General features: G+C 69.4%; 47 protein-coding genes. 37 read left to right on the top strand and 10 right to left on the bottom strand.

Translation table 11 applies throughout. The annotated features are described in order from the left end of the window. Positions 1-53: 53 nt before the first annotated feature. From ACFXGJ_RS08815 to mftR, 3 genes are all read right to left on the bottom strand, one after another. A complete protein-coding gene (locus ACFXGJ_RS08815) occupies positions 54-1,109 on the bottom strand; it encodes a 2Fe-2S iron-sulfur cluster-binding protein (RefSeq protein ID WP_378617967.1) in 1,056 nt (351 codons plus the stop codon). Between the two features lie 128 nt (positions 1,110-1,237). Beyond that, positions 1,238-1,927: a mycofactocin system transcriptional regulator MftR2 gene (gene mftR2 / locus ACFXGJ_RS08810; RefSeq protein WP_378617966.1), complete on the bottom strand. Its 690-nt coding sequence runs from the start codon at positions 1,925-1,927 to the stop codon at positions 1,238-1,240. Between the two features lie 123 nt (positions 1,928-2,050). Next, positions 2,051-2,707: a mycofactocin system transcriptional regulator gene (gene mftR, locus ACFXGJ_RS08805; RefSeq protein ID WP_378617965.1), complete on the bottom strand. Its 657-nt coding sequence runs from the start codon at positions 2,705-2,707 to the stop codon at positions 2,051-2,053. A 111-nt stretch (positions 2,708-2,818) separates the two neighbouring features. Between mftR and mftA the strand changes: the two genes are divergently transcribed. Genes mftA through ACFXGJ_RS08775 form a run of 6 tightly spaced genes read left to right on the top strand, consistent with a single transcriptional unit; the run spans position 2,819 to position 9,551 of the window. Beyond that, positions 2,819-2,917: a mycofactocin precursor MftA gene (gene mftA, locus ACFXGJ_RS08800; RefSeq protein ID WP_142100268.1), complete on the top strand. Its 99-nt coding sequence runs from the start codon at positions 2,819-2,821 to the stop codon at positions 2,915-2,917. Next, complete coding sequence (gene mftB / locus ACFXGJ_RS08795; protein WP_378617964.1) at positions 2,902-3,204, top strand: mycofactocin biosynthesis chaperone MftB; 303 nt, start codon at positions 2,902-2,904, stop codon at positions 3,202-3,204. The genes mftA and mftB overlap by 16 nt, the downstream gene beginning before the upstream one ends. A 57-nt stretch (positions 3,205-3,261) precedes the next feature. Continuing rightward, entirely contained in the window at positions 3,262-4,485 is a 1,224-nt protein-coding gene (gene mftC / locus ACFXGJ_RS08790) for a mycofactocin radical SAM maturase (protein WP_378617963.1), read from the top strand. 9 nt (positions 4,486-4,494) lie between these two features. Further along, complete coding sequence (gene mftD / locus ACFXGJ_RS08785; RefSeq protein WP_378617962.1) at positions 4,495-5,673, top strand: pre-mycofactocin synthase MftD; 1,179 nt, start codon at positions 4,495-4,497, stop codon at positions 5,671-5,673. Between the two features lie 3 nt (positions 5,674-5,676). After that, positions 5,677-7,602 (top strand): mycofactocin system FadH/OYE family oxidoreductase 1, encoded by a 1,926-nt coding sequence (locus ACFXGJ_RS08780; RefSeq protein WP_378617970.1) that lies wholly within the window; start codon positions 5,677-5,679, stop codon positions 7,600-7,602. Continuing rightward, on the top strand, positions 7,599-9,551 hold the full coding sequence (locus tag ACFXGJ_RS08775; protein ID WP_378617961.1) for a mycofactocin system FadH/OYE family oxidoreductase 2: 1,953 nt from the start codon (positions 7,599-7,601) through the stop codon (positions 9,549-9,551). Before ACFXGJ_RS08780 ends, ACFXGJ_RS08775 begins: the two co-directional genes overlap by 4 nt. A gap of 4 nt (positions 9,552-9,555) precedes the next feature. Here the strand turns inward: ACFXGJ_RS08775 and ACFXGJ_RS08770 are convergent, their stop codons facing one another. Beyond that, positions 9,556-10,125, bottom strand: coding sequence for a hypothetical protein (locus ACFXGJ_RS08770; RefSeq protein WP_378617960.1), 570 nt, complete (start codon positions 10,123-10,125; stop codon positions 9,556-9,558). Between the two features lie 51 nt (positions 10,126-10,176). Next, a complete protein-coding gene (locus ACFXGJ_RS08765; protein WP_378617959.1) occupies positions 10,177-10,782 on the bottom strand; it encodes a hypothetical protein in 606 nt (201 codons plus the stop codon). A gap of 61 nt (positions 10,783-10,843) precedes the next feature. On the opposite strand from ACFXGJ_RS08765, the gene ACFXGJ_RS08760 reads away from it, so the two are divergent. The 20 genes from ACFXGJ_RS08760 to ACFXGJ_RS08665 all read left to right on the top strand — a co-directional run bounded on the left by ACFXGJ_RS08760 (position 10,844) and on the right by ACFXGJ_RS08665 (position 34,298). Next, a complete protein-coding gene (locus ACFXGJ_RS08760; RefSeq protein WP_378617958.1) occupies positions 10,844-11,464 on the top strand; it encodes a CGNR zinc finger domain-containing protein in 621 nt (206 codons plus the stop codon). Beyond that, positions 11,448-11,876: an SRPBCC domain-containing protein gene (locus ACFXGJ_RS08755; protein WP_378617957.1), complete on the top strand. Its 429-nt coding sequence runs from the start codon at positions 11,448-11,450 to the stop codon at positions 11,874-11,876. The genes ACFXGJ_RS08760 and ACFXGJ_RS08755 overlap by 17 nt, the downstream gene beginning before the upstream one ends. Positions 11,877-11,886: 10 nt before the next feature. Beyond that, the gene (mftE, locus tag ACFXGJ_RS08750) at positions 11,887-12,573 is read left to right on the top strand and encodes a mycofactocin biosynthesis peptidyl-dipeptidase MftE (RefSeq protein WP_378617956.1); all 687 of its coding nucleotides are present in this window, start codon (positions 11,887-11,889) and stop codon (positions 12,571-12,573) included. Positions 12,574-12,598: 25 nt separating this feature from the next. Continuing rightward, on the top strand, positions 12,599-13,996 hold the full coding sequence (mftF, locus tag ACFXGJ_RS08745; RefSeq protein WP_378421481.1) for a mycofactocin biosynthesis glycosyltransferase MftF: 1,398 nt from the start codon (positions 12,599-12,601) through the stop codon (positions 13,994-13,996). Positions 13,997-14,001: 5 nt separating this feature from the next. After that, entirely contained in the window at positions 14,002-15,459 is a 1,458-nt protein-coding gene (gene mftG, locus ACFXGJ_RS08740; protein WP_378617955.1) for a mycofactocin system GMC family oxidoreductase MftG, read from the top strand. 69 nt (positions 15,460-15,528) lie between these two features. Continuing rightward, positions 15,529-16,836: a transcriptional regulator gene (locus tag ACFXGJ_RS08735; RefSeq protein ID WP_378617954.1), complete on the top strand. Its 1,308-nt coding sequence runs from the start codon at positions 15,529-15,531 to the stop codon at positions 16,834-16,836. Positions 16,837-16,918: 82 nt separating this feature from the next. Beyond that, positions 16,919-18,442 (top strand): aldehyde dehydrogenase, encoded by a 1,524-nt coding sequence (gene adh, locus ACFXGJ_RS08730; protein WP_378617953.1) that lies wholly within the window; start codon positions 16,919-16,921, stop codon positions 18,440-18,442. 94 nt (positions 18,443-18,536) lie between these two features. Beyond that, the gene (locus ACFXGJ_RS08725; protein WP_378617952.1) at positions 18,537-19,094 is read left to right on the top strand and encodes a DUF779 domain-containing protein; all 558 of its coding nucleotides are present in this window, start codon (positions 18,537-18,539) and stop codon (positions 19,092-19,094) included. Between the two features lie 89 nt (positions 19,095-19,183). Beyond that, positions 19,184-20,617: an ethanolamine permease gene (gene eat, locus ACFXGJ_RS08720; protein ID WP_378617951.1), complete on the top strand. Its 1,434-nt coding sequence runs from the start codon at positions 19,184-19,186 to the stop codon at positions 20,615-20,617. Then, positions 20,614-22,026: an ethanolamine ammonia-lyase subunit EutB gene (locus tag ACFXGJ_RS08715; RefSeq protein ID WP_378617950.1), complete on the top strand. Its 1,413-nt coding sequence runs from the start codon at positions 20,614-20,616 to the stop codon at positions 22,024-22,026. The genes eat and ACFXGJ_RS08715 overlap by 4 nt, the downstream gene beginning before the upstream one ends. A 2-nt stretch (positions 22,027-22,028) precedes the next feature. Then, on the top strand, positions 22,029-22,802 hold the full coding sequence (eutC, locus tag ACFXGJ_RS08710) for an ethanolamine ammonia-lyase subunit EutC (protein ID WP_378617969.1): 774 nt from the start codon (positions 22,029-22,031) through the stop codon (positions 22,800-22,802). 56 nt (positions 22,803-22,858) lie between these two features. Further along, complete coding sequence (locus tag ACFXGJ_RS08705; protein WP_378617949.1) at positions 22,859-24,157, top strand: HAD family hydrolase; 1,299 nt, start codon at positions 22,859-22,861, stop codon at positions 24,155-24,157. 45 nt (positions 24,158-24,202) lie between these two features. Further along, complete coding sequence (locus ACFXGJ_RS08700; protein WP_378617948.1) at positions 24,203-25,063, top strand: alpha/beta fold hydrolase; 861 nt, start codon at positions 24,203-24,205, stop codon at positions 25,061-25,063. Positions 25,064-25,123: 60 nt separating this feature from the next. Next, positions 25,124-25,618, top strand: coding sequence for a hypothetical protein (locus tag ACFXGJ_RS08695; RefSeq protein ID WP_378617947.1), 495 nt, complete (start codon positions 25,124-25,126; stop codon positions 25,616-25,618). Between the two features lie 142 nt (positions 25,619-25,760). After that, positions 25,761-26,618, top strand: coding sequence for a DUF72 domain-containing protein (locus tag ACFXGJ_RS08690; protein ID WP_378617946.1), 858 nt, complete (start codon positions 25,761-25,763; stop codon positions 26,616-26,618). A 72-nt stretch (positions 26,619-26,690) separates the two neighbouring features. After that, a complete protein-coding gene (locus tag ACFXGJ_RS08685; RefSeq protein WP_378617945.1) occupies positions 26,691-28,016 on the top strand; it encodes an MFS transporter in 1,326 nt (441 codons plus the stop codon). Positions 28,017-28,171: 155 nt separating this feature from the next. Continuing rightward, entirely contained in the window at positions 28,172-29,809 is a 1,638-nt protein-coding gene (locus ACFXGJ_RS08680; protein WP_378617944.1) for an AMP-binding protein, read from the top strand. 12 nt (positions 29,810-29,821) lie between these two features. Further along, positions 29,822-31,492, top strand: coding sequence for a sigma-54-dependent Fis family transcriptional regulator (locus ACFXGJ_RS08675; RefSeq protein ID WP_378617943.1), 1,671 nt, complete (start codon positions 29,822-29,824; stop codon positions 31,490-31,492). Positions 31,493-31,657: 165 nt separating this feature from the next. Then, complete coding sequence (locus ACFXGJ_RS08670) at positions 31,658-33,160, top strand: aldehyde dehydrogenase family protein (protein ID WP_378617942.1); 1,503 nt, start codon at positions 31,658-31,660, stop codon at positions 33,158-33,160. Between the two features lie 28 nt (positions 33,161-33,188). Further along, positions 33,189-34,298, top strand: a complete 1,110-nt coding sequence (locus ACFXGJ_RS08665; protein ID WP_378617941.1) for an NDMA-dependent alcohol dehydrogenase — start codon at positions 33,189-33,191, stop codon at positions 34,296-34,298. A gap of 72 nt (positions 34,299-34,370) precedes the next feature. Here ACFXGJ_RS08665 and ACFXGJ_RS08660 read toward each other — a convergent pair whose 3' ends face one another. Beyond that, complete coding sequence (locus ACFXGJ_RS08660) at positions 34,371-34,667, bottom strand: SHOCT domain-containing protein (protein ID WP_378617940.1); 297 nt, start codon at positions 34,665-34,667, stop codon at positions 34,371-34,373. 15 nt (positions 34,668-34,682) lie between these two features. After that, positions 34,683-35,135: a DUF6325 family protein gene (locus tag ACFXGJ_RS08655; RefSeq protein ID WP_378617939.1), complete on the bottom strand. Its 453-nt coding sequence runs from the start codon at positions 35,133-35,135 to the stop codon at positions 34,683-34,685. A gap of 309 nt (positions 35,136-35,444) precedes the next feature. Between ACFXGJ_RS08655 and ACFXGJ_RS08650 the strand changes: the two genes are divergently transcribed. Genes ACFXGJ_RS08650 through ACFXGJ_RS08640 form a run of 3 tightly spaced genes read left to right on the top strand, consistent with a single transcriptional unit; the run spans position 35,445 to position 38,664 of the window. Next, complete coding sequence (locus ACFXGJ_RS08650; RefSeq protein ID WP_378617938.1) at positions 35,445-35,849, top strand: hypothetical protein; 405 nt, start codon at positions 35,445-35,447, stop codon at positions 35,847-35,849. Between the two features lie 4 nt (positions 35,850-35,853). After that, a complete protein-coding gene (locus tag ACFXGJ_RS08645) occupies positions 35,854-37,257 on the top strand; it encodes a DUF2252 domain-containing protein (protein WP_378617937.1) in 1,404 nt (467 codons plus the stop codon). A 48-nt stretch (positions 37,258-37,305) separates the two neighbouring features. Beyond that, on the top strand, positions 37,306-38,664 hold the full coding sequence (locus ACFXGJ_RS08640; protein ID WP_378617936.1) for a diacylglycerol/lipid kinase family protein: 1,359 nt from the start codon (positions 37,306-37,308) through the stop codon (positions 38,662-38,664). On the opposite strand, the gene ACFXGJ_RS08635 is transcribed toward ACFXGJ_RS08640, so the two are convergent. Continuing rightward, positions 38,631-40,226: an MFS transporter gene (locus tag ACFXGJ_RS08635; protein WP_378617968.1), complete on the bottom strand. Its 1,596-nt coding sequence runs from the start codon at positions 40,224-40,226 to the stop codon at positions 38,631-38,633. The two genes, ACFXGJ_RS08640 and ACFXGJ_RS08635, sit on opposite strands and share 34 nt — an antisense overlap. A 206-nt stretch (positions 40,227-40,432) precedes the next feature. Between ACFXGJ_RS08635 and ACFXGJ_RS08630 the strand changes: the two genes are divergently transcribed. After that, positions 40,433-41,077: a YoaK family protein gene (locus tag ACFXGJ_RS08630; protein ID WP_378617935.1), complete on the top strand. Its 645-nt coding sequence runs from the start codon at positions 40,433-40,435 to the stop codon at positions 41,075-41,077. A gap of 9 nt (positions 41,078-41,086) precedes the next feature. On the opposite strand, the gene ACFXGJ_RS08625 is transcribed toward ACFXGJ_RS08630, so the two are convergent. Together ACFXGJ_RS08625 and ACFXGJ_RS08620 are read right to left on the bottom strand one after the other, a co-directional pair. Beyond that, positions 41,087-41,416, bottom strand: coding sequence for a YnfA family protein (locus ACFXGJ_RS08625; protein WP_378617934.1), 330 nt, complete (start codon positions 41,414-41,416; stop codon positions 41,087-41,089). Between the two features lie 82 nt (positions 41,417-41,498). Beyond that, positions 41,499-42,092, bottom strand: a complete 594-nt coding sequence (locus ACFXGJ_RS08620; RefSeq protein WP_378617933.1) for a TetR/AcrR family transcriptional regulator — start codon at positions 42,090-42,092, stop codon at positions 41,499-41,501. A 114-nt stretch (positions 42,093-42,206) separates the two neighbouring features. Between ACFXGJ_RS08620 and ACFXGJ_RS08615 the strand changes: the two genes are divergently transcribed. Genes ACFXGJ_RS08615 through ACFXGJ_RS08585 form a run of 7 tightly spaced genes read left to right on the top strand, consistent with a single transcriptional unit; the run spans position 42,207 to position 49,735 of the window. Further along, positions 42,207-43,739 (top strand): carboxyl transferase domain-containing protein, encoded by a 1,533-nt coding sequence (locus tag ACFXGJ_RS08615; RefSeq protein WP_378617932.1) that lies wholly within the window; start codon positions 42,207-42,209, stop codon positions 43,737-43,739. A gap of 5 nt (positions 43,740-43,744) precedes the next feature. Beyond that, complete coding sequence (locus tag ACFXGJ_RS08610; RefSeq protein WP_378617931.1) at positions 43,745-45,766, top strand: acetyl/propionyl/methylcrotonyl-CoA carboxylase subunit alpha; 2,022 nt, start codon at positions 43,745-43,747, stop codon at positions 45,764-45,766. Continuing rightward, positions 45,763-46,926: an acyl-CoA dehydrogenase family protein gene (locus tag ACFXGJ_RS08605; protein WP_378617930.1), complete on the top strand. Its 1,164-nt coding sequence runs from the start codon at positions 45,763-45,765 to the stop codon at positions 46,924-46,926. Before ACFXGJ_RS08610 ends, ACFXGJ_RS08605 begins: the two co-directional genes overlap by 4 nt. Continuing rightward, positions 46,923-47,453, top strand: coding sequence for a MaoC family dehydratase (locus tag ACFXGJ_RS08600; RefSeq protein WP_378617929.1), 531 nt, complete (start codon positions 46,923-46,925; stop codon positions 47,451-47,453). Before ACFXGJ_RS08605 ends, ACFXGJ_RS08600 begins: the two co-directional genes overlap by 4 nt. 1 nt (position 47,454) lies before the next feature. Then, complete coding sequence (locus ACFXGJ_RS08595) at positions 47,455-48,324, top strand: HpcH/HpaI aldolase/citrate lyase family protein (protein ID WP_378617928.1); 870 nt, start codon at positions 47,455-47,457, stop codon at positions 48,322-48,324. After that, a complete protein-coding gene (locus ACFXGJ_RS08590) occupies positions 48,321-49,067 on the top strand; it encodes a CoA transferase subunit A (RefSeq protein WP_378617927.1) in 747 nt (248 codons plus the stop codon). The genes ACFXGJ_RS08595 and ACFXGJ_RS08590 overlap by 4 nt, the downstream gene beginning before the upstream one ends. Next, a complete protein-coding gene (locus ACFXGJ_RS08585; protein WP_378617926.1) occupies positions 49,064-49,735 on the top strand; it encodes a CoA transferase subunit B in 672 nt (223 codons plus the stop codon). Before ACFXGJ_RS08590 ends, ACFXGJ_RS08585 begins: the two co-directional genes overlap by 4 nt. Positions 49,736-49,836: the final 101 nt, after the last annotated feature.

The following is a 49,836-nucleotide window of genomic DNA, read 5'->3' as shown; positions in this document are numbered from 1 at the left end:
GGTGCGGTTACGGAGGGACGTCCGTCCGTAACCGCACCACTGCGCGAAGCGCATCAGAATTCGATCTCGAGCCGGTCGGTGACGGGACGGGCCTGGCAGCCGAGGATGTAGCCGGCGGCGATGTCTTCGGGGTCGAGGATCTCGCTGTTGTCCATCTCGACCTTGCCCTGGAGCACCGTGCAGGCGCAGGAGCCGCACTCGCCCTCCTGGCACGAGTAGGGCACGTCCAGGCCCTTGGCCAGCATGATGTCGACGAGGGTCTGCTTGCGCGGCCAGCTCAGCTCGTGGGTCTCGCCGTCCAGGGTGACCGAGACGCTCGCGGCGTCGGCAGCCTCTTCCGCGGTGACCTCCTCGAGCTCGACATCCAGGAACGGGTCGCCCGCGAGCGAGTTGAACACCTCGGCGTGCACGGACGTGCGCGGCACGCCTGCCTCGGCGAGGGCCTTGTGCACGGTGTCCATGAACGGGCCGGGGCCGCACATGAACGACTCGAAGCCGGCGAACGGAGCGGCCAGGGTCGCGAACTGATCCGGGGTGGGCAGGCCCTGCAGGCTCTCGAGCCAGTGCACCACCGTCAGTCGCGTCGGGTACTGGGCGGCGAGGCTGCGCAGCTCGTCGCGGAAGATCACGGAGTTCTCGTCGCGGTTGGCGTAGATCAGCACAACCTTGCCCGAGCCCTCGCTGAGGGCGGACTTGAGGATCGAGATGACCGGGGTGATGCCGCTGCCGGCGCCCCAGAGCAGGAAGTCGTGGTCGAGGGACTTCGGGGTGAAGACGCCGGACGGCGGCAGCATCTCGATGGTGTCGCCGACCTTGACGTTGTCGCAGAGCCAGTTCGAGCCGTAGCCGTCGACGGTGCGCTTGACGGTGACCTTCGGCTCGGCGTCGCTGAACGGGGAGCTGGCCAGCGAGTAGCACCGCGCGACGGATCCGGTCCGGTCGCTCGGGATGCGCAGGGTCAGGAACTGGCCGGGCTTGTAGTCGAACTTGCTGCGCAGTTCGGCGGGAACGGCGAACACGAGCGACCGCGCGTCGGAGGTCTCCTCTACGACGCCCGACACTGTGAGCACAACCGACCTGGAGCTGTGCGGCACGTCAACAGTGGTCATCGGGATGGGTCCTCTCGGTGTTCGGGTCAAATCTGAAACGTGTTCTAGTTTCAAATGTAGCAGAAACCATGGAAGCAGCTGGATCGTAGAACTGGACCATCGGTTCCCGATAGCCGGGATACGCGAAATCAGGATTCCTGGGCGAGCTGGCGGTCGAGCTGCACCCGGAGCCCGGCAATCAGCGTCTCGACTCCGAAGCGGTAGATGTCGCAGCCGTGCACCTCGTCGAGGTGGCTCGTCGCGCGCGCGACGACCTCCGGTAGGCCGGTCCGGTCCGGCATGGTCGGATCCTGCGTCGAGGCTCCGCTGCGGCCGAACAGGTAGGTGTGGATCGTGGCGTAGGCGGCCAGCACGTTGCGCTCGGAGAAACCGGCGTCGAAGAGGATCTCCATCACGAGCGCGATCAGCCGACGCTGCTTGCGGAGCATCTGTTCGAGCAGGATCTCGCCGAGACCGGGGTACGAGGCGAGGCGCTCGTCGATCTGGTCGATCAGGATGCGCAGCCGCTCGGTCCAGGCCAGGGTGGGGTCGGGGGCGGTGACGCCGGCGAGCGCCGCGGTGGCGACCAGGTCGAGGAGTTCGTTCTTGTCGGAGACGTAGTAGTAGGGCGCCATGGCGGAGACGCCGAGTTCGCGCGAGAGGCGTCGCATCGACAGTTTGTCGAGTCCGTCGTCGTGCACGACGCGCAGCGCCGCCTCCACGATCTCCTGCTCGGACAGGTTGCCGTGTGCGGTGCTGGGCGTCCGTGAGTCGCCGGTGGAGTTGCGGCCAGCCGGTCGTCCCAAGATCACGGACTTGTCCGTCATCATGTCCTTCATGGCCTGAAATCGGGACGGCAGGCGCCGTTCCCGACTTCATTTTAGGGCGTATCGGCCGCGAGGGGAGCCGGTCTGGAGAAAAGTGTGAGGTGGCGGCCGGAGGCGGTCCGGCGGGTGGTGCTGCTACCCGCCCAGGGAAAGATCTTGATCGGCAACGGAATTCGAAGGGTGGCCGATCGAGAGGGATGCCAGTCCGTGCGAGAGGGTGTCGCTGCCTGCGCGCAGCAGTGCCGGCAGCTCGAGCGACTCGTCGTCGAGCCACTGCTCGTAGGCGGACAGGGCGACGCCGAGCACGGTCCATCCGACCGTCCGGGGCAGGTGATCCGACGGGCTCAGGTCGAGCCGCGCGGCCACGTACTCGGCGATGACCTCACGCCAGCCGTTGTACATGACCATCGAATAGGCCTGCAGTGCAGGCGCTTTCAGGATGATCTCCATGCGCTGACGGTGCAGCGCGGCGACGTCGGCGGGGAAGCTGTTGAACTCGAGCAAGGCCTCGGCGAGTCCCTCGGCCAGCGGGATGTCGGCGGGCAGCTCGGCGAGTTGCGCGCGCATGTTGTCCAGGTGCAGGTCGAAGTCGCCCCACGGCACGGCGTTCTTGGACGGGAAGTACCGGAAGAAGGTCCGCCTGGCGATGCCGGCGGCCTCGGCGATCTGGTCGACGCTGGTCTCTTCGAAGCCGTGCTCGGCGAACAGTGCGATGCCGATGTTGCTGATCCGGTCGCGCGTCGTGGACGGCCTGCGACCGATTCGACCAGTCGTTCTGCTCCCGCTTCGCACCAGTTTCTCCTCCGGTCTTTCATTCTGCACTCGATGCCATTATTGTCGTGAAGCGGGTCACATCGCATGTCGCACGTGGCCGGCACCAACCCTGACACAGGAGGCAAGTCGATGTCCGACCATCGCGAAACTGTCATCGCCGAGACCGAGCTCGTCCAGGAGTCGCTCGTGGAAGAGGTCTCGATCGACGGCATGTGCGGCGTGTACTGACCGTGGATCTCGACACCGGGTGGAAGCTTCACCCGCAGGTGGCGCTTCGCCCCGAGCCGTTCGGGGCGTTGCTCTACCACTTCGGCACCAGGAAGCTCTCCTTCCTCAAGAACGTCACGATCGTCGGCATCGTCGAGTCGCTGGCCGAGCACCCCGATGCGCGCACCGCGATCCGAGCGGCAGGCATCCCCGACTCGCAGGTCGACATGTACGCGCGCGCCCTGTCCACGCTGGCCGAGTCCACGATGATCGTGCCCGCCGCGGTCGGTACCACCAGCGCAGCCTGAGGCCGGCCCGCCCGGCCGCCATTTCCCCTCACTTCTTCCGCTAAGAGGACACAGCCCATGACCTCAGTCCTAGAGCCCCCTGCCGCGCCGGTCGGCCGGTTGGTCGACCAGTTCGAGCTCGGTCTCGACGCGCCGATCTGCCTGACGTGGGAGCTGACCTACGCCTGCAATCTTTCGTGTGTGCACTGCCTGTCGTCCTCCGGTCGACGCGACCCGCGGGAGTTGAGCACGGAGCAGTGCAAGTCGATCATCGACGAGTTGCAGCGGATGCAGGTGTTCTACGTCAACATCGGCGGTGGTGAACCGACGGTCCGGTCGGATTTCTGGGAGCTGGTCGACTACGCGACCGCGCACCAGGTGGGTGTGAAGTTCTCCACGAACGGCGTCAAGATCGACAAGGAGGTCGCCGCCCGGTTGGCCGCGAGCGACTACGTCGACGTGCAGATCTCGATCGACGGTGCGACCGCCGAGGTCAACGACGCGGTCCGCGGTCCCGGTTCGTTCGCGATGGCGGTCCGGGCGTTGGAGAACCTCGCCGAGGCGGGTTTCCGGGACGCGAAGATCTCGGTGGTCGTGACGCGGCAGAACGTGGGTCAGCTCGACGAGTTCAAGGCCCTCGCCGACCGGTTCGGGGCGACGCTGCGTATCACCCGGCTACGTCCGAGCGGCCGCGGCGCCGACGTGTGGGACGAACTGCACCCCACGCAGGAGCAGCAGCGTGAGCTCTACGACTGGCTGGTTGCCAACGGCGACGGCGTGCTCACCGGTGACTCGTTCTTCCACCTGTCGGCGTACGGTGACGCCCTGCCCGGGCTGAACCTGTGCGGCGCGGGTCGGGTGGTGTGCCTGATCGATCCGATCGGGGACGTCTACGCCTGCCCGTTCGCGATCCACGAGCAGTTCCTCGCCGGAAACGTCGTGGCGGACGGTGGATTCCAGCAGGTGTGGCAGCATTCGGACCTCTTCCGGGATCTGCGGTCCCCGCAGACCGGCGGCGCGTGCTCGAAGTGCGATCACTACGACGCCTGCCGCGGCGGTTGCATGGCCGCGAAGTTCTTCACCGGCCTGCCGATGGACGGCCCGGACCCGGAATGTGTGCAGGGATACGGGGAGTCGGCGTTGGCGGCCGATCGCAGCGTCCCCAAGTCCAGCCAGGACCACTCGCGGACCGGTAAGCGAGCCGAGCGTCGCGTCCCGGCGGCGCCGGTGCCGCTGACCCTGCTGACAACCCGGCCTCCGGCCAAGATCTGCGACGAGAACCCGCTCGCGGGAATGAAATAGAGGATTCCGATGGCTAAGAATGCGTGGTTCGAGACCGTTGCCGAGGCGCAGCGGCGGGCACGGAAGCGGCTCCCGAAGCCGGTGTACATGGCGTTGGTGGCCGGCTCGGAGAAGGGCGTGACGACCAGCGACAACCTCGATGCGTTCGCCGAGCTCGGGTTCGCGCCGCACGTCGCCGGGCTGTCGGACAAGCGGGACCTGTCGACCACCGTGATGGGGCAGCAGTTGTCGTTCCCGGTGATGATCTCGCCGACCGGTGTGCAGGCCGTGCACCCCGACGGCGAGGTCGCCGTCGCCCGGGCCGCCGCCGCGCGGGGCGTCGCGATGGGGCTGAGTTCGTTCGCGTCCAAGTCCGTCGAGGAGGTGACGGCGGCGAATCCGCAGACGTTCTTCCAGATGTACTGGGTCGGCACCCGTGAGGTGCTGCTGCAGCGGATGGAGCGGGCCCGCGCGGCCGGGGCGACCGGTCTGATCATGACGCTCGACTGGTCGTTCTCGATGGGCCGGGACTGGGGCAGCCCGGAGATCCCCGAGAAGATGAACTTCGACGCGATGCGCAAGAACGCCCTGCAGGGCCTGCTGCACCCGAAGTGGCTGTCGCAGTTCGTGAAGGCCGGCGCCATCCCGGATCTGACCACCCCGAACCTCGCTCCGCCCGGCGGCGGTCCGGCCCCCACGTTCTTCGGTGCCTACGGCGAGTGGATGGGCACCCCGCTGCCGACGTGGGAGGACGTCGCGTGGCTGCGTGAGCAGTGGGGTGGGCCGTTCATGCTCAAGGGTGTCATGCGGGTCGACGACGCCAAGCGCGCCGTCGACGCCGGGTGCACCGCGATCTCGGTGTCCAATCACGGCGGCAACAATCTCGACGGCACCCCGGCCCCGATCCGGGCACTGCCCGCGATCGCGGAGGCGGTCGGCGATCAGCTCGAGGTGGTGCTCGACGGCGGGATCCGCCGCGGTTCCGACGTCGTCAAGGCTCTCGCGCTCGGTGCGCGGGCGGTGATGATCGGCCGCGCGTACCTGTGGGGCCTGGCGGCGAACGGGCAGGCCGGTGTGGAGAACGTCCTCGACGTGCTGCGCGGCGGCGTCGACTCCGCGGTGCTCGGCCTCGGACACTCCTCGATCCACGACCTGACCCCGAAGGATCTGGTCATCCCGCCCGGCTTCCGCCGCGACCTCGGGATCTGACCACTGCCCCTCTCCGTCACCTCGAAGGCCACCCTGGCCGGGCGCACCGCCCAGTCCAGGGTGGTCTTCGGCGCTCACGAGACGAATCTCGGTGAGGGCCGCGCGTTGTCCGGGCGCCACGTCGACTACTACCGTCGCCGGGCCGTCGGCGGCTGCGGCATCGTCGTCACCGAGCATGCGTCCGTGTGCGCGGACGACTGGCCGTACGAGCGGGCCCCGCTCGCGGCGGACTGCGAAAGTGGTTGGCGTGACATCGTTGCCGCGTGCCGGCCGCACGGAACGCTGGTGCTCGCCGGGCTGAGTCACCGCGGCCTGCAGGGTTCGAGCGCGTACTCGCAGTCCGTGCTCTGGGGACCGTCCCCGGTCGCGGACGTGGTCACTCGGGAGCTGCCCGCGGAGATGGGCACCGCCGAGATCGACTCGGTGGTGGAGAGTTTCGCGGCGGCCGCCGCGCGGGCCGCCGCCGCCGACGTAGACGGGGTGGAACTCGACGCCGGTCCGACCGCGCTGCTGCGACAGTTCCTGTCCGGACTGACCAACACTCGCGCCGACGGCTACGGCGCCGACCGGTCGCGGTTGTTGCGGGAGGTCGTCGCCGCGGTGCGCGCCGAGATCGGCGTCGGCCGGATCCTGTCGTTGCGGCTCAGCTGCGACGAACTCGCCCCGTGGGCGGGCATCACTCCCGAGTCGGCGGCACGGACCGCGTCCGAACTGGCGTCCACGCTCGACCTGCTCGTGGTCGTGCGCGGTGGGCCGATGTCCGCGACGGCGTACCGACCGGACGCGCACACGCCGCCGATGTTCAACGTGAAACTCTGCCAAGACATTCGCGTGGCGACACGCGGATCTGTTCCAATCGTCCTGCAGGGCAGCGTGATCGACGTCGACGAGGCTCAGCGATCCGTCGACGACGGCGTCGCCGACCTGGTCGAGATGACGCGGGCGCAGATCGCCGATCCGGACCTCGTCGCGTCCGCCCGGTCGGGTCGGGCGGCGCGGCCGTGCGTGCTGTGCAACCAGGCATGCCTCGTGCGTGATCCGAGGAACCCGATCGTCACCTGCATCGGCAATCCCGACGCCGGCCACGAGTCGACCGAAGAACCCTCGCCCGCGGCGGCGTTCCAGGCGCTGGTGGTCGGCGGCGGGCCCGCCGGCCTCGAGGCAGCGCGGGTCCTGGCGGCCGGGGGAGCCCGGGTGACGTTGGCCGAGCGTTCGGAGCGACCGGGTGGCGCGCTCGCCGCCGCGGCGGTCGGTCCGGGCCGAGATCGGTTGGCCGCGTTGCCGGGCTGGATCGAGGGACAGTGCCGCCGGCTCGGGGTCCGCATCGAGACCGGGCGTGCGGTGACCGCCGGAGACGTCGAGCGCGCGCTCGCCGCCGGGACCGCGGTCGTTCTCGCCGCCGGCGGGGTCGCGGCTCCGGCGCGGTGGCCGGGGCCGTCCGACGTCTCGGTGCTCACCGCGGCGGGCGTGCTGTCGGGGGAACCGATGCCGGCCGGACCGGTCGTGGTGTACGACCCGGTCGGTGGTCCCGTCGCGGTCGGCCTCGCCGAGTGGCTGGCGGCCGCCGGGCACGAGGTCACCTTCGTGACACCCGACCCGGTGGCGGGGACCCTGCTCGGACGCACCGGCGACCTGGCGGACGCGAACGCCAGGCTCGCGCGCGCCGGGGTCACACGGCGACTGCGCACTCGTGTCGTCGGACCGGCCGCCGGCGGTGTCGGAGTCGAGCACGTGCACACCGGGGAGCTCGAGACCGTGCCGGCCGCCGCGCTGGTCGACTGCTCGCATCGACTGCCCGGGACCTCGTTCGACGGCGTGTCGCGGGAGGCCGTGCGAGCCGGCGACCTCGTCGCACCCCGCACGGTACTCGAGGCCGTCCGGGAGGGCCGCGCGGCGGCGAGAATGCTGTTGCGAGGCGAGCATTCGTGACCCGCTACCGGCACCTGCTCACACCGCTGCGGATCGGCCCGCGCACGGTGCGGAACCGGGTCGTGTTCACCGCGCACCTGACCAATGCCGCCGTCGACGGCCTGCCCTCCGACCAGCACGTGGCCTACTACGAGGCCCGCGCCAGGGGCGGAGCCGGACTGATCGTCACCGAGGAGCACTGCGTCCACCCGACGGACTGGCCTTACGAGAAGGTGATTCGCGGCTACCGGCCCGAGACTGTCGCGGGCTACCGCCGGATCACCGAGGCGGTGCACGCTCACGGCGCGGTGATTGTGGCGCAGCTCAACCACAACGGCGGTCAGGGCTCGGGCATGTACTCCGAACTGCCGTTGCTGGCGCCGAGCCCGGTGCCGGACCCCCTGTTCCGGGAGGTACCCCGGGCCGTCGACGATGCCGACATCGCCGAGTTGGTCGCGGGCTACGCGACCGTCGCCCGGCACTGCCGGCTCGGGGGCTTCGACGGCGTCGAACTGCAGTGCTCCCAGTCGTCCATCATCCGGGCCTTCCTCGCACCCGCGTCGAATCACCGAACCGACCGCTACGGCGGCACTCTCGGCAATCGTGCCCGGTTCCTGCTCGAGGTGATCGAGGCGGTCCGCGACGAGATCGGATCCGAGCTGGTGCTCGGCGTGCGGTTGACGGGCGAGGAGTCGATCGCCCGGGGCATTCACCTCGACGAGGCGGTCGAGGTCGCCGCCATGGTGGAGGCGAGCGGCCGGGTGGACTACGTCAACACCTCGATCGGGATGGCCACCGAGACCCTGCACCTGATCGAGGCGTCGATGGCCGTGCCACGCGGGTATTCGCTGTTCATCCCCGGTGCGATCCGGCAGCGGGTCTCGTTGCCGGTGATCGGCGTCGGCCGCTTCACCGATCCCGACCAGGCCGATCGTGCGCTCGCCGAGGGACACTGCGACCTGGTCGGGGTGGTGCGGGGGCAGATCGCGGACCCGGACTTCGCGGCCAAGGCGGAGGCCGGGCAGCCACAGGACATCCGGACCTGCCTGTCCTGCAATCAGGAGTGCATCGGGCGGGTCGGGATGAATCGCTGGCTCGGGTGCGTCGAGAACCCCGAGGCGGGTCGGGAGTCGGTGCCGCTGCCGCCGCCGACGCGCCGGCCGCGGCGGGTGGTCGTGGTGGGCGGCGGGCCGGCCGGACTGCAGGCGGCGGCGACGGCGGCGCGGCGCGGTCACGAGGTGACGCTGTACGAGCGGGCGCAGCGGACCGGCGGACAGGTCGCCGCGGCGGCATCCGCTTCCGGGCGTGCCGAATTCGGCACCCTGGTACGCAATCTCGAGCACGAGTGCGTCCGGCGCGGAGTCCGGGTCCGCACCGGCGTGAGCGTCGACCACGCCGTCGTGCGGGCGCTCGCGCCGGAAGTCGTGATCGTCGCGACCGGCGCGCGGCCGCACCGACCCGGCTGGGCCGGTGACAGCGTTCGGGTGGTCGACGTGCGGGACGTGCTCGAGGGCCGTGTGGCGCCGTCCGGGCGGGTGCTGGTGTTCGACGAACTCGGTTTCCACCAGGGCACCTCGGTCGCGGAGACGCTGGCGGAGCGCGGCTGCGCGGTGACCGTCGCGACCAGCGCCATGATCGTCGGACAGGACCTGGGTCTGACCCTGGACATGGAGGGCTGGCAGCGGCGCGCGCACGAGAAGGGCATCGCGCAGTGGACCGACCTGGTGCCCGTGTCGGTGACCGAGGCCGGCAGCTCGGTGCGGGTCGCGCTGCTGCACCACCCGACCGGCGTCGTCAGCGAACCCGAGTTCGACTCGGTGGTGTGCTGCGTGCACCAGCGACCGGTCGACGCGCTATGGAAAGAACTGTCCGGGAATGCATTCGAGGTTCACCGGATCGGTGACGCGCTCTCGCCCCGGCGCGCCGACGCGGCGGTGGTCGAGGGCCACCGGGCGGGCATGTCGGTGTGAGCGCTCAGATGCCGGTCGGGAGGTCGCCCGGCAGCAGGTTCTGCGGTGTCTGGCGCAACGTCCATCTCTTCGAGCCGGTTCGGGTCAGCACCCACACCACGTCGTAGCGATCCTCCGGCCACGGGTCGGGGACGTCGGTGTCCACGCTGCCGATGGCAGCGACGATCTCGGGCAGGTACTCGCGTTGCCAGGAAACCAGCACCGGGCCGGGCGTGCGCACCAGGGTCTTGGCGAGTGCCTTGATGTCGGACCTGCCGAAGCCGGTGTCCACGGTGACGCCGAGCGCAGCGGCGAGCGGGGTCACCGTTTGCACCGGCCGCCTGCTGCCGTTCTTCTTCCTCGGGGTCGATGCGAACAACGCGACCGGCCGCGCCAGTCCCGAGGCAGAACCGGCGGCGTCCGGTGCGAACAGGCCGACCAGGGCGTGGGCCCGCTGCCAGCCGGTGGGCGTGAGCGATTCGTCGCAGCGGGCACCCGCCTCGTCCACGCCGAACGGAGGGTGGTCGCCGTCGGGTCGTTCGGCGTGCCGGATGAGCATGATCGTCGACGCGTGCGAGTCCAGGTCCCCGGCCATGCCGGCCATTCTCGCCGATCTCACCCCGGGGTGATGGGAACCGGCCGTCGGTCAGGCCGCATGATGGTTCCCGTCGCCCGTGGGGAGGGCGGTCTGCAGGAGTCCCCAGGAGAACTGCGCCCGGCACGTCGTGCCGTCCGGCGCCGCGAACTCGGCCGTGACGTGGCTCGCGACGGGGCCCGCGGCCGCGCGATAGCGGACTGGTGCGCATGCGATTTCGAGGTCGTCGACGGTGACGATCCACGGCCGCAGATCCTCCGGTGTGGCGATCGCCGGCGCGGGGGAGCCGGCGATCCGGGCGAGCCGCTCGTCGACCACGGCACCACCGGGGCCCGAAGTGACCTGGAACTGCAGGCCGGGCCACAACGGCATCGGCCAGGCCTCGACGGTCAGCTCGCCGACGAGCGGCACCCTGCGAGTGGTCACGACCGCGGGCGACCCCAGCGCGAGGCGGTACCGGGTGGCCCCACCGGGAAAGTGCCCGCGCAGACCGCGCTGCCACTGGGCGTGCGCCGCGCGAAGGTCGGTCCCGCTCTTGCCGAGGGTCTTCATCGCGGCCGTGACGAGGGCGGGCTGGTAGTCGTTCATCCGCCGCAGCAGCATCAGCTCGAAGTTGACGACGCCAAACCCCGTGAGCGGCATTCGGTCGAGGGTCATCGGACCTCCTCGGTTCGACGGAAGGGTAACAACAGGCCGGGTAACCGGTTAAAGTGGTGACATGGAGAGTGGGTCGACCTGGGCGGTACCCCTGAGGTCACGCGAGGGCGTCGAGTTCTCGGTGGTCACCGGTGCGGCCTGCATCGACTTCGTCTACACCGGTGGCCTCGGCGACCGCGCCCGGTGGGAGTCCCTGCATCGCCCCGAAGACCTGGCGGCGTGGGCCGTCGCCTCGCGGCTCGTGCGCGACGCCGTCCCGCTGTCCGAGATGGTGGTCACGGACGCGGATCTCGAGGCCGCGATCGAGTTGCGGGAAGTGTTGTGGCGCAGCATCGACAGGCTTGCCGACGGCGCGGCCGTCGACCGCACCGACGTCACGGCTCTGAACGCGTACGCGAGTCGGCCCGACCTCGCGCCCCGGCTCGGCGACGGCGGGCTCACCGTCGCGACGCCGATCGCGGCGTCCCAACTCCTCTCCACCTTGGCCCGGGACGCCATCGCGCTGGCGGGTGGGCCCCTGCGTGAGCGTGTCCGACGCTGCGCGGCACCGGACTGCCCGCTGCCGTTCGTCGACACGTCGCGGCCGGGTACCAGGCGTTGGTGCGCCATGGCGCGCTGCGGAAACCGGGACAAGGCACGAACGAGACGACGGACGGAGACGCGCGATGACCGGGGTGCGTGAGGTGGGCCTGAGCAAGGACGTGGGCTGGGAGATCGGCGTGTCGAAGACGTTGCCGTACCAGCTCGAGGAGGTCTGGCGGACGGTCGCCGGAAATCCCGCCGCCTGGCTGGGGGAGGGTGCGCGGCTGCCGGACCGTCCGGGCGGGTCGTGGACCGCGGACGACGGCACCCGCGGCGAACTGCGCAGCCACCGAGACCACGACCGAATCCGGCTCACCTGGCGCCCGCCGTCCTGGACTCACGACAGCACCGTCCAGGTGACGGTGCGGTCGGCGGCGACGGGCACGACGATTCGGTTCCATCAGGAGCGCCTGACCAGTGCCGCCGAGCGCGCCTCCCAGCGGACGTACTGGCAGTGCGTGATGGCAGGGCTGGAGGCGGCGCTGGCGCAGTCGCGCGACCAGGAGGCATAGCATTTCGGGCATGCCCGAGCCCCTCGCCGTCGCCACGTCGCCCGAGATCGCCGAGGCGGTCCCGGCCCTCGCGGTCCCGGTGGGTTCGCTCGAACAGCACGGTCCCCACCTGCCGCTCGACACCGACACCCGGATCGCCGTCGCCGTTGCCGCCGCGCTGCCCGGACTGACCCTGGCGCCGGCCATCGCCTACGGGGCCAGCGGGGAACACGAGGGATTCGCGGGAACCGTGTCGATCGGCAGTGCGGTGCTCCAGTCGGTCGTCGTCGAGTACGGGCGGTCGGCGTGTCGCTGGTCCCCGCGCGTGTTGCTGGTGAACGGACACGGCGGCAACGCCCCGGCACTCGCCGAGGCGGTCGCGCTGTTGCGGTACGAGGGTCGGGACGTGGCCTGGCTGCCGTGCGCGGTTCCCGGGGCGGACGCCCATGCCGGTCATACGGAAACGTCTCTACTGCTGCATATTTCACCGGAGGTGGTGCGTCTTGACCTGGCCGAACCGGGGGACCTGCGGCCGATAGGCGAGATCATGCCCGCGATGCGCCGCGGCGGCGTCGGGGCGGTCAGTGACAACGGGGTGCTCGGCGACCCGACGGCAGCGGACGCGATCGCGGGCGCACGCATGTTCGAGCAGATGGTGGCGCGAGGTGCGGCTGCCCTCGCGCGGTGGCAACCGGACGATCGTGGCATGTTGCGGTGAGAGCAGATCCGAATACGATCACCTGATGCGCCAAGCTCGACTGCCCGACGGGTTCGGGGTGAGAATCGACCCGAAGGTGCGCACCTTTTCCGACGGGCGCGTGCTCATCGGCGGTTCGCCGACCCGAATGCTCAAGCTCGCGCCGACCGCCGCCGCGATGATCGGTGACGGCTACCTGAAGGTGGTGGACCCGCAGTCCGCCGCCGTCGCGCGGCACCTGCTCGACTCCGGGGTGGCGAACCCGCGGCCGATGAGCTCGCCGCCGAGCCAGGACGTCACCGTCGTCATCCCCGTCCGGAACAACACCGCGGGCCTGAACCGTCTGCTGCCCGCGCTGCGCGGACTGTCGGTCATCGTGGTGGACGACGGGTCGGATCACCCCGTCACCCCGCCGCCGGTCGACGACGGTCGCGGCAGCGTACGGGTGCTCCGGCACGATGCCTCGCAGGGTCCCGCGGCGGCTCGGAACACCGGACTTTCCTCCGCAACAACAGAATTCGTGGCGTTTCTGGACTCGGACGTGGTGCCCCGGGTCGGCTGGCTCGAATCCATGCTCGGTCACTTCAGTGATCCCGCCGTTGCCATGGTTGCACCACGCATCATCGCGCTCACACCCGAGGGCGGGGCGATCGCCCGGTACGAGCACGCGCGATCCTCGCTGGACCTCGGTCGCAAGGAAGGCCCGGTGCGCGCCGGCAGCGCGGTGTCGTACGTGCCCAGCGCGGCGATGCTGGTGCGGCGGCGCGCGCTCGAGGAGTGCGGCGGCTTCGACGATGCCATGCACGTGGCCGAGGACGTCGACCTGTGCTGGCGTCTGCACGCCGCGGGCTGGCGGCTCCGGTACGAGCCGATCGCCCATGTCGCCCACGACCATCGGGTCTCGTTCCGCACCTGGTTCGGTCGCAAGATGTTCTACGGCACCGGTGCCGCCCCGCTCGCCGCCCGGCACGAGGGTCAGGTGCCGCCGGTCGCGATGTCCGCCTGGACCCTGGTGGCGTGGCTGCTCGCGGCGACCTGCACGCGGATCGGGCTGCTGGCGGCGATCGGTACGCAGGTGGTCACCGTGATCCGGCTGCGCCGCACGTTCGGGGAACTGGACAAACCGACCCGCATCGCGGTGGTGCTGGCGGTCCAGGGGCTTGCCGGCGGGGCCTGGCAACTCGCGTCCGCGATGTGCAGACACTACTGGCCGGTCACCGTCGTCGCGGCCGTGCTCTCCCCGCGGGTGCGCCGCGCGGTGATCGCGGTGGCGGTCGCCGAGGGCGCGGCCGACTGGTGGACGCACCGCGAGCCCGGCGGGCTCGGACCGGTCCGGCACGTGGTGTTCAAACGACTCGACGACCTCGCCTACGGCGCCGGACTGTGGCGGGGCGCGGTCGGCGAACGCAGCGCCGCGGCGCTGACCCCGCGCCTGAACGGCTGACCGGGGTGCCGGGCTCGGAACCGGTGGCCGACGTGATCGTGGTCGGCGGTGGTTCCGGGGGGTGTGTGGTCGCGGCCCGGCTGAGCGAAAATCCCGACCGCACAGTCGTTCTCGTGGAGGCAGGCCCGGACGGCGCTCGGTCCGGGCCGATCGGAACCCTGCCGGTGGGCCCCGGCAGTCCGCTGGTGTGGCGCTATCCCGGTGAACTGCAACCGGGCCGGGGAGTCACCGTCGCACGTGGCCGGACCCTGGGCGGCTCCGGCGCCGTCAACGGCGGCTACTTCGTGCGAGGTACCGCCGCGGACTTCGAGTCCTGGCCGGCGAGCTGGTCGTACGCCGAGGTGCTGCCGTACTTCCGGAGGCTCGAGACGGACCCTTTCGGCGACCGGCGTTGGCACGGCGACAGTGGACCGATTCCGATCACGCGGACGGCGGCCGCGGCGCAGCACCCGATCAGCGCGGCCTTCCTCGACGCCGCCGCGGCGGCGGGCTTCGGCTACCGCGCCGACCTCAACGAGCCCGACGCCGCGGGGGCCGGTCCGGTCCCGCTCAATGCCGCGTCGGGTGCCCGGGTGAGCACCGCCGCGGCGTACCTCGGTCCCGCAGCCGGTCGCCCGAACCTGCGAGTGCGCACCGGGGTGGTCGCTCGCCGAGTGGTCGTCGACGGCGGCCGAGCGGTCGGGGTGGAGGTCGGAGTAGGCCCGCGGAGCCGGGTGCTGCGCGCCCGGACCGTGGTGTTGTGTGCAGGCGCGGTGGGTACACCGCACCTGCTGATGCACTCGGGAATTGGTCCGGCGCAGCAGCTTTCGGCGCTCGGAATGCCCGTGGTCGTGGACCGGCCCGGCGTCGGACAGGGATTCGAGGACCACCCCGAGGTGACCGTCGGGTGCCGGCTCGTGCAACCGTCCCCGCACGAGCCCACACGCGCGATCCTCGAGGTGGTGCTCGAGGCCGATGGCATCGAATTGCGTCCGTACACGGCACCTTTCGGTGACGTCATCTCCGGGCTGGACGACCCGGTGGGGCGCATCGGGGTGGCGCTCATGCGCCCGGAGAGTCGTGGCGAGGTGGTGCTGCAGTCGGCCGATCCTGCCGTTCCGCCGCTCGTGCGGTACCACTACCTGCGGTCGGCGGAGGACCGCGCGGCCATGCGGTCCGGGCTCGAGCTCGCGCGGGACCTGCTGGCCTCGCCGGGGTACGCACGACTCGTCGTGCCGATCCCCGCGGTTCCCGCCGCGACCGGGACGTTCGAGAATCTGGGGACCTCGATGCACCTGTCCGGCAGCTGCCGGATGGGCGCCGCCGACGACGCAGCCGCGGTGGTCGACGACCGGTGCCGGGTGCTCGGTGTCGACGGGTTGTCGGTGGCTGACACCTCGGTGATGCCCGCCCTGACCTCGCGCGGCCCACACGCCACCGCGGTGATGATCGCCGAGCGGGTAGCCGACTTCCTGGACGCCTGACCAGCGGACCTGCGCCCGCAGGCGCTGTGACCCGCGTTACAGTAGTGGGGACGTCACGGAGGGAATCGATTGGCCAGAACTCCGAACGGCAACCCGTGGGTGGCCGTCCGACCAGATGAGGACATCGCGGTACTCGCCCGCACGGTGTCGACCGCGCACCGCTCGTTCGTCGACAGCGGGCGGTCGTCCGTTGCCGGTCGGCCGGACGCGTCCCCGGTGCGACCGGTGGTGTTCGACTCCTGGCTGCGCAGCCGCAGCCGCGGCATCGATCCCGACGGTATCGACGAGTCGGGCGACATGGGCGCCCGCGAACTCGACGAGTACCGCGACTCGCACCCGATGGCCCTGATCCGGCCGGTCGTGCGCAAGCTTCTCGTCGAGGACGCCGCGGACACCGGACTCCTCGTGGCGATCAGCGATGCCGCGGGCCGGTTGCTGTGGGTCGAGGGCGACAGGGTGGCGAAGGATCGGGCGCTCGCGATGAACTTCGTGGAGGGTGCGGACTGGAGCGAGGAGCGCGTCGGCACCAACGCGCCCGGTACCGCGCTCGCCGTCGATCACTGCGTGCAGATCTTCGGGGCCGAACATTTCAGCCGCAACGTGCACGACTGGAGTTGTTCGGCGGCGCCCGTGCACGACCCGATGAGCGGGCAGATCCTCGGCGCCATCGACATCACCGGAGGTCCCCGGGTCGCGGTGCCGGAGGTGCTCGCGCTGGTGCGCGCCACGGTCGCGGCCGCGGAGTCCGAGTTGCGGTTGCACCTGCTCAACTCGCCCAGGCTGCTCGGCGCGGCGCCGCCCCGGCTGGCGGTCCTCGGCTCGGAGCGGCCCACCCTGGTCCGGGACGGTGAGCGGATACCGCTGTCGCGGCGGCACGCGGAGATCCTGCTTCTGCTCGCGGACCACCCCGAGGGCCTGAGCTCGGACCAACTCGCCATCCTGCTCGACGAGTCCGAACTGGACTCGGTCACGATCCGCGCCGAGATGTCCCGTCTGCGAAAAGTTTTCGGGGCGGAGGGTCTAGGGTCCCGGCCGTACCGACTGCTCACCGAACTGAGCTCCGACGTCGACGAGGTCCGTCGCTCGCTCGAACAGGGGGATGCCGCCGGAGCGCTCACCGTCTATCGGGGGCCGGTCCTGCCGGGGTCGGTGGCGCCCGGCATCGAGGACATCCGGGCCCAGTTGCGCGGCCGGATGCAGGCGGCCCTGCTGCGCGCCGGCGACCGGACGCTGCTCGCCCGGTGGACGGCCACCGTGGAGGGGCGTGAGGACGCGTCGGCCTGGGCCGCGTACCTCTCCTCTCTCGACCCCGATTCCCCGATGTATGCCCAGGTCGGGGCCAGGATTGCCCTGCTCGACGGGCAGCTGAGCCGATGAGTCCGGCGTACGCAACGTAGTTGCAACCATCGGGCTCGTAGTGTTCCGGATCACACCAGCGACAACACGGTAAGGAGTCCCGATGACCGTCTACGCCCGCCCGGGTACACCCGAGGCACTCATGTCCTTCCAGCCGCGTTACGGCAACTACATCGGCGGCGAGTGGATCGCGCCGACCAAGGGGCAGTACTTCGAGAACGCGACCCCGGTCACCGGTCAGGTCTTCTGCGAGATCCCGCGCAGCACCGCGGAGGACATCGACCTGGCCCTCGACGCCGCGCACGCCGCCGCACCGAGCTGGGGCAAGACGTCCGTTGCCGAACGCGCGGTGATCCTCAACAAGATCGCCGACCGCATCGAGGAGAACCTCGAGTCGATCGCGCTCGCCGAGTCCTGGGACAACGGCAAGCCGATCCGCGAGACCCTCAACGCGGACATCCCCCTCGCCGTCGACCACTTCCGCTACTTCGCGGGAGCCATTCGCGCGCAGGAGGGTTCGCTGTCGGAGATCAACTCCGAGACCGTCGCCTACCACTTCCACGAGCCGCTGGGCGTGGTCGGTCAGATCATCCCGTGGAACTTCCCCATTCTGATGGCGGTGTGGAAGCTCGCGCCCGCACTCGCGGCGGGCAACGCGGTTGTCCTCAAGCCAGCCGAGCAGACCCCGGCGTCGATCCTTTACCTGTTCGGCATCATCGGCGATCTGCTGCCGCCCGGTGTCGTCAACATCGTCAACGGCTTCGGCACGGAGGCGGGCAAGCCGCTCGCGTCGAGCCCGCGGATCAAGAAGATCGCGTTCACCGGTGAGACCACCACCGGCCGGCTGATCATGCAGTACGCCTCGCAGAACCTGATCCCGGTCACCCTCGAGCTCGGCGGCAAGAGCCCGAACATCTTCTTCTCCGACGTGCTCGCCGCCAACGACGACTACCAGGACAAGGCCCTCGAGGGCTTCACGATGTTCGCCCTCAACCAGGGCGAGGTCTGCACCTGCCCGTCGCGTTCGCTGATCCAGGCCGACATCTTCGACGAGTTCCTGGCGATGGCCGCGATCCGCACCAAGGCCGTCCGGCAGGGCGACCCGCTCGACACCGACACGATGATCGGCGCCCAGGCCAGCAACGACCAGTTCGAGAAGATCCTCTCGTACATCGAGATCGGCAAGGCCGAGGGCGCGCAGCTGATCACCGGCGGCGAGCGGGCCGATCTCGGTGGCGACCTGTCCGGCGGCTTCTACATTCAGCCGACGGTCTTCACCGGCCACAACAAGATGCGGATCTTCCAGGAGGAGATCTTCGGCCCGGTGGTGTCGGTGACCTCCTTCAAGGACTACGCCGAGGCGATCGAGATCGCCAACGACACCCTCTACGGTCTCGGCGCGGGTGTGTGGTCGCGCGACGGCGGCGTCGCCTACCGGGCCGGCCGCGACATCCAGGCCGGCCGGGTGTGGACGAACACCTACCACCAGTACCCCGCGCACGCGGCGTTCGGCGGCTACAAGCAGTCCGGTATCGGCCGCGAGAACCACCACATGATGCTCGACCACTACCAGCAGACCAAGAACCTCCTGGTCAGCTACGCGCCGAAGGCTCAGGGCTTCTTCTGAGCCACGCGGCAACGTGAACGGCCGGGGCGCCCGTCGCACCCTCCGCCCCTCGGCGGACGCCCCGGTTTCCCACCAGCGGTGCACGGAGGACCTGATGACCGACACGACGACGCCCGGCCGCATCGTCGCCACCGCCGGAGCGGTCGACCTGCTTCGTCGCCTCCGCGCCGCACACGGACCGCTGATGATGCACCAGTCCGGTGGCTGCTGCGACGGTTCGGCGCCGATGTGTTATCCCGCAGGTGAATTCATCGTCGGCGACCGCGACGTCCTGGTGGGCCTGCTGGACCTGCGCCTGGGCGTGGGGGAGGTTCGGGCGGGCCTGCCCCCCGACGCCGACGCGGTCCCGGTGTGGATCTCGGGACCGCAGTTCGAGGTGTGGAAGCACACCCAGCTGGTGCTCGACGTGGTCCCCGGCCGCGGCTCGGGGTTCAGCCTCGAGGCGCCGGAGGGCATGCGGTTCCTCAGTCGGGCGCGGGCCTTCGCCCCGGCCGAGATCGACGCCCTCGCCGACGGGGATCTGGTTACCGGGGAGGGCTGGGCGTCCGGCAGCAGGCCGGTCCCACCCACGGAACCTCAGGTGGTGGCGGAGGCCGCCGACGCCTGTCCGGTGCCGGCACGCGGTGGTAACGCACCGGCAATCGATAGCTGACTTGATCACTCAATGCTGTGGTTCGACGCGACGCCGCTGGCGGCCGCGCGGGCCGCCGTGTGAAGATTCTCGATGAGAAGGAGGTCGCCATGGCGATCACCACGAAGAAGACGCAGCACGAGGACTTCCATACCGAGGACAGTGAGTACCTCGCGAAACGGACCCTGAGATCGGGTTCCGCGGGCTGGTTGCTGCTCGCCGGCCTTGGCGTGAGCTACGTGATCTCGGGCGATTACGCGGGCTGGAACAACGGCCTGGCCGAGGGTGGCTTCGGCGGCCTGCTGATCGCCGCGATCGTGATCGCGGGCATGTACCTGGCGATGGTGCTCGGTATGGCGGAGATGTCGTCCGCGCTCCCCGCCGCCGGTGGCGGCTACACCTTCGCGCGACGGGCCCTCGGGCCGTGGGGTGGGTTCGCTACCGGCACAGCGATTCTCATCGAGTACGCGATCGCTCCCGCCGCCATCGCCACCTTCATCGGTGGCTACGTCGAGTCGCTCGGACTGTTCGGGATCCACGACGGCTGGTGGGTGTACCTGGCGGTCTACGCGATCTTCATCGGCATCCACCTCACCGGTGCGGGGGAGGCACTCAAGGCCATGTTCGTGATCACCGCGATCGCGCTGGTCGGACTCGTCGTCTTCGCGGTCTCGGCGTGGGGGCTGTTCGACGCGGGCAACCTCACCGACATCCCGGTCGACGCGTCCGCCGCGGGCAGTTCCAGCTTCCTGCCGTTCGGCGCCTTCGGGATCTGGGCGGCGGTGCCCTTCGCGATCTGGTTCTTCCTGGCCGTCGAGGGCGTCCCGCTCGCAGCGGAGGAGGCCCGCGAACCGGAGAAGAACGTTCCCAAGGGAATCATCATCAGCATGCTCCTCCTGATCGTGACTGGGGCGTCGGTGCTGTTCCTCGCGACCGGCGCGCTCGGCGCGGAGGCGCTGTCCACCTCGGGTAACCCGCTGGTGCAGGCCCTCGGCGACGGGACCGCGGCGAAGGTCGTCAACTACATCGGTCTCGCCGGTCTGGTCGCCAGCTTCTTCTCGATCATGTACGCGTACTCCCGGCAGACCTTCGCGCTCTCGCGCGCCGGATACCTGCCGACCCGGCTGTCGGTGACCAACTCGCGCAAGGCACCCACACTGGCGCTGATCGTTCCCGGCATCGTCGGCTTCGTGCTGTCGCTCACCGGCGAAGGCGCGATGCTGCTCAACATGGCGGTGCTCGGCGCCGCGGTGAGCTACGTGCTGATGATGATCAGCCACATCGTGTTGCGCCGCCGCGAGCCCGACATGCCGCGCCCGTACCGCACCCCCGGCGGCATCGTCACGACGTCGTTCGCCCTCGTGATCGCGTCCGCCGCAGTGATCGCGACGTTCCTCGTCGACCCCACCGCGGCGCTGTGGACCGTGGCCGCGTTCGCCGGCTTCATGGCCTACTTCGGCTTCTACAGCAGGCACCACCTGGTGGCGAACTCGCCGGACGAGGAGTTCGCGATCCTGGCAGAAGCGGAGGAGGAGCTCGAATGACCGTGTACACGAAGACAATCGGCGGAACCAGCTACTCCTTCGATGGTCTCGTCGACCTGATGGCGAAGGCCACCCCACTGCGTAGTGGAGACGAACTGGCCGGCTGCGCCGCCGGTTCGGATGCGGAACGAGCCGCGGCGCAGTGGGTTCTGGCGGACATCCCGCTCGACGTGTTCCTCCAGGAACTGCTGGTGCCGTACGAGGACGACGAGGTCACCCGGCTGATCATCGACTCGCACGATCGCGTGGCCTATCAACAGATTTCGCATCTCACCGTCGGTGGTCTGCGGGACTGGCTGTTGTCGACGGCGGCCGGTGAGGGCGCCGCTCAGGCGTTGCGGGCGGTCGCGCCGGGCCTCACTCCGGAGATGGTCGCGGCGGTCAGCAAGATCATGCGCAACCAGGACCTGATCGCGGTGGCCCGGGCGACCGTCGTCACCGCCGGATTCCGGACCACCATCGGCGTGCCGGGCAGGCTCAGCACCCGTCTGCAGCCGAATCACCCCACCGACGACCCGCGGGGGATCGCCGCCGCGACCCTGGACGGCCTGCTGCTCGGGTGCGGCGACGCGGTGATCGGGATCAACCCGGCGACCGACTCGCCGCACGCCACTTCGGACCTGCTGCATCTGCTCGACGAGATCCGGCAGCGGTTCGAGATCCCCACCCAGTCCTGTGTGCTCTCGCACGTGACCACCACGATCGACCTGATCGGCGCCGGTGCACCGGTGGACCTGGTGTTCCAGTCCGTCGCGGGGACCGAGGGCGCGAATGCCGGCTTCGGCGTGAACATCTCGCTGCTGCGTGAGGGCAACGCCGCAGGACGATCGCTGCGCCGCGGCACCGTCGGTGACAACGTGATGTACCTCGAGACCGGGCAGGGTTCGGCGCTCAGCGCGGGCGCGCACCTCGGGACCGGCGGCAGACCCGTCGATCAGCAGACACTCGAGACGCGGGCGTACGCGGTCGCGCGGGACCTCGAGCCCCTGCTGGTGAACACGGTGGTCGGCTTCATCGGGCCCGAGTACCTGTACGACGGCAAGCAGATCCTCCGGGCCGGGCTCGAGGACCACTTCTGCGGCAAACTGCTCGGCCTGCCGATGGGCGTGGACGTCTGTTACACGAACCACGCCGAGGCGGACCAGGACGACATGGACACCCTGCTGACCCTGCTCGGGGTGGCCGGGGCGGCCTTCGTGATCGCGGTTCCCGGCGCCGACGACGTGATGCTCGGCTACCAGAGCCTGAGCTTCCACGACGCGCTGTACGTGCGGCAGGTGCTCGGTCTGCGGCCCGCCCCGGAGTTCGAGGCCTGGCTGCAGAAGCTGGGCATGGTCGACGGGAACGGCCGGGTACTGCCGTTGGATGCGGCGGCCTCGCCGCTGCGCGCGCTGACGGGGGCACTGTGAGCATCGAGCAGAGTCCGGAGACGCCGCAGGATTTCTGGGCCGAGCTCAGGCGCAGCACTCAGGCCCGGATCGGTCTCGGCCGGGCCGGCGACGCCCTGCCGACCGAGCAGATCCTCGAGTTCCGGTCCGCGCACGCCGCGGCCCGCGACGCGGTGCACCAGCCGCTGGACGTCGACCTGCTCGCCGGGCAGGTCGAGGCTGTCGGGCTGGGTCCCACCGCGCGGGTGACGAGCCGGGCCACCAGCCGAGCCGAGTACCTCCGCCGGCCGGACCTGGGGCGACTGCCGGACGACCTCTCCGGCGTACCCCACAGCGGGGCCGAGGTGGGATTCGTTCTCGCGGACGGCCTTTCGCCGCGGGCGCTGGCAGACCACGGCGCCGCGCTGCTGTCGGCGCTGACGAGCGAGCTGTCGGACCGGTACTCGTTGGCGCCTCCGGTCATCGCGACCGAGGCCCGGGTGGCCCTCGGCGATCACATCGCGGAGGCGCTGGGTGTCGCGACAGTCGTCGTCCTGATCGGTGAGCGTCCCGGACTGTCGGTGGCCGACAGCCTCGGCATCTACCTCACTCACCTGCCGAGGCCGGGCCGTACCGACGCCGACCGGAATTGCATCTCCAACATCCACCCGCCCGAGGGGCTCGGGTACCAGCAGGCCGCACGCGTGGTGTCCGGACTGCTCGCGGGCGCCCGCAGGCTGGGACGCTCCGGCGTCGACCTCAAGGACACCTCGCGTTCGGACGCACTGGCCTCGGGTGAGGTCCTGACCATCGAGTGAGTTGGCTGCGCCGCCGGGCGCGCCTCACATCTGCGAAACAAGGCAAGGAGTGATTCATGGTGATGACGCATGCCCGCACCACGATGTGGGCCGGTGCTGCCGCGGCCGCTCTGGTGCTGACCGCCGGGTGCGGAACCGACACCCGCATCGGCGATTCCGCACCGACCGCGGCGGCGAGCGAGTGCGGCGGGCTGGATCCCGCGCTGCAGTGGTACGGCGACAACCGCGCCGTCCTCGACCGCCTGATCGCGGAGCGGGGCGACTGCTCGGGCGGTGGCGACGCCGCTGCCGGTGCCCCGCTCGCCCTCTTCGACTGGGACAACACCGTTGTCAAGAACGACATCGGCAGCGCGACCGCCTACTGGATGCTCGCGCACGACAAGATCCTCCAGCCGGCCGGTGCGGACTGGGCGAACACCAGCCGGTTCCTGACCCCGGCCGCGGCGGGTGCGCTGTCGGCGGCCTGCGGGACCGAGACCGCACCCGGGCAGGCGCTCCCGACGAGCACCGACATCGACTGCGCCGACGAGATCGTCGCGGTGCTCGACGAGAAGACCCGGTCCGGGCAGGCCGCATTCGACGGCTACGACCACCGCCGGACCAAGGCGGCGTACGCCTGGGCCGTGCAGTTGATGGCCGGGCACTCCGAGGCGGAGGTGACCGCCTTCGCGGAGGCGGCGCGGGCGGAGAACCTGGCCGCACCCGAGGGGGCCGACCAGACCGTCGGCAGCACCGAGGTGGACGGATACGTACGTTACTACCCGCAGATCGCGGACCTGGTGAAGACGTTGCGCACCAATGGTTTCGATGTTCGGATCATCTCCGCCTCCGCTGAGCCGGTGGTGCGGGTGTGGGCCCGTGAGCTCGGCCTCGCCCCCGACCGGGTGATGGGGGTGCGGCCGGTGGTCGCGGACGGCGTGCTCACCGGACACCTGGTCGGATGCGGCGGCGTACCGGACGGCGACGACTCGGTGATCCCCTACATCGACGGCAAGCGGTGCCAGGTGAACGAGGTGGTGTTCGGGGTGCACGGCCCGGCAGCGTTCGACCCGTTGCCCGCCGAGCGTCGGCAGGTGTTCGCGGCAGGCGACTCCGTCACCGATGTCACGTTCCTGGCGGACGCCACCGGCGGAAGGTTGGTGATCAACCGCAACAACGCCGAGCTGATGTGCAACGCCTACGACAACGGCGACGGCCGCTGGTTGGTGAACCCGATGTTCCTCGATCCGAAGGATCGGGCCGACGCCCCGTACCCCTGCTCGACCACGGCGTTCACGGCGGCGGACGGGGCGAAGGCACCGGTCCACCGTCCCGACGGCACGGTGATCGCCGACCAGGTCGACGCGGTCTTCTGAGGGTGCCCGGCCGGTCGGCCGGGCGGGTTTCCTATGTTGTCATCCGTGACGGAGAACCGACAGAGCATCGAATTCCGCGGCGGCGTCGGAGCAATTGCCGCCGACTGCTGGCAGGGCGCCGCGGGCTCTGACTCTCGCGGCACCGTGCTCATGCTGCACGGCGGCGGTCAGACGCGGCACTCCTGGTCCCGGGCCGCGTCGAATCTGGCGCGGTCCGGCTGGACCGTCTACACCCTCGATGCCCGCGGTCACGGCGACAGCGACTGGGCGCCCGACGGTGACTACCGGCTCGACGCGCTGGTCGGTGACCTGCGCGGGGTGATCGAGCAGATCGGTACCGTGCCGGTGGTGTTCGGGGCCTCGCTCGGTGGGATGACGGGACTGATCGGCGAAGGGGAGGGGCCGGGGCTGACCCGAGGCCTGGTGCTCGTCGACATCACCCCGAAGGTCGAGCCCGAGGGCGTCGCGCGGATCGCGGAATTCATGCGCGGCAACCCCGACGGATTCGCCAGCCTGGAGGAGGTCGCCGACGCGGTGGCCGCATATCAGCCGCACCGGGAGCGACCGGCGAACATCGAGGGCCTGCGCCGCAACGTCCGCGAACGCCCGAACGGTCGGCTGTACTGGCACTGGGATCCCGCGTTCACGAGGCCCGGTGGCCTCGCGGACAGCCCGACCGCCGATCACGGCCGGATGGTGGCTGCGGCCCGGGCGATCACGGTGCCCACCCTGCTGGTGCACGGCGGCAAGTCGGACATCGTGAGCGTCGACGGCGTCGACGAGCTGCTCGGCCTGATCCCGCACGCCTCGGCGGTCAACGTCTCGGCCGCCGGGCACATGGTGGCCGGCGACGACAACGCGGTGTTCGTGGCGGAGGTCGGCGGTTTCCTGGACACGCTCGTGTAGTTGGATTGAGCCCGTCCCGGCGACCGGCCGGCGGCTACCGACTCTTCGAGGAGATCTCCCATGGCATTCGCCGGCAACGTCGACGAGCTCGCCCTGCTGCAGACGGTGCGATTGAAGGGCGCCGTGACGCCGGCGGTGCTGGCCGCACAGCTCGGGGTCGGGGAGGCCTCCGCGCAAGCCGCGCTCGACGCCCTGGTCGCGGCCGGCCGGGCCGAGGCGGGCGCCGAGGGCGCCGTCGCGCTGACCGAGCCGGGCCTGGCCGAGCTCGACGACCAGCTCGACGCGGAGCGGGTGTCCATCGACGAGGACCTGTTCGCCGAGGTGGTCGAGCGGTTCGAGCCGCTCGACGCCGAGTTCGCCGACGCGGCGGGCGATGCGGGCAAGCTCGCCGACCTGGATCGTCGTGCAGCGGACGTCTTCGACGACGTCTCTGCCTACGTGCCGCGGCTCGCGCGCTACCAGGAATTGCTCTCGGGCTCGATCGAGGACGCCGACGCCTATGCGGTGGTGTGGTCGGAGCTGCGCACGGAGATCCTCAGCGCCGCGGGCCGCTAGGTCTGCCACGAAGCCGGACCGACCGTCAGCGGTGACGGCCGGTCCGGCATCTCGTCAATCGCGGCTGCGGAACCCGTCGACGAACACCGCCACCACCTCGTGCGCGACCCTGCCGCCTTGCCCGCCACCTAGACTTCGGCGTATGGCGGACGTCCGCGTGGGCATCTCCGGGTGGGTGTACCCGGCGTGGCGCGGCGGCTTCTATCCCGACGGGCTGGTCCATCGGAAGGAATTGGCGTACGCCGCCGACCAGTTGACCTCGATCGAGATCAACGGGTCGTTCTATGCACTGCAGCGACCGTCCAGCTATGCGAAGTGGCGAGACGAGACACCGGACGGCTTCGTGTTCGCGGTCAAGGGCGGTCGCTACATCACCCACGTCAGGCGGCTGGTCGACGTCGAGACAGCTCTCGCGAACTTCTTCGCCTCGGGTGTGCTGGCGTTGAGCGACAAGCTCGGGCCGATCCTGTGGCAACTCCCGCCGAATCTGCAGTTCGACGCCGAACGCCTGACCACTTTCGTCGCCCTGCTGCCGAGGACGACGACGGAGGCGGGCGTACTCGCGCAGCGTCGCGACGACAAGCTCTCCGACGACAGGGTTCTCACCGTCGCCGCCGTCGAACGTCCGCTGCGTCACGCCATCGAGGTCCGGCACCCCAGCTTCGCCGTGCCGGCGGCGACTGCGCTCGCCCGCGAGCACGGCATCGCCCTCGTCGTGGCGGACACTGCCGGCAGATACCCCCGCATCGAGGAACCCACCGCCGACTTCGTCTACGTTCGGCTGCACGGTGACATCGAGTTGTACGCGAGCGGTTACACCGATGCGGCACTGGACAACTGGGCTGCCAAGATCCGCGGCTGGACGGCTGCGGGGCTGGACGTGTTCGCGTACTTCGACAACGACGCGAAGGGGTACGCACCGTTCGACGCGATGGCTCTGCTGCACCGGCTCGGTGACCCGGGTCACTCCACCCCCTTTTCGGGGGTAGTCGGGGAGTGAGCCACGTCACTACCTTCCTCGTTGTCGGTGATGCCCGCCCGGGCGTCGCACATGGCGCGAGAAGAGGGACAGATGACGACAGTGTCGCCAGCCGAGGGAACGGTGATCGCTCCGCCGCAGACGCGGACCAGCGTGCGCCGAGTGGCCGTCGCGAGTTGTATCGGCACCACCATCGAGTTCTACGACTTCTTCATCTACGGAACGGCCGCGGCGCTGGTCTTCCCGAAGGTGTTCTTTCCGGCGCTCGGATCCACCGCCGGCACGGTGGCGTCGTTCGCGACCTTCGCCGTCGCGTTCATCGCGCGCCCGGTCGGCGCGATGCTCTTCGGGCACTACGGCGACCGGATCGGACGCAAGAAGACGCTGATCTCGACGCTGCTGCTGATGGGCATCTCGACCATGCTCATCGGACTGCTGCCCAGCGCGACTGCGATCGGCGTCGCGGCCCCGATCCTCCTGGTACTGCTGCGATTCGGGCAGGGCTTCGCGGTCGGCGGCGAATGGGCGGGTGCGACGCTGCTGACCGCCGAGTACGCCCCGCCGGGCAAGCGCGGCCTGTACGCGATGTTCCCGCAGCTCGGCCCGGCCATCGCCTTCATCCTCTCGAGCGGAACCTTCCTCGTCACCGGTGCCGTGCTCGGCGACTCGAACGAGACCTTCCTCGCCTGGGGCTGGCGAGTGCCGTTCCTGTTCTCCGCCGTGCTCGTGGGCATCGGTCTGTACATGCGCCTCGCGATCGAGGAGACCCCGGTGTTCCGCGCCAACCAGGCGAAGAGGGACGGCGAGACCCCGCAGGGGCTGCCGTTCCTCGACGCCTGGCGCTATCAGAGCAAGGAGATCCTGCTCTCGGCCGGCGCGCTGGCCACCCTGTTCGCCTTCTTCTACCTGGGCACCGCGTTCCTCACCAGCTACGGGACCAAGACGCTCGGCTTCAGCCGCCCGTTCGTGCTCGCGATCGGGATCGCCTCGGCGGTGGTCTTCGGGATCGCGATCATCGTCTCCGCGCTGTACTCCGACCGGATCGGCCGTCGCAAGGTGATCATGGCGTCCTGCGTGGCGGCCCTGGTGTGGGCGCTGGTGCTGTTCCCGATCCTCGACACCGGTTCGCCGGTGGCGTTCGCGGCGGGCATGTTCGGCACGCTGGCGATCTTCGGCATCGCGTACGGGCCGTGCGGCGCGTTGCTGCCCGAGATGTTCGCGACCAGGTACCGCTACACCGGTGCCGGCCTGGGCTACAACCTGGCGGGTGTGCTCGGCGGCGCGATTCCCCCGCTGATCGCCGCGCCGCTGGCCTCCGCATACGGCAGCTTCGCCATCGGTCTGATGCTTGCCGGACTCGCGGTTCTGAGCTTCTTCTGCACGAAGGCGCTGGTCGAGACCAAGGATCACGCACTCTGAGGGTCCGCGGTGCGGGGGCTGTCCGGACATTGCACAGTTACGGGCGCCCCGCACCGCGGACTATGTCGTACATCACAGTCTTTCGGTAGGTTCAAATCACACAGGGCCCCGCCCGAGGGCCAGGCGCCGACCCGGCGCGGGAGAGGAATTGCGCAATGACCACGCCGCTGCCCAGCTACACCTCCGGCGTCTGGGATGCCCCGATGTTGGGGGACACCATCGGCGAAAACTTCGACCGGACCGCGGCCGCGCACGCCGACCGGGAGGCGCTCGTCGACCACGCCTCCGGCCGCCGGTGGACCTACACCGAGCTGCGGGCCGAGATCGACGCGATCGCAACCGGATTGCTGCGGCGTGGGATCGGCAAGGGGGACCGGGTGGGCATCTGGGCGCCGAACTGCCCGGAATGGACCATGATCCAGTACGCCACCGCCAAGATCGGGGCGATCCTGGTCAACATCAACCCGGCATATCGTTCACACGAGCTGCAGTACGTGCTCGAGCAGGCCGGGATCGTGATGCTGGTGTCCGCGGCGAGCTTCAAGACCTCCGACTACGCGGCGATGATCGAGACGGTCCGCCCGAACTGTCCCGACCTGACGTCGGTGATCCTGCTGGGCGGCGACGACTGGCGAGCCCTGGGTGCCGACGGTGCCGCCGCACTGACCGCCGACCCGGGTGTCCTGGCGACGGCGCAGGCGGGGTTGTCGGCGGACGAGCCGATCAACATCCAGTACACCTCCGGGACAACGGGGTTCCCGAAGGGCGCCACGCTCAGTCACCACAACATCCTCAACAACGGGTACTTCGTCGGCGAACTGTGCCACTACACCGAACAGGATCGGGTGTGCATCCCGGTGCCGTTCTACCACTGCTTCGGGATGGTGATGGGCAACCTCGCGTGCACCAGTCACGGTGCGACCATGGTGATCCCGTCGCCGGCCTTCGATCCGAGGGCGACCCTGGAGGCGGTTCAAGCCGAGCGGTGCACCTCGCTGTACGGGGTGCCGACGATGTTCATCGCCGAGCTCGCCGACCCCGACTTCGACACCTACGACCTGTCGAGTCTGCGGACCGGGATCATGGCCGGTTCACCGTGTCCCGTCGAGGTGATGAAGCAGGTCATCGAGCGGATGGGGATGGCCGAGGTGTCGATCTGCTACGGCATGACCGAGACCTCCCCGGTGTCCCTGCAGACCCGCTCCGACGACACCGTCGACCAGCGGGTGTCCACCGTCGGGCGGGTCGGACCGCACCTCGAGGTCAAGATCGTCGACCCGGCGACGGGGCTGACCGTGGCGCGCGGGAAGCCGGGCGAGCTGTGCACCCGCGGCTACTCGGTGATGCTCGGCTACTGGAACAACGCGGAGAAGACTGCCGAGGCGATCGACGCGGCGCGGTGGATGCACACCGGGGACATCGGGGTCATGGACGCAGACGGGTACGTCGCGATCACCGGCCGGATCAAGGACATGGTGATCCGGGGCGGGGAGAACGTCTACCCGCGGGAGATCGAGGAGTTCCTCTACACGCATCCCGACATCCTCGACGCCCAGGTGGTCGGGGTTCCGGATGCCAAGTACGGCGAGGAACTGATGGTGTGGATCCGAATGCGCGAGGGCGCCGACGACCTCGACGCCGACTCGGTGCGATCGTTCTGCACCGGCAAGCTCGCCCATTACAAGATCCCCCGGTACGTGCACGTCGTCGACGAGTTCCCGATGACCGTCACCGGCAAGATCCGCAAGATCGAGATGCGCGAGAGGTCGGTCGAGCTGATCGGTCGTGGATAGGCGGAGCGTGCGATGACGACCGGGGATGCCGACGGACGGACAGCGGTCCGCCCCGAGATCGCGATGTCGTGGAAGCGGTCGCTGCTCAGCGGCCTCGATCCGGGCCGCGGGTTCGATGCCTCCCCGGCCGCGGACCTCGACCTCTCCGGCCGACTGCTGCGGGCCGCCAGGCCGGTCCTGGACGAGGTCGGTGTGCAGATCGCGGGGACCGAGCTCTGCGTGCTGCTCGCCGATCCCGACTGCCGCATCGTCGCGCGGGTCTTCGACACCCGGGCCGTCGAACGACGGATGGAACGGCTCGGGGTGCTGCTCGGGTCCCGGTTCGGCGAGGACCGGGCGGGGACGAACGCGATCGGGACACCGCTCGAGGTGCGCCGAGGCATCGTGATCAACGGCGAGGAGCACTACCTCGAGCAGTTCAAGGGTCTGAGCTGCTACGGGCATCCCATCATCCATCCCGTCACGCACCGGGTCGAGGGGATCCTCGACATGACATGCATTGCTCCGCAGGTGAACTCGTTGTTCGCGCCGTTTCTGCAGCGGGCCGCCGCCGACATCGAGAGGCGACTGCTCGAGGGTGCGAGGGCCTCGGAGCAGCGGTTGGTCGATGCCTTCCAGCGGGTCTCGCCTCAGCGGCAGGTCGCGGTCACCGCGATCGGAGAGGACATCCTGCTCAGCAACCGGGCGGCGCTGGACCTGCTGGACGTGGCCGACCACGCGACGTTGCGGGGACTCGCCACCGACCTGAAGCCCGACCAGTCGCGGACCGTGCAGCTCGAACTCGCCTCGGGTGAAGTCGCTCGGGTGCGCGCCGACCGGATCGCGGGCACCGACGGAGGGGCGCTGTTTCTGGTGCAGCCGGTGCAGAGGCCGGCCGCACCGATTCGGCGCCGCACTTCTCGGACGAATCCTCCTGCAGTGGAACGGGTCCGAGCAGAACTCGAGCGGCTGCGCGGCACCTCCGACGCCCTGGTGATCTACGGCGAACCCGGGTCGGGACGCAGCACCGCCGTCCGGGACGTCGCGGCGACTCGGATCGTGCACTGCCACGATGCCACCCGAATCGCCGTGCAGGGCCTCGAGTCCTGGACCGCCGGGCTGGCTCGAAGCCTGCAACGATCGGGCGAGATCGTCGCCGTCGACCACGTCCAGTTGCTGCCGGAATCCGTGCATCCCCTGGTGTCGGAAGCGATCGCGGCCGCTGATCCCCGGATCCTGCTCGTCTCCGCGCCCGAGGCGGACCTGGCCGCTCCGGTCGCGGCATTGGTCGCGCGGTGCCCGGAGCAGCTGGTCCTGCCGCCGCTGCGTCAGCGCGGTGCCGAGTTCCCGGAGATTGCCGGAGCGCTGCTCGGTGAGATCGCGCCGGGGCTGAGGCTCACCGCGACCGCGCTCGCCGCGCTGACCGCGGCGCAGTGGCCGGGGAACCTCGCCGAGCTTCGGGTGGTGCTGACGAAGGCTGCACGATCGTGTGCCGGAAACCGAATTACGTTGACGGACTTACCCGATCGCTATCGGACACCGGGTCGAGTCGCCAGGCTCGCCGGCCGGGAGCGCGCCGAACGGCAGGCGATCGTGGACGCGCTCACAGAGTGCGGCGGCAACAAGGTGCACGCCGCGGAGCAGCTCGGGATCAGTCGCAGCACCCTGTACGCCCGTATCCGGGCGCTGGACATCTCGGTCTGACCCCCGGCCACGCAGGGTGATGGGAACCATCATTCGGTCTGGCCGGGTCCCGGGTCCCTATTCCCTGTCCACGGTCGCGGGCACTGTCCGAACCTTGCACAGTTAGCGGGTCCGGAACGGGCGAAGTATGGCGTGCATCACACCATCACTTCGTAGGGAGATCCGATGACAGCGATAGCCGACTTTCCGCTCACCGCAGGGGTTCAGGCCTTTCTGGGTGGGGGCCCGAAGAAGCTCCTGATCGGAGGCGAGTGGATCTCGGCCGCCTCCGGACGGACCTTCCCGACCTACGACCCTGCCACCGGCAACCCGCTCACAGAGGTAGCGCACGGGCAGGCCGAGGACGTCGACCGCGCGGTGCGCGCGGCACGGGCGGCGTTCGACGAGGGACCGTGGGCGTCGATGAAGCCCAACGAGCGGGAACGGTTGATCTGGCGGGTCGGCGACATCCTGTCCGAGCGCGCCGAGGAGTTCGGCCAGCTCGAGGCCCTGGACAACGGCAAGTCCGCCGGCATCGCCTCCGCCGTCGACGTCGCTTGGGCCGCAGACGTTTTCCGCTACTACGCGGGCTGGGCGACCAAGATCGAGGGCAGCACCGTCAACGTGTCGATGCCGTTCGCCCCGGGTGCCCAGTTCCACGCGTACACGCTGCGCGAGCCGGTCGGTGTCTGTGGCCTGATCGTGCCGTGGAACTTCCCGCTGCTGATGGCCGCATGGAAGCTCGCGCCCGCGCTGGCGGCGGGCAACACTGTGATCCTCAAGCCCGCCGAGCAGACCCCTCTCACGGCGCTGCTGCTCGGGGAGGTGTTCCAGGAGGCCGGATTCCCGCCCGGTGTCGTCAACATCGTCAGCGGCTTCGGTGACGCGGGTGCGGCGCTGTCGGCGCACGAGGACGTCGACAAGATCGCCTTCACCGGCTCGACCGAGGTCGGCAAGAAGATCGTCGAGGCCGCGAAGGGGAACCTCAAGAAGGTCTCGCTCGAGCTCGGCGGCAAGAGCCCGAACATCGTCTTCGCGGATGCCGACTTCGATGCGGCAGTCGAGGGTTCGCTCAACGCGTGGCTGTTCAATCACGGACAGTGCTGCGTGGCAGGTACCAGGCTGTTTGTGGAGGACTCGATCTTCGACGAGTTCACCCAGGCCGTCGCGCACGCCGCGAGCCAGGTGAAGATCGGGCCCGGTCTCGACCCGGCCACCCAGCTCGGCCCGTTGGTGTCCCAGGAACAGTTCGACAAGGTGACCGGCTACCTCGCCGCAGGTCTGGCCGATGGTGCACGGGCTCTGACCGGAGGGAAGCGCTGGGGCGAGACCGGGTACTTCGTCGAGCCGACCGTGTTCGTGGACGTCGAGCCGGAGTTCTCGATCGTGCGCGAGGAGATCTTCGGTCCGGTGGTCGCGGCGATGCCGTTCAACGCGGCCGCCGGGGTCGCCGCAGCAGCCAACGACTCGATCTACGGCCTTGCCGCCGGGATCTGGACCCGTGACATCTCCAAGGCCCACCGGACCGCGCGCCAGCTGAAGGCCGGCTCGGTGTGGATCAACCAGTACAACGGCTTCGACACCGCGATGCCGTTCGGCGGCTACAAGCAGTCCGGCTGGGGTCGCGAACTGGGCGCGGCCGGCCTCGACGCCTACACCATCACCAAATCCGTCAACGTCGCACTCTGACCCGCCCGTTCCGAAGAAGGAGACACACATGAAGACCACTGCCGCAGTACTTCTCGAGGCGGGCAAGCCGTTCGAGCTGATGGAGCTCGAGCTCGACGGCCCGGGTCCCGGCGAGGTGTTGATCAAGTACACCGCAGCCGGCCTCTGTCATTCGGACCTGCACCTGACCGACGGGGACCTGCCGCCGCGCTATCCGATCGTCGGCGGGCACGAGGGATCCGGGATCATCGAGGAGGTCGGCCCGGGCGTCACGAAGGTCAAGCCCGGTGACCACGTGGTGTGCAGTTTCATCCCGAATTGCGGGACCTGTCGCTACTGCTCGACGGGTCGACAGAACCTGTGCGACATGGGCGCCACCATCCTGGAGGGCTCCATGCCCGACGGGAGCTTCCGATTCCACGGCGGAGGAATGGATTTCGGCGCGATGTGCATGCTCGGCACCTTCTCCGAGCGCGCGACGATCTCGCAGCACTCGGTGGTCAAGGTCGACGACTGGCTGCCGCTCGAGACTGCGGTGCTGGTCGGCTGTGGTGTCCCGTCGGGCTGGGGCACCGCGGTGAATGCGGGCAACCTGCGCGCCGGCGACACCGCCGTGGTCTACGGGATCGGCGGCCTCGGCATCAACGCCGTGCAGGGCGCCGTCAGCGCGGGCTGCAAGTACGTCGTCGTGGTCGACCCGGTCGCGATGAAGCGGGAGCAGGCGCTGAAGTTCGGCGCCACGCACGCCTTCGCGGATGCGGCGAGCGCCGCGGAAAAGGTCAACGAGCTCACCTGGGGGCAGGGCGCGGACGCCGCTCTGATCCTGGTCGGCACCGTCGACGAGGAGGTCGTCTCGGCCGCCACAGCAGTGATCGGCAAGGGTGGGACGGTCGTCATCACGGGTCTGGCCGATCCGGCGAAGCTCACCGTGCACGTGTCGGGCTGCGATCTGACGCTCAACCAGAAGACCATCAAGGGCTCGCTCTTCGGCTCGATGAACCCGCAGTACGACATCGTCAAGCTGTTGCGGCTCTACGATGCGGGTCAACTGAAGCTCGACGAACTGGTCACCACGCAGTACCGACTCGAGGACGTCAACCAGGGATACCAGGACCTGCGTGACGGCAAGAACATTCGCGGTGTGATCGTCCACGCCTGATTCCGGGCAGCTGTGTCCCGCGCGCACCCCGCTCCTCTCCGGAGGTTCGGGGTGCGCGTGTCATGGCGGCGCTCACTGTCCGAGAATCCGGGCCTTCTCAGCCTTGAATTCGTCGTCGTCGAGCACACCGCTGGCGTGGAGCTCTCCGAGTTCCTTCAGCGCGGTGATGCGGTCCATCCCCGCGGCATCGGGCTCCGGTGCTGTGCTCACCGGCGGGGGCTGCGGCGGTCGGGGCTCAGATACGGGTGGTGCCGTCTGCTCCTCGGCAGCCCACCGCCGTCCCTGGCGGCGGGACACTCGGTTGGAGACAGCGGTCGCGGTTCCGGCGATCGCGGCGGTGCGGGCAACCCCGCGAAGCAGTCCGGGCATGTTGGCCTCCTTGGTTCACGATTGGGTTTCGAGTGCATCGAGCGATGCGAGGATGCCCTGGACGGGGATACGACCCGACGCCACGAGCTGAGCGCCGCTGTGTCGGAGCGCCGCGGCGAACGGCGCTGCCCAGCGGTTCTCGTAGACGAGAACCGCTGCCGAGCAACCCGGCTCGAGGATCGCGGCCGCCTCGTCGAGATCTGCGTTGTCGAGGAGGCCTGACGAGGCCTCGGCGAACACGGACACCTCGATGTCACCCTCGAATCCGAGTTCGGAGATGTCGACCCCGACGACCGAGCCGTCGGCCAGCTTGCGGACGAACGCCAGGTCCAGCACCCGAACTATGCCTCGATCCACGAGGTCGAGCAGCAGTGGAAGCGCGGAACCGTCCGGGCTCCGGTCGGCGGGAAACTCGATGACTAGATAGTCGATTGGCCCGATGTCTTCGAATGGGATGTCGTCATTCATGGGGAACCTCTCTGGGACCGGTCGGAACTGCCTGGCGCGGGCTGTGCGGTCGGCGGGACCACTCCAGGGCGGGGGCGGACGACCGATTCCGGGGGCGACGTACCTGGCTCGCGTCCGGCGGTTCCGCGGTCCCGTGGAGCCGACGAGGTTCCGTCGATCATTGTCGAGCATAGTTCGGTCCGGTCCCGTCGCACTGGGCTTTTTCCCGCAGTACCCGACAATTCCGTGCACGAGATTGCCCACCAACTCGTCCCGGCAGGCGGAGAATTGGAGTGCATCGTCAGGGCGTATCGAGAAGGGAGACCGGAGATGTCGGAGAACAATTCGTCGGTCAGGAGTCAGGTCGCGACCGGCACCTCGATCGGAGCGGCAATCCTGCTGGTCACCGTGGGCGTGCTCCAGGTGTTGCAGGGAATTTCGGCGGTGGCGAAGGACGACGTGTTCGTCGTCGGCGTCTCGTACACCTACAAGTTCGATCTCACCTCCTGGGGCTGGATTCACATCGTGCTCGGAGCGCTGATCGTGCTCGTCGGTATCGCGCTCTTCACGGGTGCGGGCTGGGCGCGAATCTGCGCGATCGGTATCGCCGCGCTGTCGCTGATCGCCAACTTCCTCTGGCTGCCGTACTACCCGTGGTGGTCGGTCCTGATCATCGCGCTCGACATCGTCGTCATCTGGGCGGTGTCCACCTGGAAGCCCGACCAGGTCGGCTGACGACTTGTCGAGCGACACGACCGATCCGCTCACCCGGGAAGACCGCGCGGAACGGGGGCTGGCCGCGCGGCGCGCGGTGCCGTTCGCCGCGCTGGCGGAGCACGACGGCACTCGCCCGCGCTCGGTGGTCGACCTCCTCGAGCTGCAGGCAGCGACCCGTGTCCCGCAGCTCGTTCCCGTGCGGTACGGGCGGATGGCCAGCACCGCGTTCGCGTTCTACCGGGGTGGTGCGCGGATCATGGCCGACGATCTTTTCCACGCACCCAGCACGGGCCTGCGCACTCACCTGTGCGGGGATGCGCACATGGGCAATTTCGGCCTCTACGCCACGCCGGAACGCAGGGTGGCGTTCGACATCAACGATTTCGACGAGACGTACCCGGGGCCGTTCGAATGGGACGTCAAACGCCTGGCCGGCAGTCTCGCGGTCGCCGGGCGGGAGAACGGGTTCGCAGACAAGCAACGTGCGCGGGTCACCCTGGCGTGCGTCGCCGAGTACCGCGAGACCATGGCGCGTCAGGCGGACCGGGGGACACTCGCGGCCTGGTACTCGCACATCGAGCCCACGACAGAACTCCTGGAACTTCGGGACGAGCTCGACACCTCGACGAGCAAGCGGATCCGGAAGGCGCTCGAGAAGTCGTCGCACCGCGACAGCGTCCAGGCATTGACCAAGCTGACCGCAATGGTGGAGGGCCAGCGGAGGATCAACAGCTTTCCCCCGTTGATCGCGCCGATCGAGGAGGTCTTCCCGGACGCCGACGTGAAGCTGCTCTACGCGGAGCTGCGGCAGCGGCTGGGGGAGTACCGCCAGACACTGCAGGCCAATCGGCGGGTGCTGTTCGATCGTTTCGAACTCGTGCAGGCCGCGCGCAAAGTGGTCGGGGTCGGTAGCGTCGGCACCCGGGCCTGGATCCTTCTGTTTCGAGGTGTCGACGAGGACGATCCGCTCTTCCTCCAGGCGAAGGAGGCCCAGCAGTCGGTGCTGGCCGGCTACCTGGAGGGGCCGTCGTTCCCGAACGAGGGCGAACGGGTCGTGGAGGGGCAGCGTCTGATGCAGGCTGCCAGCGACATCTTCCTGGGCTGGCAGCAGGGGCCAGGGTTCGACGGTGTTCGGCGAGACTTCCACCTGCGCCAGCTGCGTGACGGCAAGGGGTCCGCGGTGATCGACACGATGGCGCCGACCGCGATGGCGTTGTACGGCCGGCTGTGCGGGCGGGCGCTGGCGTACGCGCACGCCCGTGCAGGCGACCGAGTCGCCATAGCCGCGTATCTCGGCTCGGGCACCGAATTCGACCACGCCATAGCCGAGTTCGCGGAGACCTATGCGGACCAGAATGCGCGAGACCACGCGGCGTTGCTCGAGGCCATTGCCGACGGCCGGGTCGAGGCACGGCTCGGGTTGTGACACGGCACGCGAGAATCCGTCCACCACATGCACGCCTGGGGGCAGCACATGAACGACGACACGGGCTCACCGCCGGTACCCGGCGACGCAGCGCGCCGGTGGTGGGCCCGGTCCGCATTCGCGGCCGCATTCTGCGCGGCTGCACTACCGGTGGTGGTGGCGGGAGTGCTGGCCGCGATCGCACTCCTCGTGGCGGGGGTCGGCGGCGTAGCGGTGACCATTGCGGCGCTGTACCTGTTCCTCACCAGCCGCGGCGCGCTCCGCTGGATCGCGTTCGCGTTCGCGGTCCTCAGCCCGATCGTCGTGGTGGTCGTGTTCGTGCGGGCGCAGCTGCTGTGGGTCGTCCTGGTCTCGCTCGGGGTCTTCGCGCTCGCGATCGCGTGTGGGCGTCTCGCGCTTGCCGACAGTCGACACGACGGGACACCCGAGCGGTCCGCGCCGCAGCCACGGCGCCCGTTCCTGGTGATGAATCCGCACTCGGGTGGCGGCAAGGTGGAGAAGTTCGATCTCGAGCACAAGGCGCGCGTGCTGGGCGCGGAGGTCGTGCTGCTGGAAGGACCTGGGGAGGTCGACGTCACGGCGCTCGCGCGTGCGGCGGTGGACCGCGGCGCCGACCTGCTCGGAGTCGCCGGTGGTGACGGAACCCAGGCACTGGTTGCCGCGGTGGCGGCCGAGCACGATCTCCCGTTCCTGGTGATCAGCGCGGGGACCCGCAACCATTTCGCGCTGGATCTCGGCCTCGACCGCGACGATCCCGCGACGTGCCTGGACGCGTTGCGAGAGGGAGTCGAGCTTCGGGTGGACCTCGGCTCGCTGAACGGGCGCACGTTCGTCAACAACGCCTCTTTCGGTGTCTACGCGGAGGTGGTGCAGAGCCCGGCGTACCGGAACGACAAGACACGGACGGTGCTGCGCATGCTGCCCGACCTGATCAAGGGGCACCGGGGCGCGCGGTTGGTCGTGCGAGCCGCCGGGGTCACCGTGACGGGGCCGCAGGCAGTGCTGGTGAGCAACGGACCGTACCGCACCAACGACCTTGTCGGACTGGGCAGGCGGACGAGCCTGGACGCTGGAAACCTCGGGGTCGTGACCATTTCGGTGGACAGCACGCGCCAGGCGGTGGGACTACTGAACCGCTCGCGGCAAAGCGGTCTCACCCAGCAGTCGGTGCGTGAGGTGGTCGTGGATTCGGACACGGACGAGATCTCTGTCGGGGTCGACGGCGAGTCGTTGACGATCCGGACGCCCGTGCACTGCTCGATCAGACCCGGGGCGCTGCGGGTGCTGGTGCCCCGGCACCGACCGGGGGTGCGGACACCGAGACCCACGCTCGACTGGGTGCGATTGCGCGCCTTGGCGACTGGATCTCGGACTCAGCCCGCAGCAGCACCCTCGGTCGGCGAATGATCTTCTCGGACCGGTGAGCCCACCGCCCTGGCGGACACCCGGCCGGTGGCGAACAGCGACGCGACGGCGAGCAGGGCGGTCAGCGCGAGCGCCACCCGAAGTGCATCGAGTCGCGCGTCGGAATTGACGTCGACCACGGCGTCAGCGGCCGGGCCCGTCACGCCGGCGGACTCCAGCGCGTCCTGCAACTGAGTGGTCGACAGGAACGGAACCCCGTCGGCCAGTTCGGTGGAGGCCCGTTGCTGCACCGAGGCGGGCACGGCGGGGTTGTTCTCGATACTCGCCACGACCGACGTGGTCAGGGTGGCGATCAGCACCGACCCGATGAGCGCCGTGCCCAGCGAGGCACCGAGATTGGTGGCGGTGTTCTGCAGCCCGCCCACCTCGGCGCTCTGAGAATCCGGCACAGCAGACACCGTGACGGCGCCGAGCTGCGAGGACAGCGCGCCGAGCCCGAGACCCATGAACAGCATCGGGATCATGACGACCGCGGCGTTGCTATCGGGATCCATGCCCGCGACCAGGATCAGGATCCCGACGATCATCGACCCGAGTCCTGTCCGGACCACGCGGCGCGGATTCGCTTGCGGCCGGAACTTGGGGATCCCCGCGCCGGCCAGGACGAGGGCGACCGACAGCGGCAGGATCCGCAGGCCGGTCTCGAGCGCGCTGAGTTCGAGGACCACCGACAGGAAGAGCGGGACCGTGAAGAACACGCCGGCCTGAACCAGGAACTGTGCGAAGAACATCGAGAGCCCGCCCGAGAGCTGGCGGTTGCGAAGGAGCGTGGGGTCGAGGAGCGGTTCCCTGCCCGCGTTCGCCAGGTGCGTTTCCCAGCGCAGGAACCCGTAGGTCACGACGAGGCCGGTCAGCAGCAGCCAGATGACGGGCGACAGTCCCATCAGTTGCGGACCTCCGGGCTTGGGCAGCACCCACCCCCATTCGCTCGAGCGCAGGACCCCGTACACCAGCGCACCCAGACCCAGCACCGACAGACCCGACCCGACGAGGTCGAGTCGGACGCGGGACGACGGAACGTCCTGCACCTTGCGCAGCACCGCCAGGATGGCCGCCACGATCACGACCTCACCGGCGAACACGTACCGCCAGGACGCGAAGGTGGTGACCGCGCCACCGAGGAGCGGGCCGAGGGCTACCGCCATCGCACCGGCCGCAGCCACCAGACCGTAGGCGGCGGTCCGGCGCTCGGGCGGGAAGTTCGCGGCGACCAGCGACACGATCGCCGGCATGATCAGGGCCGCTCCGATCCCCTCGAGTAGGGACCAACCGAGCAGCAGCACCGTGAGATCGGGCGCGAGCGCCGTCGTCAGCGAGCCGGCGCCGTAGACGACCAGACCCACTCCGAAGGCGCGTCGGCGGCCCATGATGGCGCCCACCTTGCCGCCGGTGATCATCAGGGTGGCCATCACCAGGGTGTACAACGTGATCGCCGTCTGGATGCCGGTGATGGTGGTGCCCACGTCCGCGGCGACGGTGGCCATCGACACGTTCATCACCGAACTGTCGAGCGTCATCAGGAACTGCCCGGAGGTCGGTTCCAGGCCGGGTCGTCCGGCGTGACGTCAGGTGGTGCGATCTCGAAACGCGTCGACCGCCACTAGGGCGAGGCTTCCCGTCGTGGACACAGGGGAAGTATCCCACCGGGAGGGGCCGTTTCCCGGCCGAACGCCGATCGCGCCTGCCGGTGCTCGGGACCCGCGGGTGCGGCGTTCGTGTGTTGGAATGAGGTCGACGCGAGGAGGCCAGGGTGATCGTCAACGCCGGTCGAGCCACCGCGACTACAGCGGTCCTGCTCGCCGCGCTCGCCGGATACGTGGACGCGATGGGCTTCATCGTCCTCGGCGGATTCTTCGTGTCCTTCATGAGCGGCAACTCGACGCGAGCCGCGGTCGCGGCGGTCGGCGGCGGATGGCATCCGGCCGCGGTGGGCGCCGCAGTGATCGCGCTCTTCGTTCTCGGCGTGGTGCTCGGTTCGGTGCTGGGTCGCCGGGCGGCCGGTCGCCGCGGGCCCACGGTCCTGGGGCTGGTGGCGGTGCTCCTGGCGTTCGCGGCGGTCGTGCACCCGTTCGCGCCGACGCAGGTGATCGTCACTGCGCTGGCGCTCGCGATGGGAGTCGAGAACACGGTGTTCGAGGGCAGCGAACAGGCCTCGATCAGCCTGACCTACATGACCGGGACGCTGGTGAAGCTGGGCCAGGGGATCGGCGGGGCATTGACGGGTGGTCCCCGCTGGGGGTGGGTGCGATTCGCGGTGCTCTGGCTCGGGCTGGTGCTCGGTGTGGTCGCGGGCGCCGCCGTGCACCGGTGGATCGGGCTGGCCGGGCTGTGGCTCGCGGCCGTCACGGCATTGGGGCTCGCGGTCGCGTCGGCGCGGCTTCCTGGCCCGGCGTGAGCGGAGGTGTCAGCGTGGCGCGTACATGATGACCGCGACCCCGACGAGGCAGAGCAGCGCGCCCGCGACGTCCCAGCGGTCCGGGCGGAAGCCGTCCATCGCCATGCCCCAGATCAGCGAACCGGCGACGAAGACGCCGCCGTACGCGGCGAGGATCCGGCCGAAGTTCGCGTCCGGCTGGAGGGTGGCGACGAAGCCGTAGGCGCCGAGGGCCACGATCCCGAGACCGGCCCAGAGCCAGCCGCGGTGCTCGCGGATGCCCTGCCAGACGAGCCAGGCGCCACCGATCTCGAACACTGCCGCGACGGCGAACAGGGCGACGGACTTCGCGACGGTCATGTCAGGACACTAACGTCGCCGGCCCCGGCCGGGACCGCTGCGGGTCGGGTATCGGACGGGTGGGAGCGGGAACCTGCTGCGGCTACGCGCCCGGCGCCAACGCCGCGACCGTCATCCGTCGCAGGATCGCGCGGGTGCGCGTGGCCGAGGTCCGGCTCGCGCTGTGCGGCGTCGAGTTGATCAGCCCGAAAGTCGCGTGCGCCTTGATCCGGGCGTCCGTCTCCTCGAGTGCCGGGTCGACCTTCTGCAGGACCTGAACCCAGATCTCGACGTACTGCCGCTGGAACTGGCGGACCTGACGACGCTGCGCGGGCGGCAGGGACTCGAGGTCGCGGTCCTGGACCCGAATGAGGTCCGGCTCGCCGAGCGCGAAGTCGAGGTGGAACTCGACGAGGCCGGCGAGCGCCTCCTCCGGCTCCTGCGCCGCCTCGGCCACCGCGGTGCCCCCGTCGAGCAGACGGCGACTGATGTCGACCAGCAGCTCGACGAGCAGTGCCTCCTTGTTGGGGAAGTACCGGTAGACGGCGGGTCCGCTGATCCCGACCGCGGACCCCAGGTCCTCGAGCCGTACCCCGATGAATCCGCGCTCGGCGATCAGTCGCGCCGCGGCCTGCAGGAGTTGCCTGCGCCGGTCGGCCTTCGCGCGGCTGCGCGCGGTCTGGTTCTCGGATGTCACATCGACACCCCCTCTCCGTCACAAGATCTAGACAACTCAGTTAATCATAGTTATCTTAGATTCGGTTATCGATGATTAACTGAATGGCATCGACCTAGCAGACGGAGCGGCGATATGACCTTCGACGGGGATCGCAACAGGGCCGAGCACACGCGCCTGGTCGACGAGCTGCGTGAGCGGCTGGCCGTTGCCGCGCTCGGCGGCAGCGAGAAGTCGCGGCAACGGCACGTCGATCGGGGCAAGTTGCTCCCGCGGGACCGGGTGAACACCCTGCTCGACCCGGGCAGCCCGTTCCTCGAGTTCTCCCCGCTCGCGGCGAACGGTCTCTACGACGACGAGTGTCCGGGGGCGGGCATGATCGCCGGCATCGGCCGGGTCTCCGGCCGCGAGTGCGTGATCGTCGCCAACGACGCGACGGTCAAGGGCGGCACCTACTACCCGATGACCGTCAAGAAGCACCTGCGGGCGCAGGAGATCGCGCTGCAGAACAACCTGCCCTGCGTCTACCTCGTCGACTCCGGTGGCGCCTTCCTGCCCCGGCAGGACGAGGTGTTCCCCGACCGCGAGCACTTCGGCCGGATCTTCTACAACCAGGCGACCATGAGCGCCAAGGGAATTGCGCAGATCGCATCCGTGATGGGTTCGTGCACCGCCGGTGGCGCGTACGTGCCCGCGATGAGTGACGAGGCCGTCATCGTGCGCAATCAGGGCACGATCTTCCTGGGCGGCCCGCCGCTGGTGAAGGCCGCGACCGGTGAGGTCGTCACGGCCGAGGAGCTGGGCGGCGGCGACCTGCACTCGAAGGTCTCCGGCGTCACCGACCACCTGGCCGAGGACGACCAGGACGCGCTCCGGATCGTGCGGAACATCGTCGCCACCCTCGGTCCGCGCACCGAACGGCCGTGGGACGTGCGGGAGACGGTGGATCCGGTCGCCGACCAGGCCGAGCTGTACGACGTCGTCCCGACCGACCCGCGCACTCCCTACGACGTGCACGAGGTCATCACGCGTGTGGTCGATGGCGGGGCCTTCCAGGAGTTCAAGGCCGAGTACGGCAAGACCCTGGTCACCGGATTCGCGCACATCCACGGGCATCCCGTCGGCATCGTCGCCAACAACGGGGTGCTGTTCGCCGAGTCCGCGATGAAGGGGGCGCACTTCATCGAGCTGTGCGACAAGCGCAGTGTCCCGCTGTTGTTCCTGCAGAACATCGCGGGCTTCATGGTCGGCCGCGACTACGAGGCCGGTGGCATCGCCAAGCACGGCGCGAAGATGGTGACCGCGGTGGCCTGTGCGCGGGTGCCGAAGCTGACGGTCGTCATCGGCGGTTCGTACGGCGCGGGCAACTACTCGATGTGCGGCCGTGCGTACTCGCCCCGCTTCCTGTGGATGTGGCCCAACGCCCGGATCTCGGTGATGGGCGGTGAGCAGGCCGCCCAGGTGCTCGGCGCGGTCGGCTCGGGAAACGACCCGGACGAGATTCGTGCCCAGTACGAAACGCAGGGCAACCCCTACTATTCGACCGCCCGACTGTGGGACGATGGAATCATCGATCCTGCCGACACCAGAACTGTTCTCGGACTGGCACTTTCGGTGTGCGCACAGGCGCCGATCGAGCCGGTCTCCTACGGCGTCTTCCGGATGTGAGTGAGATGACTTCGACACTTTTCGACACGGTCCTGGTCGCCAACCGCGGTGAGATCGCGGTCCGCGTCATCCGTACCCTGCGCGCGATGGGCATCCGCTCGGTCGCCGTGTACAGCGAGGCGGACGCCGGTGCGCGGCACGTCCGCGAGGCCGACGCCGCGGTGCTGCTCGGCCCCGCCGCCGCGCGCGAGAGCTACCTCGACATCGGCAAGGTCGTCGACGCGGCGCGGCGCACCGGTGCCCAGGCTGTGCATCCCGGCTACGGATTCCTGTCCGAGAACGCGGAGTTCGCGGCCGCACTCGAGGCTGCAGGCATCGCGTTCCTCGGACCGTCCGCCCGGGCCATCGAGGTGATGGGCGACAAGATCACCGCCAAGAACGCGGTGGCCGAGTTCGAGGTGCCGGTGGTGCCCGGGATCGCCCGGCCCGGGCTGACCGACGACGAACTGATCGCCGCTGCCGAGGACATCGGCTACCCGGTGTTGGTGAAGCCGTCGGCCGGTGGCGGCGGCAAGGGCATGCGCCTGGTCGAGGAACCCGGCAAGCTGGCCGACGCACTCGCCAGTGCGCGCCGCGAGGCCGCGTCCGCATTCGGCGACGACACCCTGTTCCTGGAGCGGTTCGTGTTGCGGCCCAGGCACATCGAGGTGCAGATCCTCGCCGACAATCACGGCAACGTGGTTCATCTCGGCGAGCGTGAGTGCAGCCTGCAGCGCCGCCACCAGAAGGTGATCGAGGAAGCGCCGTCGCCGCTGCTCGACGAGGCTACCCGGGCCCGGATCGGCGAGGCGGCCTGCAACACCGCCCGCAGCGTCGACTACTCCGGCGCCGGCACCGTGGAGTTCATCGTCTCCGCGGACCGGCCCGACGAGTTCTTCTTCATGGAGATGAACACCCGGCTGCAGGTCGAGCACCCGGTCACCGAGATGGTCACCGGCCTGGACCTGGTGGAATGGCAGGTGCGGGTGGCCGCGGGGGAGAAGCTCGGCTTCGGCCAGGACGAGATCACCCTCACCGGCCACGCCATCGAGGCCCGCGTCTACGCCGAGGATCCCGCCCGCGGATTCCTGCCCACCGGCGGTCTGGTCGTCGACCTGCTCGAGCCGTCCGGGCCTGGCGTGCGCGTCGACTCGGGTCTGCGGGCGGGCACCGAGATCGGCAGCGACTACGACCCCATGCTCTCGAAGGTGATCGCGCACGGCCCGGATCGCGCGTCGGCGCTCCGGACCCTCGATCGCGCACTCGCCGACACCGCGGTGCTCGGTGTGGTCACCAACATCGAGTTCGCGCGGTTCCTGCTCGCAGACCCCGACGTGGTCGAAGGCCGACTCGACACCGGGCTGCTCGACCGCCGCCTCGCCGACTTCGCGGCCGCCGACGTCGCCGACGAGCAGTTCATCGCCGCCGGTGCCTACCGCTGGCTCACGCACTGGCCGCGGGGGCAGCGGGTCGACCCCTGGGAGCTGCCGACCGGCTGGCGCGTCGGTACCGCCGCGCCGACGAGTATCCGGCTCGTGACACCTGGCCGCACCGACCACGTGCGCATCACGGGCACCCCCGACGCCGCGCTGGTCACGATGGAGAGCGGCGAAAGCCGTTCGCTCACAGCATCACTGGACGGAACGACGCTGTCCGTCACGCTCGACGGGCTGCGGGCGGAATACCGCGTCGCCTGTCACGACGGCCACATCTGGCTGGCCGGCCCCGGCGGCACCGCGGCATTGCGCGAGGCCGCGGAACTCAGCGTCCGCACCGGCGACGCCCACGCGGGGGAGGCGGAACTCGTCAGCCCGATGCCCGGAGCCGTCATCGCCGTCGGTGTCGAGACCGGCGCGATCGTCACCGCGGGCACGACCGTCGTGGTCGTCGAGGCGATGAAGATGGAGCACGCGCTGACCTCGCCGATCGACGGCACCGTCGAACTCCTGGTCGCCGCGGGCGACCAGGTCAAGGTCGACCAACTGCTGGCACGAGTCGTACCCACCGAAACCACCACCGAGACCGAGACGAAGGACGCCGCGTCATGACCGAGTACCTGTCCACCGGAGAGCTGCCCGACGAGTACCAGCAGCTGGCGAAGACCGTCCGGGACTTCGCCCAGAGCGTCGTAGCGCCGGTCGCCGCCGAGCACGACGCGAACCACACCTTCCCGTACGAGGTCGTCGCCGGCATGGCCGACCTCGGACTGTTCGGTTTGCCGTTCCCCGAGGAGTACGGCGGACAGGGCGGCGACTACTTCGCGCTCTGCCTGGCACTCGAGGAGCTCGGCAAGGTCGACCAGTCGGTGGCCATCACCCTCGAGGCAGGCGTCTCGCTCGGTGCCATGCCGATCTACCGCTTCGGCAACGAGGCGCAGAAGCAGGAGTGGCTGCCGCAATTGACGAGCGGAAAGTCCCTCGCCGCCTTCGGATTGACCGAACCCGGCGCGGGTAGCGACGCCGGTGGCACCAGGACCACCGCACGCGAGGACGGCGAGAGCTGGATCGTCAACGGCAACAAGCAGTTCATCACCAACTCCGGCACGAACATCACGAAGTTGGTGACCGTCACGGCGGTCACCGGGGTCGGGGAGAACGGCAAGAAGGAGATCTCCACCATCCTCGTGCCCACCTCCACCCCCGGCTTCACGGCCGAGCCCGCCTACAACAAGGTCGGCTGGAACGCCTCGGACACGCACCCCCTGACGTTCCAGGACGTGCGCGTGCCCCGCGAGAACCTGCTGGGCGAGCGCGGCCGGGGCTATGCGAACTTCCTGCGCATCCTCGACGAGGGCCGGATCGCCATCGCCGCGCTCAGCGTGGGCGCGGCCCAGGGCTGCGTCGACGAATCGGTGAAGTACGCCAAGGAGCGCGAGGCATTCGGCAAGCCGATCGGCGCCAACCAGGCCATCGCGTTCAAGATTGCCCGGATGGAGGTGCGCGCACACGTTGCCCGCACCGCCTACTACGACGCGGCCGCACTCATGTTGGCGGGCAAGCCCTTCAAGAAGCAGGCGTCGATCGCCAAGCTGGTGGCCAGCGAGGCGGCGATGGACAACGCGCGCGACGCCACGCAGATCTTCGGCGGCTACGGCTTCATGAACGAGTACCCGGTGGCCCGCCACTACCGGGACAGCAAGATCCTCGAGATCGGCGAGGGAACCACCGAGGTGCAGCTGATGCTCATCGCGCGTGAGGCGGGGCTGTGACCACCGGCGGGGCGAGTGAAGCGACAGGGGATAGGACCGAACCCACCAGACGGGTTGTCCAGCGCGGACTCTGGTTCGAGGAGTTCGAGACCGGCGTCGTCTACGAACACCGTCCCGGACGTACCGTCACGGAGGCCGACAACGTCCTGTTCACCACGCTGACCATGAACACCCAGGCGCTGCACCTCGATGCCGCGTTCAGCGATGCGCTGCCGCCGTTCAACGCACGGCTGGTGAACTCGATGTTCACGCTCTCCACCCTGGTCGGGCTCTCGGTCGCGCAGCTCACGCAGGGCACGATCGTGGGCAATCTCGGATTCTCCGAGATCGCCTTTCCGAAGCCGCTCTTCCACGGAGACACGCTGTATGCGGAGACCGTGATCACCGACAAGCGCGAGTCGAAGAGCCGTCCGGGCGAGGGCATCGTGACGTTCGCGCACACCGGACGCAACCAGCACGGCGACGTCGTCGCGACCGCGGTCCGGAAGACGTTGGTGCGCAAGCGTCCCGACACGACGGAGGAATGACGTGCAGACCTCATCTTCCGACCGCTCCGCACCGTGGACACCGCCCGGGCCTGCCTGGCTGTTCTGTCCCGCGGACCGGCCGGAGCGTTACGCGAAGGCCGCCGCGGCGGCGGACGTCGTCATCCTCGACCTCGAGGACGGCGTGAGTCCGGCGGACAAGGAGACGGCGCGGCGGGCACTGGTGGACAACCCGCTGGACCCGGAACGCACGGTCGTACGGATCAATGCGGCGGGGACCGAGGACCAGGCCCTCGATCTGGCGGCACTGTCCCGAACGCGGTACCCGCGGGTGATGCTGCCCAAGTGCGAATCGGCAGAGCAGGTGCGCTCCCTCGCGCCCCGCGAGGTGATCGCGCTGATCGAGTCGCCGCGCGGCGCGCTGTGCGTGGCCGAATCGGCTGAGGTCGCCAACGCGATCGGGGTGATGTGGGGAGCGGAGGATCTCGTCGCGGCGCTCGGCGGCAACTCCAGCCGGCGCGCCGACGGTTCGTACCGGGATGTCGCCCGGCACGTCCGGTCCGTGTCGCTGCTCGCGGCCAAGGCGCACGGCCTCTTCGCGCTCGACTCTGTGTACCTGGACATCGGGGACCTGGACGGGCTGCGGGCCGAGTCCGAGGACGCGGTGGCGGTCGGGTTCGACGCGAAGGTGGCGATCCACCCGAGTCAGGTCGCGGTGATCGCGGCGGCGTACGAGCCGAGCGAGGACGAGATCAATTGGGCACAAAGGGTTCTCGCTGCAGTGTCGGACCAGCGCGGGGTCTTCGCGTTCGAGGGAAAGATGGTGGACGCCCCGGTTCTCCGGCACGCCGAGGCAATCGTGCGACGGTCCGGCGCCGCCGGGTCCGCCACTGAGAACGGAGGGAATCGATGAGCAAGGTCTGTGCGAGCGCGGCCGACGCGGTCTCCGACGTTGCCGACGGGTCCACCCTTGCCGTGGGCGGTTTCGGCTTGTGCGGCATCCCCTCCGACCTGATCGGCGCACTCGCCGAGCGCGGTGTCGGCGGCCTCGAGGTGTACTCGAACAATTGCGGGGTCGATGACTTCGGTCTCGGAATTCTGCTCTCCGCACGACGGATTCGGCGGGTCACCGCGTCCTATGTCGGGGAGAACAAGGAGTTTGCGCGCCAGTACTTGTCGGGGGAGCTCGAGGTGGAGCTGACCCCGCAGGGCACCCTCGCCGAGCGGCTGCGTGCCGGTGGGGCCGGAATCCCAGCCTTCTTCACTCCCGCTGGGGTGGGCACGCCGATCAGCGAGGGCGGACTGCCCTGGCGCTACAACGCAGACGGTTCCGTCGCGATTGCCTCCCCGCCGAAGGAGACCCGCGTGATCCGCGGCAGGACGTACGTGCTCGAGGAGTCGATCGTCGCCGACTATGCGCTGGTGCACGCCGAGATCGGTGACACCGAGGGGAATCTGGTGTTCAACAAGACCGCGATGAACTTCAACCCGCTGGCCGCGATGGCCGGCCGGGTCACGATCGCGCAGGTCGAGAAGCTGGTCGAGCCGGGCGAGATCGACCCCGCCCAGGTGCACGTGCCCGGGGTGTTCGTCCAGCGCGTCGTCCACACGGGGCAGCAGGACAAACGGATCGAGAAGCGGACGGTGTCGGCATGAGTTGGTCACGTGAGCAGATGGCGCAGCGCGCCGCCGCCGAGATGGTGGACGGCGAGTACGTCAACTTGGGAATCGGACTGCCGACCCTGATTCCCAACTACCTGTCCGACGGGGTCAAGGTGGTCTTGCACTCGGAGAACGGCATCCTCGGCACCGGACCGTACCCCGCCGAAGACCGGGTCGATCCTGACCTGATCAACGCGGGAAAGGAGACGGTGACCGTCAATCCCGGTGCGGCGTTCTTCGATTCGGCGTTGTCGTTCGGGATGATTCGCGGTGGCCACATCGACACCGCAGTTCTCGGTGGCATGCAGGTCTCCCGCAGCGGGGACCTCGCCAACTGGATGGTGCCGGGCAAGATGGTCAAGGGCATGGGCGGCGCCATGGATCTGGTGCACGGTGCCCGGCGGGTCATCGTGGTGATGGAGCACACCGACCGTGACGGCGGCGCGAAGATCGTCGATCGGTGCACGTTGCCGCTGACTGGGCGTGCGGTGGTGCACCGCATCATCACGAACCTGGCCGTCATAGACGTCGACGGCGAGAAGTTGATCCTTCGGGAGCTCGCGCCCGGGGTGACCGCCGAGGACGTCAGGGCCGCGACGGCGACCGAACTGGTCGTGGATACCGCCGTCATCGTGAACGAATCGAGGGAGATCAATGTCTGAGTCCACCAGTTCTGTCATCGTCGCCGGAGCCCGTACCCCTGTGGGCAGGCTGCTCGGATCGCTCAAGGACTTCTCCGGGTCCGATCTGGGCGGCATCGCGA

This window comes from Rhodococcus sp. NPDC059234, from assembly GCF_042754225.1.
Classification (GTDB): Bacteria; Actinomycetota; Actinomycetes; order Mycobacteriales; family Mycobacteriaceae; genus Rhodococcus_G.
The sequence above is the reverse complement of the archived record's forward strand: the minus strand, read 5'-3'. Positions and strand labels throughout refer to the sequence as shown.

Bases quoted from the DNA above. Each gene is read 5' to 3' on its own strand.
- mftA (WP_142100268.1), top strand. From the start codon at position 2,819: ATGTCCGACCATCGCGAAACTGTCATCGCCGAGACCGAGCTCGTCCAG.
- ACFXGJ_RS08660 (WP_378617940.1), bottom strand. From the start codon at position 34,667: ATGCCCGGACTGCTTCGCGGGGTTGCCCGCACCGCCGCGATCGCCGGA.
- ACFXGJ_RS08695 (WP_378617947.1), top strand. From the start codon at position 25,124: ATGGCATTCGCCGGCAACGTCGACGAGCTCGCCCTGCTGCAGACGGTG.
- mftR2 (WP_378617966.1), bottom strand. From the start codon at position 1,927: ATGAAGGACATGATGACGGACAAGTCCGTGATCTTGGGACGACCGGCT.
- ACFXGJ_RS08765 (WP_378617959.1), bottom strand. From the start codon at position 10,782: ATGACCCTCGACCGAATGCCGCTCACGGGGTTTGGCGTCGTCAACTTC.
- ACFXGJ_RS08650 (WP_378617938.1), top strand. From the start codon at position 35,445: ATGTCGGAGAACAATTCGTCGGTCAGGAGTCAGGTCGCGACCGGCACC.
- ACFXGJ_RS08760 (WP_378617958.1), top strand. From the start codon at position 10,844: ATGGAGAGTGGGTCGACCTGGGCGGTACCCCTGAGGTCACGCGAGGGC.
- ACFXGJ_RS08680 (WP_378617944.1), top strand. From the start codon at position 28,172: ATGACCACGCCGCTGCCCAGCTACACCTCCGGCGTCTGGGATGCCCCG.
- ACFXGJ_RS08670 (WP_378617942.1), top strand. From the start codon at position 31,658: ATGACAGCGATAGCCGACTTTCCGCTCACCGCAGGGGTTCAGGCCTTT.
- mftE (WP_378617956.1), top strand. From the start codon at position 11,887: ATGCCCGAGCCCCTCGCCGTCGCCACGTCGCCCGAGATCGCCGAGGCG.
- mftC (WP_378617963.1), top strand. From the start codon at position 3,262: ATGACCTCAGTCCTAGAGCCCCCTGCCGCGCCGGTCGGCCGGTTGGTC.
- mftF (WP_378421481.1), top strand. From the start codon at position 12,599: ATGCGCCAAGCTCGACTGCCCGACGGGTTCGGGGTGAGAATCGACCCG.
- ACFXGJ_RS08815 (WP_378617967.1), bottom strand. From the start codon at position 1,109: ATGACCACTGTTGACGTGCCGCACAGCTCCAGGTCGGTTGTGCTCACA.
- adh (WP_378617953.1), top strand. From the start codon at position 16,919: ATGACCGTCTACGCCCGCCCGGGTACACCCGAGGCACTCATGTCCTTC.
- ACFXGJ_RS08675 (WP_378617943.1), top strand. From the start codon at position 29,822: ATGACGACCGGGGATGCCGACGGACGGACAGCGGTCCGCCCCGAGATC.
- ACFXGJ_RS08725 (WP_378617952.1), top strand. From the start codon at position 18,537: ATGACCGACACGACGACGCCCGGCCGCATCGTCGCCACCGCCGGAGCG.
- ACFXGJ_RS08705 (WP_378617949.1), top strand. From the start codon at position 22,859: ATGGTGATGACGCATGCCCGCACCACGATGTGGGCCGGTGCTGCCGCG.
- eat (WP_378617951.1), top strand. From the start codon at position 19,184: ATGGCGATCACCACGAAGAAGACGCAGCACGAGGACTTCCATACCGAG.
- ACFXGJ_RS08640 (WP_378617936.1), top strand. From the start codon at position 37,306: ATGAACGACGACACGGGCTCACCGCCGGTACCCGGCGACGCAGCGCGC.
- ACFXGJ_RS08715 (WP_378617950.1), top strand. From the start codon at position 20,614: ATGACCGTGTACACGAAGACAATCGGCGGAACCAGCTACTCCTTCGAT.
- ACFXGJ_RS08655 (WP_378617939.1), bottom strand. From the start codon at position 35,135: ATGAATGACGACATCCCATTCGAAGACATCGGGCCAATCGACTATCTA.
- ACFXGJ_RS08605 (WP_378617930.1), top strand. From the start codon at position 45,763: ATGACCGAGTACCTGTCCACCGGAGAGCTGCCCGACGAGTACCAGCAG.
- ACFXGJ_RS08610 (WP_378617931.1), top strand. From the start codon at position 43,745: ATGACTTCGACACTTTTCGACACGGTCCTGGTCGCCAACCGCGGTGAG.
- ACFXGJ_RS08615 (WP_378617932.1), top strand. From the start codon at position 42,207: ATGACCTTCGACGGGGATCGCAACAGGGCCGAGCACACGCGCCTGGTC.
- ACFXGJ_RS08685 (WP_378617945.1), top strand. From the start codon at position 26,691: ATGACGACAGTGTCGCCAGCCGAGGGAACGGTGATCGCTCCGCCGCAG.
- ACFXGJ_RS08625 (WP_378617934.1), bottom strand. From the start codon at position 41,416: ATGACCGTCGCGAAGTCCGTCGCCCTGTTCGCCGTCGCGGCAGTGTTC.
- ACFXGJ_RS08690 (WP_378617946.1), top strand. From the start codon at position 25,761: ATGGCGGACGTCCGCGTGGGCATCTCCGGGTGGGTGTACCCGGCGTGG.
- ACFXGJ_RS08665 (WP_378617941.1), top strand. From the start codon at position 33,189: ATGAAGACCACTGCCGCAGTACTTCTCGAGGCGGGCAAGCCGTTCGAG.
- mftD (WP_378617962.1), top strand. From the start codon at position 4,495: ATGGCTAAGAATGCGTGGTTCGAGACCGTTGCCGAGGCGCAGCGGCGG.
- ACFXGJ_RS08590 (WP_378617927.1), top strand. From the start codon at position 48,321: ATGAGCAAGGTCTGTGCGAGCGCGGCCGACGCGGTCTCCGACGTTGCC.
- ACFXGJ_RS08770 (WP_378617960.1), bottom strand. From the start codon at position 10,125: ATGGCCGGGGACCTGGACTCGCACGCGTCGACGATCATGCTCATCCGG.
- ACFXGJ_RS08585 (WP_378617926.1), top strand. From the start codon at position 49,064: ATGAGTTGGTCACGTGAGCAGATGGCGCAGCGCGCCGCCGCCGAGATG.
- ACFXGJ_RS08755 (WP_378617957.1), top strand. From the start codon at position 11,448: ATGACCGGGGTGCGTGAGGTGGGCCTGAGCAAGGACGTGGGCTGGGAG.